Below are 54634 nucleotides of genomic sequence, written 5' to 3'. Positions count from 1 at the left end.
GGCGGGCCGCTCCAAGATCAGTATCGTGATGGCAGCGCTTAAAACTGCGATCCCGTTGATGATCCTGGTGTTGCTGATGGGGGAGTATGTGGCCCCCGTTGCCAAGCGGATGGCGGATGATATTCGTGCCGGCGCCATCTCCGAAGGGCGGTTGACCGTCTCCGCCTACGGGGTGTGGGCTCGCGATGGCAATAACTTCGTCAATATCAACGGGGTGCGCAACGATGGCGCGCTGACCGGAATCACCCTCTACCGCTTTACCCCCGAGCGCAAGATGATCGATGTGGTTCAGGCGCAGGAGGGGACGTTTGAACAGCACCACTGGCTGCTCAAGCAGGTACAGGTCACCCGCTTTGATGATCCGACCCGGGTGCAGAGCGAACAGCATGCCCAGATGGAGTGGAGCTCAGAACTGACGCCCAAACAGCTGGGGGTGGTGAGTATCGATCCGGAAAACCTCTCGATCTCCGGCCTGCGCGACTACATCGGCTATCTGGACGCCAACAAGCAGGATGCCGGCCGCTACAAGCTGGAGATGTGGCGCAAGTTGCTGGCCCCCTTCTCGGTGGTGGCCATGATCCTGCTGGCCTCCTCGTTTATCTTTGGCCCGCTGCGCTCGGTGAGCATGGGCGCGCGGATGCTGATGGGAATCATGACAGGCTTCGCCGTCTACGTTAGTGATCGGGTATTTGGCCCCGTTACGCTGGTCTACTCGGTTCCCCCGATCCTGGCGGCGATTGCCCCCAGTCTGCTTTTTGGCGGCATATCGCTTTATATCCTCGGCCGCAAACAGTAGCGGTTCTGGAATGAAAAAGGGCACCTTTCGGTGCCCTTTTTCATTCTTGTCGAGCAAGGCTTACTTGTTCAGCAGTTCCAGATTTTCCTGTTTGCTCAATACCACGACCTGGCACTCTGCCCAGATATCCTGGAAAGCACGCGGTGCCTTGCGGTTGAAGAGACACATCAGATTGCCAAGGCCGAAGGCGGCAGTGGCGAGCCGGATCAGCGCCTGAGTGATGCGGATATTGCTGCCATCTTCGTTCTGGATGCGCAGCCGCCAGGCCCGCATGCCGATGGTTTGGCCGGCGCGAGTCCAGAACCAGGTGTAGAAACCGCAGATGACAAAGGCGAGCCACAGGGTATAGAGCAGGCTCAGGGGATGGCGGGTCAGCAACCAGACGGTATCTTCACCCGCCGGCACGCTGGCCATGCCGGTAACCAGCAGCAGTTTGGCGACGCCCATGCCGATAAAACCGGCAATGACGAGCAGCGAAGTGACGACCAGATAGTCGTAGATGAGGGCTCCCAGCCGACGCAGCAGACCTGCTGACGGGTGTTGCTCTGCCGCAGGCTTGGAGGGGGTTTGTTGGACTTTTTTATGCTTGGCCATCGTTTTTATTCCATTATAAGGATGGCGGCATTCTATGTAACTGATCCGGTGTCGGCAAGGCGTTGAATAAATGAACAAACAGGAGTGTTCAATCGAAAAACACCTTGCATGGCATCCAGCCATTCGTATAATCCCTCGCAGTTGCCCGGGTGGCGAAATCGGTAGACGCAGCGGATTCAAAATCCGCCGGTGAATAACCGTGTCGGTTCGAGTCCGACCCCGGGCACCATCAAATTCATGACAAAAGGCCATCAGCAATGATGGCCTTTTGTTTTTTCCGCTTTTTATTTCTTGGCGCTCTGCATGGCTGGAGCGGCTTTTTCCTCTTTTAACTCGCCCGCTTATCCCTCTCTTTTCTTGCCGCCAGAAAGCTTCTTTTTCTGCCAGTATTCCGCTCGTTCGAGCGTAATAGCCTGTTATGAAAAAGAAACTTATCCCCACAGGGCAAATAGCAAGGTGCCAAAAGTGCCGCCAAAGAGCATCAGGGCGACGGCTTTGGGTGAGCCGTGCAGCTTGGTCCACATAAAGAGGCTGGTGAGGGCGAGCAACAGTAGTGCCAGCGCGGCGAGATCGCCAAACAGTTGCCAACCAAGGCCAGTTCCCATGCCGCGATGCAGCCGGTTGAGGCTGGCGGCAAAGTTCGCCTGCTGCAAGTCGGTGCGTACCAGCAGGGTGCCTTCCACATAGCTGGCGGCCACGCTGTGGGTGAGGGTGACGCCACGCATCTCCCAGCGGGCGGGGAGGGCAAGCTCACCGGATGGTGTCGGCAGTCGCTGGGCCGGGGTGATCATGGCACGCCCATCCTCGAATCCGTCCGCGTAGCGTTGCTGCAGCAGACTCTTCAGCTCATCGGGGCTGGCCAGTGGTGCGGTCAGCGCTATCTCTTCGCTCGACTTGACGGTATGGGGGCCGGGTAGCGGTAATACGGCCCTGTGCTGCAACCAGAGCCCGGTAATGCCATAGATCAGCATCAGGGTAAGGGTGAAAAATCCGGCCCAGGCATGTAGGCGGCGCACCCATTTGTTGTTGTGAAGGGGAATTCTTCTGCGTTTCATCATCTGTGTTTCATAAAAAACTGGCCAGCAAGGGCTGGCCAGTGAGGATGGTCGGTTAGAGGGATCAGAAACGGTAACTGCCGGTCAGCATCAGCTGACGGGGCGTTCCCGGCATAATCTGGGTGGCGCCGGTGGCGCTGACGAAATACTCGTGGTCGGTCAGGTTCTCCGCGCTCAGCTCGGCTTCCCACTGCTGCCAGCGGTAACCGGCACGGGCATCGAAGCGAGCGTAACCGGGCAACACAGTGGTGTTGGCGTTGTCGGCAAAGCGATCGCCCACTGCTGTCATCCCCGCCTCGCCAAACCAGCCCTGTTTGCCGCTCTGGTAGCCGGCGAACAGCTGGCCATTCTGGCGAGAGACGTTCATCGGCCGTTTGCCCTGCAGATCGGCATCCGCCTTAACCTGCTCGGCATCCTGAATGGCGATACCGCCACGCAGATAGAGCTCGTCGGTCAGCTGGGCGCGGGCGCTCAGCTCGACCCCGTCGGTACGCTGCAATCCGGTCAGGATCACCTTGGTGGGATCCAGCGGATCCTTGCTGCGTTTGTTGTACATCTCCAGCCGGTAGACAGAGAGAGTGGTCGCCAGTCGGCCATTCAGCCAGTCGCTCTTGACGCCCCCTTCGTAGAGACGGGTGTGCTGCGGTTCCAGCTGGTTGTTGGGATCTCCCGGAGTGAACCCGATCAGCTCGCCGCCCACCGGGGTAAAGGTTTTGCTGTAGGAGGCGTAGAACGCATGCTCCTCAAGGGGATTCCATACCAGGCCCAGGCGCGGACTCAGGCTGGTGACCGAAAGGGTCTCCTCCTTGTTGAGGTCGTTGCGGCGGCTGGTGACGGTGAAGTCGTCGCGACGCAGCCCACCCACCAGATGCCAGTCGCCCAGGCTGAGCTGATCCTGCAGATAGATGCCGTTGCCACGCACCTTGTGGTTGGCATCGCTGGAGAGCTTCATCGGGCCGTTGTAGCTGGGCAGCGAGCCTGGGTCATAGAGGTTGCCGGGCGCAATGGGGGCGGCATTCTGATAGAGCTTGGGCGTGCGTGCCTGCCAATCCTGTTCCAAACCGATGAGCAGACGATGCTCGACGGGGCCGCTTTGCAGCTGACCTTCTACCTCGGTGTTGCTGATCAGGTTTTTGGCCTTCAAATCCTGCTGCCAGCGGGAGCGGGTCACCTTGTCCCCTTTCACGCTGGTGACATAGGTGTTGTCGAACTGGCTGTCGAGGGTGGTGTAAGCGAGTTGCTGGCGCAGTTGCCACTGATCGTTGATATCCCAGGAGAGGCGAGAGCGGGTCGACTGCGCCACATCGTCGATGAAGTCGCGGCTGGTGTCGCTGTAAACATACTCTCGTGGCACATCTGCCGGTCGGCCATTGACGCCGGGGATACCGCGATCCGGCATGCGGTTGTGCTCGTTGCGCTCAAACTGCACCAGCCAGTTGAGGTTGTCGCTGATCTCCCAGTTGGCTGATGGTGCCAGCAGGGTGCGTTTGCCGGTTACTCCGTTGCGGAAACTCTCTTTATCCTCCTGCGCCATGTTGAGGCGCAGTTGCAGCTGCTCGCTCGCTTCACCATTGAGGTCTGCGGCCAGCCGCTGAGTGTCGAAACTGCCAACCCGGGCTGTGACGCTGGAGGCTTGTCCCTTTTGCGGTGTCTTGCTGACCCGGTTCACTATGCCCCCCGTGCTGCCACGGCCGTAGAGTACGGCTGCCGGCCCTTTCAATACCTCGACCCGCTCGATATTGCCGAGATCGCGGGTGTACTGCATGTCATCGCGAAATCCGTCGAGATAGAAGTCGTTGCTGGCGCTGAAGCCGCGGATATTGACCCCGTCGAAGCGGGTATCACCGCTGGCGTTGACCCCGGGAATGCCGGCCAGAGCTTCGCTCAGGGTGGGTTGGCCGAAGGCGGTCAGCTCGCTTGCCTTGACGCTGTCGATGGCTTGCGGCACCAGTTTTGCCGGCGTGCTGGTGCGGGTCGCTGTCGCGACCTCCTCATGCTGGCTGCGCTTGCCGACGACCGTCATGGTTTCATCGGCAGCCTGGGCATGAAGGGCTGTACCGAACAGTGCCAGCGAGATGAGGGTTCTGCGAAAGTGAGGGTGCTGCATATTCAATTTGACTCTTGAAGGTGCGGCCTGATGGCCCGAACTTGTTGATTTAATTGTAATTAGTATCTGTCCCGAAAAAAATCGGGATGCCAATGATATTGATTTTCATTTGTGTGGCAAGATGAAAATGGAAGTGTGTAGAGGGAGATAAGCGCGGGCGATGGGGTGGCGAGTTGTGCAAGGAGACTGGCCCGCAAGGTGCGGGCCGGAGAACGAAATTACTGGGTACGCAGCAACCAGCGGGTCGCAGGCAAGGTAGCCAGCAGGCGATAAGCAAGCAGTGAGGCACCCAGCAGCAGTGGCACCTTGACCAACTCCCATAGAATGGAAGCGCCCTGCGGGCCAAAGGTGAAGAGCCAGACCACCAGCATCATGTGCAGACAGTAAAGGCCCAGCACCTTGGGGGATTGGCGGGCGAGCCAGCTTCCCTTACCCCAGTCAGGATGGGCCAGCAACAGGCCAAAGAGGCCGACAGCCCAGGGCACGGAACCGAGCAGAAAATCGTGGCGAGTCAGCGGGATACCGGCAAAAGCGCGCAGAACGCAGGCTTCCAGCCCATAGAGCGCGAGTCCACCCAGCAGTAGCCACCATCCGCTGCGGGCCGACGGTTGCCACTGCTGCTGGCGCAAGCGGGCCCCCATTGCCACAAACAGCAGGGAGAAGAAGGGGCCGTTACGGGTGAGCAATAGCCACTCCTCTCCCAGCAATGGCTTGGCATAGGAACCACCGAGCAGTGCCAACAGGTAGAGCCCGGCACCCAGCATGAGGGCGAATCCCAGCTTGCCAAGCCACTGGCAAAACGCCAGCAGGGTGACCGCCAGGATCAGTGCCGGCAGAAACCAGAGGTGGATCATGCCGCCGACCAGCCAGCGATTGACCGTATCTCCGAGCTGGAACTGCCACTGTGCGTTGAGGGAGTTCAGATAACCCTGTTCGATGGCATTCAGCGGATTGAAGGGCACCAGCAGGTAGACGAGGCTCCAGACCAGCCAGAGCTGGAGCAGGGGGCGGCAGTAACGCCATGCCACGCTCATCGGTGCTCCAGCACTCAGCTTGGGTTGCAGAAAATAGCCGGCACAGAGGAAAAACAGCGGTACGGCAAAGCGGCAGAGCTGGTTGATGATGCCGCTGAGCCAGAGGTAGCTCTCGCTACCCCACTGCGTGGGGTCGAAGGGGTGAGCGAAAGGGGATACGTGAATGGTCATCACGGCCAATATGGCGATTACCCGCCCACACTCGATACTGGATATGCGCATATTGCTTGCTCGAGGTTACAGGGTTGAGCCAGCACGCTAAAAGTGTGGTGTTTGATTTACAACTCATTGATTCCGTTAATGTGAATCACGCTATTGAGCGGTTACATTTCGTAACGGGGTGGCGGAGAGGGTTACTTTAGGTGTGATCTGGCCCCCGTTTGCAATGGCTATGGCCGGCATGAAAAAAGCGAGGCAGGAGCCTCGCTTTTTGAGTTTTCAGGATCGATTACTCGCGCAACATGGCGCTCTGGTTGGCTGCCAGGGTTGTTCTGCCAGAGCTCTCCAGCCAGGTTTTGATCCGCTTGGCATCGGCCACCCGGTCGTTGGTGGTTTCGGCGTTCAGCAGCACCATGATCACCGGCTCGTTGTTCACCCTGGTACCCAGCACCAGACAACGACCCGCTTCGCGGATATAGCCGGTTTTGGAGAGGGTAAATTCCCACTGACCCTCGCGAACCAGCCGGTTGGAGTTGCGATAGTGAAGCTGGCTCTTGTTGGTTCGCACATAGCTCTGATCGTCGGTGGAGTATTGGCGGATCAGCGGATAGGCAGCGGCGGCTGCCGCAAGCTTGGCCAAGTCCTGGGCGGTAGAGACATTGCGCGGGTTGAGGCCGGTGCTGTCGGCATAGTGGGTGTTCCACATCCCCAGCATGCGAGCCTTGGCATTCATCGCCTCGACGAAGGCGCGCAGACCGCCCGGGTAGTTGCGTCCCAGCGCAGAGGCTGCGCGGTTTTCCGACGACATCAGGGCGATATGGAGCATCTCGGCCCGGCTCAGTTTCGAACCGATGGCCAGACGTGAACCTGTGCCCTTGATACGATCAACATCCGCATTGGTGACGGTGAGGGTTTCATTGAGGCGCTGGTTGGCGTCCAGTACCACCAGCGCGGTCATCAACTTGGTGAGAGAGGCGATGGGCATCACCCGACTGCCGTTGTGCTCGGAGAGCACTTCGCCGGTTCTGTGGTTGGCGACCACGAAAGCGGCCGAATTGAGGTTGGGAATATCCCTTCGCTCCAGAAAGCTGTGATTGCTGCTAGCGGAAAAGGGGTTGGCGTGGGCACTGTCCATAGCGGCCGGCAGCATTACTGCGCCAAGCAACAGGGGAAGAAGGGAACGCATCATCATGATCTGCTCTACCGGACAAAAAACAGGGATATCTCGGTAAGTTATATGTCGTGAATTGGCGCTTCACAATGATTCTCACCTTGATATTGATAATTTGCTGCGTTGTAACCGTTAAGGCCCTGACTTGAGTATCCAAAAAGGTCTCTTTGAAGTCTTATAACAGGCCGTTTTAGCTGATGTTAAAGGAAAAAACGGGGCCCGAAGGCCCCGCTGACTATCAGGATGAAATAGCCGATCAGTGGGCATCTTCCTGCTTGATTTTGAACCGCATGGCGATGATGACGAACAGTACCGGGCCTATGATGGTCCAGACACCGGTCGAGATGTCACCGGAGATAAAGGGGGCGACCACGGTAAAGACGTTGCCGAATGCCACCAGGATCAGGCTGACAATGGTGGCCAGCAGTACCGAGCTCGAACTCTTGAAGAAGATCAGATCCTTCTCCAATGCAGGGTTGTGACGATAGCGATACCAGGCGTAGATGAGGAACATGTAGGGCAGGGTCATGCCGACGTTGGTCATGGTTATGATCAGTTCATAGAGGGCGGCAGCCCCTTCCGGGTTGATCAGGGTGAAGATGGATTTGGCCGCGATGAAGATGCAGACCACCCAGGCCTGAACCTTGAGGGCCTCGACGCGAACGCCATTTTGGTTCTCACGCTGGAAGCGCTCCGGCCAGAAGTAGCTGGGGGTGCCGGTGATAAACTGGCGCAGCGGTGCGTAGGAGAGGGCGATAAAGGCGCCCAGATAGCTCAGGAACATGCCAAGGCCGGCAAAGCGCATGAAGATCTGGCCCAGCCACTCGCCACCCAGATGACGACCCAGTTCCAGCATGATGATGAAGAGGGCTGAGAGGGAGGTGATCCCCTCGGCCGGGAAATCGCTCCAGCGCATGATGGAGCCGACCGCCAGAAAGCCGATGATGTAGCAGAGCACGATGAAGGCGCCGGAGAGGAAGATGCCGCGCTTGAGGTCGCGCTCGGGATCTTCCAGTTCGTCAGCCACGCCGGCCATCGCTTCGACGCCGCCGTAGGCGAAGATGGCGAATACCATGAAGCCGAGGAAGGGGATGATGTCGTTGAAGGCGGCATTGGGAGAAGAGGTCAGCGATGCCTCGGTGAAGGGCTCCTGCAGGGTCATGCCGCTCACGGCGAAGGTCAGGACGCCGCCAACCAGCAACAGCACGTTGAGGGCTACGACGGAGAGGCCGCCGATGGCCGCTACCTTGGCGAAGCGAGCGCTACCGAAGGTGATGAGCTTGGTGACGATGGCCACCAGTGCGATGGCGACTAAGCCCAGAATGAAGGGGCCAAAGTCGATACCTGTGCCCAGGGTGACCGGGATAACGGTGATGTCGCGGCCAAACAGCATGAAGGAGAGGGGCACCCACATGGAGAGCGCCTTGCCGAACATCCAGATGACGTAGGAGGCGAACCACATGGTCAGCCCGATAAAGGCGTAACGGGTCGAGACCGAGTGGCGCATCCAGGTAAAGATGCCGCCAGCCTCTTTGCGAAAACCGGTACCGAACTCAATCATCATCAAGATGAAGGGGATGAAAAAGAACAGACCGCCGACCACGAACATCGGAATGGCGGCATATCCCATGCGGTAGAAACCGATCCCGATATTAGTAACGCCAAATACCGATGTGAGTATCATCAATATAAAGGCACCCAATTTCAGCTTTTTTGCTGACATATAAAACTCCCTGCTGGTGCAGCATTTTAAATAATCAAAAATTAAACATATCAAGCTGGATAAATTAATTATCCGGAGTGCATCAGCCTGTCGCATTGCGACAGGCACAAACGTTCAGCCACGGATCGTTTGGTGGCCGCAAATCACTGTTTGACGAACCTGCATGGTGAATGCCATGGAGAGAGGGGGTGGTGCTGCCAAGCATTGAATGGGCGCGATTTTACCATTAACGGCATCGAATTGGTAAGTTAGCCATATGGTTCTCAATCAGATCAAAATAGCAATGCCAGTTAATTAATACGTTGCGGATGTAATCATTTACGATTCTGGAACATCTATTTTTCGCTCGATATCCGTGAATAGATAAAGGCATAGTTTGTCGACAGATTTAAAAGCAAATGAAAATTGATTCCCTTATCCAAGGCGAGTCAACAGCACGCCACCGGTAATAATGGCGGCTGCAGTCAGGCGGGCTCGACCCAGCGGTTCTTTCAGCAGCCAGACCGAGAGTAGCATGGCGAACAACACGCTGCTTTCGCGCAGGGCTGCAACCACGCCGATGGGAGCCTGGGTCATGGCCCAGATGACGATGCCGTAGGCGATCAGGGACATGGCTCCTCCTGTCGCGCCTGCTGCAGCATGCCGGCGGATCTGGCGCCAGGTGTTGCGCTTCTGGTGGGCGATCAGTACCAGCAACATCACCAGACCGGTACAGGCGAACAACCAGAGGGTATAGCGCATCGGCTCGCCGCCAGCCCGGGCGCCGGCCCCATCCGAGAGGGTATAAGTCGCGGTAAACATGGCGGTGATCAGCGCGGCCCTAACTGCTTTGCTGCCAAGGCGTTGCTGCCCCCCTCGCCAAGCCATCAGCAGGACTCCCATGATCAGCACACAGGCGCCGACGATGCCGCCGTAGCCCGGGTAGTCACCGAGCAGCATGGCACTTAACAGCATGGCGAGCAGCGGGGCGCTGCCGCGGGCGAGCGGATAGATCTGGCCAAAGTCGCCCTGATTGTAGGCATGACTGAGAAAGAGGCAGTAACCGGTATGGAGCAGGATGGAGAGGCCTAGCCAGGGCAGTTCAGCCAGTGATGGCAACCCCATTGGCAGCAGGGCGACTGCGGCAATCAACCCGGAGAAGAGGGCGACCAGCGAAATGCCGACCAGTCGCTCCTCACCGATTTTGACAAGGGCATTCCAGCTGGCATGGAGCAGGGCTGCCAGCAGCACGGCAAAGAAGACGGTGGTACTCATGGGAGGCGCCTCGAATCCGGAAGCCGACATCATACCCGACCGGCACTTGCCGCGCCGGGATCTCCATCAAGGGATTGGTTGGGCGGGCTCTGTTATTGCCCGCTTTGGTGCAGTTTGCCGAGGGGGCCCAGTACCAGCTTGGGATTGGCATCGAACTTCAGAGCGATATCCTGCAGCGGGATGCCCTGCTGGTTGAGGTGGATGATGTCGGCGGCCATCTTGCCGAGCAGCTTGTAACTGCTGATGGTACCGACCGTGCAGCCGTGCTGGACGAATAGCTCGGCGCTGCAGATGGTGGGGATGCCAGCTTCGTTCAGGGTGTTTAGCAGACGGGGAGCGATGGAGAGCAGGTAGCTGTCTGCCGCCAGAAAGACGATGTCGTTGCTGGCATCCTGCTGCAATCGCTTCAGCTCGCTATCGAGCCGCTTGGGATCCGGGGCAATCCGCCAGGGGACCACCTGCCAGGCGTAGCGTCTGGCCTCGGAGATGAGCATGTCGGTGACGAGGCGGGTGTTCTGCTCCCGCGGATTGAAGGGGACGAGTAGCCGTTTGCCGGCGGGCAGGTACTTGCTGGCATTGGCCAGCTGCAGCGCCATCGGCACCATGTTGCTGGTGCCTGCCACCATCTTGTTCAGGTTTTTATCCTTTGCCAGAAAACCGGCACCTGCCGGATCCGAGACCACGCTGAAAATGAGGGGCTTGCGATCGGCCAGCAGACTCTTGGTCATGGCGGTGGCAGTGGTGCCGAAGGTGTAGATGTAGTCGTAGCTGGCCAGCTTGGGCTCAATTTGCTGGCGCAGCATGGCCGCCAGCGTGGCGCGATCCTGCGCTGCATCGAAGGTGGTGAAGGTGGGTTGATAGCCAAGGCGCAGCAGCTCTTCGCGAAAACCGGTTTCGGCCGCAGTCTCGCCGCGCCAGAGCACCATGGCGATCGAGAGTGCATGTGCCGGCAGAGCCAGCAAAAGCAGGAGTGCAGCAAGCTGTTTCAACATCATCCAGCCTCGTGTCGTACAAACATCACCTGTTGAGCCTAGGCCAGTTTGCCGCTACGTGAACAAAGCAAAAAGCGCGATGGCATGCCATCGCGCTTTTGGTATCCATCCTGACCCGATTAGAAGTCGTAACGGGCAGCCAGCTGGAAGTCATCCTTGTTGGCAGTCGCAGTGCCGGCCACGCTGTCCAGATTGTTGATGCGGTACTCGCCGATGACGCGCAGGTTCTTGTTGAACTTGTACTGGGCGCCCAGGGTGTAGTAGTCCACGTTGTCCTTCTTGACGCCAGCCTTGTCCTGCTCCTGCTTGTTCCACAGCGCCATCAGACCGAAGCCATTCTCGAAGTTGTAGCCCAGCGCGGCTTCCCAGCCGGTGTGGTCGGTGCCGGTGGCCAGGAAGTCGCTGCCATCGGCGTAGCTCAGGGCGGCGTAGGCGGCCTTGTTGTCGTACTTGGCAGAGATGATCCACAGCTTGGCATCACTCTCGCCGCTCTTGTCGCGGATGCCGACGTTGTAGGCGGTACCCAGCGAGAGATTGAACGGGAAGGTATAGGCCACGGCAGCACCGTAGGCGGCATCGCTATCCTTGCTGGTGGTCTGTTCGGTATCGCCGCCGTCGAACTTGTAGCTGGTGTCGAGCTGGAAGCCGTTGAACAGACCGGAGTATTTCAGCACGGAACCGGCGCGGTTGGTGGCGAAGGTGTCGGTCTTGGCACCCAGCGCATCGTTGCCGTAGCCATCGGAGAGGGATACGTCGGTCCAGTCAGCCAGGAAGCCCGGGGCCCCTTTCTGACGGCCGAAGGTGACGCTACCCCAGTCTGCGCCCACACCGGCAAAGGCCAGGCGGGTACGCAGGTTGTCGGAGTTCTCGCTGATGGTCTTCTCGCTGTCGTTGATATACATCTGCACTTCATACTGGGCCAGCGCTTTCAGACCGCTCTGGATCTGGGTCTCGGCTTTGGCGCCGAAGCGGACAAACTGGTTGGCACCCTGCTTGGCACTGTAGTCCTTGGTACCATTCGGATTGGTAGTACTGACGTTTTCTTTCTTGTCACCGAAGAATTGACCGGCATAGATGCGGCCATAGAGATCCAGCAAAGAGGTGTCATTTTTATACACTTCAACGGCTTGAGCCTGGAAGGCGGCAGTCAGCGCCAGTGCCACTACAGTCAGCTTTTTCATCTTAATCCCTTGTGTTGCAAGCTTTTGTTTGGAAGACGGGGCCATCCTAGGGAGGGTGGATGACAGCGGGGTGACAGTTGGATGAAGAGTCGATGGCAGTTGGATTGCAATTGGATGAATTGGCTACATTTATGCGCCTGTCAGCTACTTTTGTGCGCAAAGGTTTGCCCTTGTGGTAGAATGCCGCCCGTTTTCGAGCTCCATAGGTTGGATATGCGATGAGACGTGAACTGGCAATCGAGTTTTCCCGAGTGACGGAAGCGGCTGCACTGGCTGGCTACAAGTGGCTCGGACGTGGTGACAAGAATATCGCCGATGGGGCGGCCGTTGCGGCCATGCGCCACATTCTCAACCAGATCGAGATCGATGGTGAGATTGTGATCGGCGAAGGTGAAATTGATGAAGCGCCGATGCTCTACATCGGTGAGAAGGTCGGTACCGGGCATGGCGACGCGGTGGATATCGCGGTCGATCCTATCGAGGGTACCCGCATGACTGCCATGGGTCAGGCCAATGCGCTGGCCGTGCTGGCGGTGGGCGACAAGGGTTCCTTCCTGAAAGCGCCTGACATGTACATGGAAAAGCTGATCGTCGGGCCCAGAGCCAAAGGCGCCATCGACCTGAATCAGGCTCTCGAGCTGAACCTCAAGGCCGTGGCCAAGGCGCTGGGCAAGCCGCTCTCCCGTCTGACTGTCATTACCCTGGCCAAGCCGCGTCATGACAAGGCGATCAAGGAGATGCAGGGGCTGGGCGTGCGCGTTTTCGCCATTCCCGATGGTGACGTCGCAGCCTCCATCCTCACCTGTCTGCCGGACAGCGAAGTGGACATGCTGTACGGCATTGGCGGCGCCCCGGAAGGGGTGATCTCAGCTGCGGTGATCCGCGCGCTGGATGGCGATATGCAGGCCCGTCTGGTGCCGCGTCACCGGGTCAAGGGCGACAGCCCCGAGGTGATCGCGCTGGGCGAGCAGGAGATTGCCCGCTGCGAAGCGCTCGGCATCGACGTCAACAAGGTGCTCAGGCTGGAAGACATGGCGAAGAATGACAACGTCATCTTCTCCGCCACCGGTATCACCAAGGGTGATCTGCTTGACGGCATCACCAGCGATGGCGTGATGGCGACCACCGAGACCCTGCTGATCCGTGGTAAATCCCGTACCATCCGCCGCATCAAGTCGATCCATTATCTGGAACGCAAAGACAGCGTGGTTCGCGACATCATCCTGTGATGATGGCTCTGCCCGCCATGCGGTAGTGAATCAAGCCCGATCGCCTCGCGGTCGGGCTTTTTGCTGCCTGCCCTCTACGTTTGTCATCTGGCCTGGGCTATGGTGGCAGAGAGTCCGACAGTGCAGGTTGATCCTTTGACAGGAGTGGGTTGTATGGAGTGTCGTTCCGGTTGCGGTGCCTGTTGCATCGCTCCCAGTATCAGCAGTGCCATCCCCGGCATGCCCGATGGCAAACCGGCTGGCGTCCCCTGCATCCAGCTTGATGCCCGCCTTGGCTGCAAGATCTTCGGCCAGCCAGAGCGGCCGGCGGTATGTGGCGGCTTTCGCCCGATGACGGATGTGTGCGGTAGCCACCGCGCCGAGGCCATCTGGCTGATTGGCGAGCTGGAGCGGCTCACCACCTGACGAGAGCAGAGCAAAGAGATAAAAAAGAGGCCGCATTGTGCGGCCTCTTCTCTTTTTTTTGCTGTTTGCAGTTTCAGGATCAGATCCCCGCCAAGTCCAGCGCCTGACGGTAGTACTCGTTGGCCTTGTTGGTAAGGCGGCGCTTGTCCATCACCTGACCGAGTGCGTGGTAGACGGCGGCACTGGGCGCCTTCTCCACCTGCTGCTCCAGCAGCTTCTGGGCTTCGTCGAGCTGACCGGCCAGCAGATAGAGCTGGGCCAGCGCGTTGTCGACCTCCGGCTGCCCCTGCTGTTTTTGCAGCAGCGCCAGCAGCGGCTGGTAGTTGTCGAGTTTCAGCTTGGGCAGACGGCTCAGCAGCTGCGGCATGGCTTGCTTGCGCAGTGCCTCCTGCCAAAGAGTTGCCGCTTCGCTGTCGGCACCCAACCCGCGCAGCAGATCTCCGTAGCTGGCCAGCAGCTCAGGTTCAAGGCGCAGTTTGCGCGGCAGCTCCTGCCACACCGCCTTGAGGGTCTCCAGATTGCTGGCCGCCTGCTGCAGACGGCCATTCCATGCCTGTTGCAGCAGCTCCTCTTCCTGTTTCGGGGTCAGCTTGCCCACCTTGTGCAGGGTGGGGATAAGGTCGCACAGAGCTGCCCAGTCGTGGCGGGCCAGATGTACCTGACGCAGCTGATCCAGCACCATGGGATGGCGCGGGTTGAGGGCGTAGACCGACTCCAGCATCGCCAGCGCCATGTCGTACTGGCCCTGCTCGATCTGTAGCTGGGTTTGGGTCAGGGTAAGCGCCAGTTCGGCCTTGGGGTTCTCCTCCTGCGCCTTTTGCAGGTATTGATCCCGGCGGACATCGTCACCGCGCGCCTGGGCCGCCTTGGCGGCGCTCAGATAGTTGAGCAGCGGGGTGTCGCTGTTGCTGGCGCCCTTGAGCATCAGCTTTTCAGCCTGGCTGTAGTGCCCTTCGGCCATCGCCAAGGTTGCGGCCACGGTCTGCTGATTGGCCTTGCGGCGGCGACGCGAGCCGTACCAGCCGAGGGTCTTGCGGCGCAGACCGAACACCCGGCCCAGCAGCCACTCGACGATGAGCAGCGCGCCGTAGAACAGCACGGCCAGGATCACCGCGCTGGTGACGGAAGATTCGATGGTGTAGTTGCCGAGGGCAATCAGGACATAGCCCTTGTTGCCTGATGCCTGTGGGCCGAAGATCAGCCCTGCGACCATGACGGCAACCAGAATGATAATGCGGATCATGGTGCCCCCTTAGCTGCTGGCCAGAATGCGTTGCAGGCGTTCGGTCAGCACCTGCTCCAGCATCGCCTGGGTCTTGAACTGCTCCGGATAGCTGATCTGGATCTGCTCGCCCTTGAGCTTGTCGAGCTCACCCTGCATGTAGTGGGTGGCGCTGTTGTCGGTATCGAAGTACTGGGTCAGCCAGCGCTGCGCCTTGTCGATGCTGTCCTCATAGAGGGACTGCTGTTCGCGATAGACGGCGAGTTGTGCCTGCAGCAGCTTGGTCTTGAGGTTTTCGCGCAGGAAGAATTCCTGCTGTGGCGAGAGCAGCGCCTCCACGGCGCCATCGCGGCGACGGATGGTGATGAAGTTTTCGGTGAACTTGACCCAGTTCTTCTTCAGGTTGCTCTCCCACTCGTCAGGATTGGTGCTGACCGCCTGATCCTGCTCTTGTTTGGCTTCCGGCATGTTGACGGCGGAGAGCGGGAGCAGCTCGATCTGGTCTTCGAGGGCGGCCAGCTTGAGGGTCAGCCCTTCGCGGTCGATGCGCGGCATCCCTTTGAGCTTGGTGATATCTTCGGCCAGCGCCTTGCGGATCGGCATCAGGCTGGGGTCGTTGAGGGCGGCAATGCGCTCGTCGGCGTTGCCGAGCAGGGTGATGGCAGAGACAAGGTCATGTTCCAGCCACAGCTTGCGGCCCGCCATGCGCACCAGGTACTCGGATTCGGCCAGCATCCAGTCGTTGGGGCGCTTGTCGTTGAGGTCCAATACCCGGTTCTGCAGCCCCTGCATCTCGCCCTGCAGCCGTTGCTGGGTCTGGCCCAGCGCGGCCAGTTGTTCGGCATCCTTGCTGTTGCTCTGGTCAATCTTGTTCATGGCGCTGGCCAGCTGCTGCTTGAGCTGGGCCAGTTCGGCCTGCTGGGCCACCGCATTCTTGTGACCATGCAGATAGAGACCACCGGTCAGGCCAAGGGCCAGCAGGATGGCGACCCCTCCCAGAACGGCACCGGAGCGGCTCTTGCTGCCATTGACCACCGTGGTCGGCTGGGGTGTGACCTGGGATTCTTGTTGTGCTGTCATTCCATCTTCCTCAGTTCCAGTGCGGCCATCAGGGCCTGGTTGGATGCACCTTGGGCAATCGTGATATGGATAAAGCCCGCAGCGCTGGCCATCTCGGCCACGCGCGGACTGGGGACCACCAGCAGGCGGTCAAAAAGCCAGGGCTGCTGGCTGGTGGGAACCAGCTCCAGTAGCCGTTGCAACAGTTCACCACTGGTGACAAGCAGGCTGTCGAGTCCCGCTGCCTGCCAGTGGCGGGTCAATGCTTCCCCGTCAAAGTCGGGGTAGTGGCGCTCATAGGCGGCACAATAGTGCACCAGAGCACCGCGTGAGGCCAGCGTGCTGGCGATGAGATCCCGCCCGCCATTGCCGCGCAGGATCACCACCCGCTTGCCGCTCACCTGCTGCAGTTCGGGCAGGGCCAGCAGTCCCTCGCTGCGCGGGTCGTCCGGGCAGATCGCCCGCACGCCCACTCCGGCAAAGGCATCGGCACTCGCCTGACCCACTGCGAAGTACTCAATATGTGGCCAGGTCAGACCAGTTTGCAACAGAAAATCGTGTGCAAAATGAACGGCATGGATGCTGACGGCGATAACGATGTCGGCATCTTGCAGCATGTCGGCCAAGCGGGGGAGGTCGCTGCCCGCGACCGTTTCCAGCAGTGGGCAGCAGAGTGGTGCATGACCGTGCCGGCGCAGCAACTGCGCCAGCTCGGTGGCCTGAGCGGCCGGACGCACCACCAGCGGGATCATGCGCGGTAGACCTCGGCCAGGATCTCGTCGGCGCCAGCCGCCAGCAGGCGCTGTGCCAGTGTCTCTCCCAGCGTTTCGCCTTCGCTGACCGGGCCGCGTATTTCGTCGCGGATGACGCGGGTGCCATCCGGGCTGCCCACCAGACCGCGCAGCCAGATCTGTTCGCCCTCGACCAGTGCATAGGCACCGATAGGCACCTGACATCCTCCTTGCAGGGCGCGGTTCATGGCGCGCTCGGTCAATACCCGGGTGCGGGTCTCGGCGTGCTCCAGCGGCGCCAGCAGGGCGTGCAGCTCATGATCGTCGAGGCGGCATTCGATGCCGACAGCCCCCTGACCGTTGGCTGGCAGGCTCTGCTCCGGCTCGATAAAGGCGGTGATGCGGTGCGCCATCTCCAGTCGTTTCAGACCGGCGGCTGCCAGAATGATGGCGTCATATTCACCGGCATCCAGCTTGGCAAGGCGAGTGTTGACGTTGCCGCGCAGATCCCGGATCACCAGGTCGGGGCGGGCTGCACGCAGCTGGCATTGGCGACGCAGGCTGGAGGTGCCGACCACGGCCCCTTGCGGCAGCTCGGCAATGGCCTTGAAGCGGTTGGAGACGAAGGCATCGCGCGGATCTTCCCGCACGCAGATGGTGTGCAGACCGAGCCCCTCGGGGAACTCCACCGGCACGTCTTTCATGGAGTGGACGGCGATGTCGGCGCGCCCTTCCAGCATGGCGGTCTCCAGCTCCTTGACGAACAACCCCTTGCCGCCCACTTTGGCCAGAGGGGTATCGAGGATCTTGTCACCCTGAGTGCTCATCGGTACCAGTTCGACCTGCAACTCTGGATGCAGGGCTTCAAGCTGGTCTTTTACAAAGTTGGCCTGCCACAGGGCCAGCGGGCTCTTGCGAGTGGCAATTTTCAGGGTTCGGGCTGCCATATCAATCAGTTGTTTCATTTTTAGAAGGAAATCGATATTACCACCCTTTGCCCGGGCTTTCATGGCGGAGCCGGCAAAAGCGGGCTCAAGCTCAAAAATGGAGGCTGAAAATGATTTTCATTAAGTTGAGGTGATTGATTAATTCATTGAAATTATTGAAATTTAACCGTTTCCCCTGATACTTGTTGTGGTCGTACCAGAAATAATCCGGTGATTCGCTGTCGGCTTGTTTACCACTGCTGTTTGCATTGTTAACATGATCACACTTTTTTGACGTATCCCGCTTTTGGTGCGTCATTTTCACCTTGGTGATAGGCAGGGCATTGCTGGAAAAACTCGACACGCTGGTTGCTCGTTATGACGGGATTACCCGTCTCAAGACGCAACGGGCGCTGGGCCTCATGAGTCGCTACGGGCAGCAGGTATTTCAACTGCTGCCGGTCATGCTGCACTTCAATCATCCCCTGTTGCCTGGCTATGTTTCCGGTGATGTCCCTCATGGCATCTGGAGTTTCAACACCACCCCGGAACAGCAAGCCTTCATCGATGACCTCTGCCAGAATGCAAATTGCCTCAACGGGCTTGCGACCCATGACCGAGCCATTCAAGGGCTCTACTCCATGGGCAGCACCTCCTCCATCGGCCAGTGCTGTCACTCGGATCTCGATATCTGGGTCTGCCACGTGGCCGGTTTGTCGCAGACGCGGCTCGATCTGCTGGAGCAGAAGTGCCAGCAACTCTCCAAGTGGGCGGAACAGCGCGGGGTCGATCTCAACTTCTTCCTGATCCCGGAAGACAAGTTCCGCCAGACCAATGATGCCGAGATGCAGGGGGAGAGCTGTGGCAGCGCCCAGCATCTGCTGCTGCTCGACGAGTTCTACCGCAGCGCCATGCATATCGCCGGCAAGCGGCTCATTTGGTATCTGGTGCCCGTCGAATATGACGACCACTACGACGAATATGTGAACGGGCTGTTCGAGAGCGGTCAGCTCGATCAGGATGACTGGCTCGATCTGGGCAGTTTTAACCGGATCCCGGCCGAGGAGTATTTCGGCTCGGCCCTGTGGCAGCTCTACAAGGGGATCGACTCCCCCTATAAAGCCGTGCTCAAGTCGGTGCTGATGGAAGCCTACTCCCACGAGTACCCCAATACCCGCCTGCTCTCGATGATTGGCCGTGACTGGTTCCAGCACAACGAGGGGATGCACTACCGGCTCGACAACTACTGCCTGATGCTGGACAAGGTGACCAACTACCTCAAGTCCATCGGTGACATGGCGCGACTCGATCTGGTGCGCCGCTGCTTCTACCTCAAGGTGTGCGATGGCCTCAGCCATCCCAAGGACGATCACTCTCCCGAGTGGCGTCGCGAGCAGATGAGCCAGCTGGTCTCTTACTGGGGCTGGAGTCAGGAGAAGCTGTACCATCTCGATCACCGCCACGAGTGGAAGGTCGAGGAGGTGAAGATCGCCCATGCCGAGTTGCTGGAAGCTCTGATGCAGAGCTACCGCAACCTGATCCAGTTCGCCCGCCGCAACAACATCAGCGAGTCGATCAACCCGGAAGATATCGGCATCTTGTCGCGCAAGCTTTATGCCGCTTTCGAGAGCCTGCCGGGCAAGGTGCAGCGGGTGAACCTCAAAATAGCGCCGGATCTGAGCGAGCCGGATCTCAGCTTCGTGCAGGTGCCGCACGGTCGCCTCAACCGCGCCGGCTGGTATCTCTACAAACATTCGCTGGAGCCGGTGGACATCATTGGCCGTGCACCGCTCGAGTTCAACGGTTACATCAGCAAGCTGGTCTCCTGGGCCTATTTCAACGATCTGCTGACGCCCCAGTCGCGGGTGCACCTGTTCAATCAGGGGTCGGATCTGCACATCGACAATCTGCACCAGTTCTGTCGCGATCTCTCCGGCTGCTTCCCCGAGAAGTACCCGCTCGCGACCAACCTGGCGCTCAGCCGACCGTGCGAGATCCGCCAGCTCTCCATCTTCCTCAATCTGGAGATGGACCCGACCAGCCATTGGGTCGGGCAGGTAATCGAGTTCGATGCCAACACCGTGGATGTCTTCTCGTTTGGTCGCAATCAGGAGTGTCTGGTCGGTTCGGTGGATCTGGTCTATCGCAACTCCTGGAGTGAAATCCGTACCCTGCACTTCCAGGGAGACGAGGCGGTGGTCGATGCCCTCACCACCATCCTCGGCAAGATGCATCAGGATGCCGCCGCCCCCGAGATGATCGAGGTATTCTGCTACAGCCAGCACTTCCGCTCTCTGGTGCGCTCCCGCTTCCAGACGCTGGTAGCGGAGTGTATCGATCTGCGCCTGGCCCGCGACAAGCAGCAGCTGGTCAAGACCATGGCGCTCGGTAAGGAGAAGTACGGCATCTTCTTCGAGCGGCGCGGGGTGTCGGTGAAGAAGCTGGAGAACGCCATCGATTTTTACCGCCATATCTCCCACAACAAGCTGGATCACCTGCCGCTGCGGCTCGACAAGACCCACAGCCAGCATCTGCCGAGCATCGTCGATGCCTACGCCAGCGAGGGGTTGGTGCAGTTCTTCTTCGATACCCGGGATGCGGGCACCAACATCTATATCCTCGATGAGGCGAACCGGGTCGAGATCTACCAGCATTTTGCCGGCAACAAGGATGAGCTGGTCTCCGGCGTAAACCGCTTCTACACCTCGAATCACGAGCGCTTCAGCGATGACGGTCAGTTCATCAACTTCAACCTGCCCCAGTACTACGAGATAGTGCAGCACAATGGCGAGCTGGCGGTTATTCCCTACCGCAGCCAGGGGGCGGGGCGTGAACAGGTGCCGCCGACCCGCGATGTGGGTTAGCCGCTGCGGTACGCATCCTGAGAACACAGCAATAAAAACGGCCTGCAGTTGCAGGCCGTTTGCTTTTGCGGTTGCTCAGCCGCCGAGGCGGGCCAGCAGCCAGCTGCGAATGTCGCCCAGCTGAGGGCGGCAGATCTCGTGGCGCATCGGGTATTCGTGCCACTCCGGGGCGAGCCCTATCTCTTCCAGCCGGTTCTTGGCATCCCAACCGAGCGACAGGCTCACCACATCGTCGTAGATGCCGTGCATGTAGCAGATGGGCAGGGAGTGAGCGGCTTCGCTCATTTCGTCTGCCAGCTTGTCGGGGGCGGCCAGATAGGTGGACATGCAGAGCAGGCCCGCCAGCTGTGCCTGATAGCGCAGCGCGCTGAAGGAGGCTATGACGCCGCCTTGGGAGAAACCCGCCAGCACGATATGCTCGGGGGCAAACCCTTCGGCGACCAGCTGATCCAGCAGGGCGCTGATCTGGCTGGCTGATTCACGGACATGGGACTCCACGGCCCGCTCGGCGGGGTCCTCGAAGCTTTTGATGTCGTACCAGCCGCGCATCTTGTAGCCCATGTTGATGGTGATGGGGCGCTCCGGCGCATCCGGCAGCAGGTGACGCACCGGCAAGTCAGCGGGCAGATCCAGCGCATCCACCAGCGGGGCCAGGCCGGCGCCGGAATCACCCAATCCGTGCAGCCAGATCACCGCGTGACGGGCGCCCTGCGGATGGCGGTCAATCATGGGAATACCACGGGTTCACCAGCCTGAGCGGTGCAGGACTTGCTCAGCAGAGCCTTGAGCTCATGGCCAAAACGGTTGTCGATCCAGGTTTCACCCTGCAGATCGAAGTGGAAGCCGTTCTCGCGGGTGGCGACCCAAATCTGGTGCAGCGGCTCCTGCTTGTTGATGATGACCTTGGTTTTGTTCTCGAACACGAGGGTCAGGACACCCCCGTTGCGCTCGCAGTCGATATCCGGATACCCCTCGTCGAGCGTGTCCTCCACATACTGGAAAAAGGCGTCGGTCAGGGCGTGATACTCGTGATCCTTCATCGGTTTATCCTGTTGCTTTTAACAATGTGAGTGCGATTATAGAGGGCCAAAATTTTTTTCGCAGCGAACCATTATGATTACCCAGTTCACCAAGTGTCTGCTTGCTACTCTTCTTTCCCTCGGGTTGGCCGCCTGCGGTCTGAAGGGGCCGCTTTATATGCCGCCTCCCGAGCAACCCCAGAGCCAGAGTACACCGCAAGCGGCACAGCCTGCGACCCCTGCGGCAACCAACGAGGCCGCCCCGCAATAATGCCGCACCCATTCTAGGAAGGAACCGCCCCTTTGGATCACTTTAACTACGATGCCGCTGGCCAGCTTCAGGCCGAGCAAACCTCGCTGCAACAGCTTGCCGAGCAGTACGGTACCCCGCTTTATGTCTACTCCCGTGCCACCCTGGAACGTCACTGGCACGCCTTTGACAAGGCCGCGGGCGATATTCCCCACCTGATCTGCTATGCGGTCAAGGCCAACTCCAACCTGGCGCTGCTCAACCTGCTGGCCCGACTGGGGTCAGGGTTCGACATCGTCTCCGGTGGCGAGTTGTCACGGGTGCTGGCGGCGGGCGGTGATCCGCGCAAAGTGGTCTTCTCCGGGGTGGCCAAGAGCGAGGCCGAGATGCGCCTCGCGCTGGAAAAAGAGATCCTTTGCTTCAATCTAGAGTCGGAAGCCGAGCTGGAGCGCCTCAACCGGGTGGCGGGCAGCATGGGCAAGAAGGCACCGGTGTCGGTGCGGGTCAATCCGGATATTGATGCCGGTACCCACCCCTATATCTCCACCGGCCTCAAGCAGAACAAGTTCGGCATCCCCATCGAGCTGGCTCCCGCCATCTATCGTAAGGCGGCGGCGATGGAATATATCGAGATCGTCGGGGTGGATTGCCATATCGGTTCGCAACTCACTGAATTGAATCCCTTTATGGAGGCGGCGGACAAGCTGCTGCGGCTGATCGATGGGCTGGCGGCTGAAGGTATTCATATCCACCATCTCGATGTGGGTGGCGGCCTGGGGGTCAACTACGGTTCCGAGCAGCCACCGCACCCGACCGAGTATGCCGAAGCGCTCAAGCAGAAGCTGGCGGGCCGGGATCTGACCCTGCTGTTCGAACCGGGCCGCGCCATCGTCGCCAATGCCGGCGTGCTGCTGACCCGGGTCGAGTATCTGAAGCCGGGCGAGACCCGCAACTTCGCGCTGATCGATGCCGGCATGAACGATATGCTGCGCCCCTCGCTCTATGGCGCCTGGATGAACATCATCGAAGTGGATAGCCGTGCCGGCCATACCCCTGCGCTCTATGACGTGGTGGGTCCGGTGTGCGAGACCGGTGATTTCCTCGGCAAGGAGCGCACCCTAGCCATCGCCGAGGGTTCGCTGCTGGCGGTGCGCTCGGCCGGAGCCTACGGCTTTACCATGTCATCCAACTACAACACCCGTCCCCGTGCCGCCGAAGTGCTGGTGGACGGTACGCAATCGTTCCTCATCAGAGAGCGCGAGCAGTTGACCGATCTCTGGCGCGGTGAGCACTTGCTGCCTTAAGCTGCCTTTAAAAGTGCCTTGAGCGCGCGCCCAAAAACAGGAACGCACGATGTTGATAGATTTTTCCAAGATGCACGGGCTGGGAAACGACTTCATGGTGGTGGACGGTGTCACCCAGAAGATATTTTTCAGCAACGACGTCATCAAGAAGCTGGCGGATCGCCACTTCGGGGTCGGTTTCGACCAGCTGTTGCTGGTGGAGCCCCCCTATGACCCCGAGCTCGATTTTCACTACCGTATCTTCAATGCCGATGGCAGCGAGGTGGAGCAGTGCGGCAATGGCGCCCGCTGTTTCGCCCGTTTCGTGCGTCTCAAGGGGTTGATCAACCGCGATCGCATCGCGGTCAGCACGGCGCGCGGTCGCATCGTGTTGCAGCTGGAAGGGGAGAATCAGGTCACGGTCAACATGGGAGTGCCCCAGTTCGAGCCGGGCAAGATCCCGTTTCGGGCCCAGAAGGCAGAGAAGACCTATCTGCTGCGGGCGCAGGAACATACCGTGATGTGCGGTGCCGTCTCCATGGGCAACCCCCACTGCGTCATCGAGGTACCGTCGGTGGCCGATGCGCCGGTGGCGACACTGGGGCCCATCATGGAGCGTCACGAGCGTTTTCCCGAGCGGGTCAACGTCGGCTTCATGGAGATGGTCAACGCCACCGAGATCAAGCTGCGGGTGTTCGAACGCGGGGTAGGGGAAACCCTTGCCTGTGGTACCGGCGCCTGCGCGGCGGCGGTCATCGGCATGAGTCAGGGCAAACTCAAGGAGCGGGTTACTGTCAGCCTGCCGGGCGGCAAGCTGACCATCGCCTGGAAAGGGCCGGGCCAGCCGGTCTACATGACCGGGCCAGCCGAGCATGTCTTTGACGGCCAGATCGACGTATAAAGCAGTTATTCCGATTGATAGCGGTTCGGCTGCAGGAGCCATGCTCCCGCTGCCCATGATGTCGGGGCCAGTCCCCTTTCTCTGATGGATCAACCAAGTTATGAGTGAACTCAAACGGCAGGAGCAACTGGTGGACGAAGCCGCCGTGCTGGAGTACCTGGCCCGTTACCCCGAGTTTTTCCAGCGCCACGGCGCCGTGCTGGACAGGATCCGCATTCCCCACGAGCGCAAAGGCTCGGTCTCGCTGGTCGAACGCCAGCTGGATCGCCAGCGCGAGCGGATCGAACAGCTGGAGCAGGAGATCACCGAACTGATGGGGATCGCCAGCGAGAACGAGCGGATCTTCCGGGTCTATGCCGATCTCTATGGCGAGCTCTATGGTTGCCAGACCCTGTTCGAGGTGAGTGCCGTGATGGGCAAGGCCTTCGTGCAGCGGCTGCGGCTGACCGGTCTGCGGCTCTGGCTCAATCCGAAAAAGTTTCAGTTAAGCGGCCCCGAGGCGCGCTTTCTGGCCGAGGGCAAACAGCTGGAGCAACTGCTGGGTCAACGTTTGCCGGGGCAGGATTACTACTTCGGCCGCCTGAACCAGAGCGAGAAGCAGGCGCTGTTTGGTCACGACGTGCTGGTCAACTCGGTCGCCCTGATGCGGCTTGGCGATCTCGGCGTGTTGGCCTTTGCCAGCTCGGATCCCAGCCACTTCACTCCGCACAACGACACCCTGTTGCTGGGCCAGCTGGGCCGACTGCTGCAACTGCGGTTGCCAGAGCTGGCGCATGGCTAGGGCGCCCGCCAAGACGCCTCCTGTTGCCGAGCCACTGCCGTCCGGATTGGCTGACGATCTGGCGGCATTCATCGAATATCTGAGGGTCGAGCGCCAGCTCAGCCCTCACACCCGCAGCAACTATCAGGCCCATCTGGAGGCGATGACCGCCGCGCTGGTGAAGCTGGGGCTCGAAACGTGGAGCCGGCTTGAGGCGAGTCAGGTTCGGACTCTGGTGACCCGGATGCACAAAGAGGGGCTGGCGCCACGTTCGCTTGCTACCAAGGTCTCTGCCCTGCGCAGCTTCTGTGACTGGCAGGTACGGCAGGGGCGGCTGGTGGCCAATCCGGCCCGCGGTATTGTGACCCCCAAGCAGGGGCGACCACTGCCAAAGAACCTCGATGTGGACGAGATGCACCAGCTGCTCAACATCACCGACGAGCAGGACCCGCTGGCGGTGCGGGATCGCGCCATCATGGAGCTGATGTACTCCTCCGGTTTGCGCCTTGCCGAACTGGTCGGGCTCAATCTGGTGGATGTGAAACTCGACGACCGTCAGCTCAGGGTGACCGGCAAGGGCTCCCGCGAGCGGGTGCTGCCTATCGGCCGGATGGCGGTGGAGTGGCTGCACAAGTGGCTCAAGGTGCGACCCCTGCTGGCGGGCACCGAGAGTGAGGCGCTGTTTGTCTCCAGCCGTCAGCAGCGGCTGTCGGCCCGCTCGGTACAGGCTCGCCTCGATGGCTGGGGTAACAAGCAGGCGCTCAATGCCCATGTCCATCCCCACAAGCTGCGTCACAGCTTTGCCACCCATATGCTGGAGTCCTCCGGCGATCTGCGGGCGGTGCAGGAGCTGCTGGGCCATGCCGATCTGTCAACTACCCAGATTTATACCCACCTCGACTTCCAGCATCTGGCCAAGGTCTACGACAGCGCTCACCCGAGGGCCAAGCGGGATCCCGAGTCGCAGGAAGATGAATAACGGGCCGTGCGCCCCGTTGCAGAGGAGAGTCCATGCACTTCTATCGCCGCTGGCAGCCGGTTGCCGCCATCTCGTTTGATCTCGACGATACCCTCTATGACAACGGCCCGGCCATCGAACGGGCCGAGCAGTGGATGTTGAGCTACCTGCGCAGCGAATATCTGGCCACCGCCATGCTCGACAAGCCGCGTTGGCTGGAGCTCAAGCGCGCTGTGCTGCTGGCCCGGCCCGAACTGCGCCACGATGTCAGTCTGGCGCGCCAGCAAACCATCTGTACCGCCATGATGGAGGGGGGGATGCCGGCGACGCAGGCCGGGCGCGAGGCTGAAGAGGTATTTGCCGCCTTTCTGGCCGAGCGCTCGAAAATCGAGGTGAGCGATGCGACTCATGACCTGCTGGCCCGGCTGGCGGCACGCTATCCGCTGGTGGTCATCACCAACGGCAATCTCGATTTGGTGCAGGCAGGGCTTGAGCCCTATTTCACTCTGGTCTGCAAGGCGGGGATGAATGCCAGAATGAAGCCGGCCCCGGATATGTTTGAGCAGACCCGCAGTGCTCTCAAGCTGCCTGCGGAGCGGATCCTCCATGTGGGGGATCATCCCGAGACCGATGTACTGGGGGCTCGTCTGCACGGTTTTCGCGCCGCTTGGCTCAACGAGCGGCAGCTGCCATGGCAGCAGTTGCAGCAACTGCCGGATGTAGAGCTGAGTGCGTTGGGAGAGCTGGCCGAACTGCTGTTGTGAAGGTTGCCGGGCTGGTGAGGGAATGAAGGGGAAGTAGTATGGCGGAGCTGTCGTCACAACTCCGCCAGAGGTTGCCTTATCTGCCGCCAAACAGCTTCATCAGCTTGTCGAGCAGATCCAGCTGTTGTGGTGGATGCTTCATGGATTCCGCTTCGCGATCCAGCAGCGCCTGCTGCTCCAGCTGACGATCGCTCAGCACCCGATAAAGGGGCTCGACCAGCGACTCGCGTTGGGCAACCAGCGCCTGAAACATCGCCTGGTTGATGCGATAGGTCTCGACCGTGGCGAGCGCCCGTACCGTGAAGGTGCTGGGCTCGCCGGTGAGCAGGCTCAGTTCGCCAAAGAAGTCACCGGCCCCGAGCGTGCCGAGTTTCAACTCTTTTCCATCCGCATTGACCAGCATCTCGGCCTCGCCCTTGACCAGCACGAAGAGCCAGCTTGACACCTCTCCCTGCTCCAGCATGACGTCACCGCTGACGAAGGGGGCGAATTTCACCTGATCGGCCAGCTGAAGCAGCTCGTTCTCCTGCAACATGGCAAACAGCGGCAGCTTGCGCAACGTGTCGGTACGCTCGGCGGTATGGCGTTTGTGACGAGCATCCAGATGTTGCTTCTCCTTGGCCATAAAGACGTTGAAGATCGGCGGAGTGAGGCGTCTGTCATTGCGACGCAGGGCGGCATCGATGAGGCTGCGTACCATGGAGTCGGTGGGATCATCGCGGGCCAGATCGGTCAGCCAGTAGCGCACCGCATAGCGGGCAATGCCCCCTTCGACGTTCATCAGCAGGCAGTCCGGCTGCGGGTGCTTGGCGACGCAGGGCAGCTTGGTCTCCCGCAGGGACTTCTCGATCAGCGCGATAATCTGGGTCGGCAGGGTATCCAGCGTCAGATCGAACCAGACCCAGCGTCGCCACTGGAGCGGCTCACCACGGCGACGGCCGAGCACAGTGAAACGCTGCTTGAGCAGGTGACTGTTGGGGATGACCACTGTCTCCCAGTTGCGGGTCTCGATGGTAGTGGCGCGCCAGTTGATCTCGACGACGCGCCCCTGGGTGGTGTCCACCTGCAGCCAGTCACCGATGGAGATGGAGCTGTCGAGCTGGATCGAGACGCCAGCCAGCAGGTTGCCGAGGGTGTCCTGCATGGCAAAGGCGATGACGGCGGTGATCACCGCCGAGGTGGTGACTATCTCCCCGAGCGCCATGCCGGAAGCGTAGAGGCGAAACAGCCCCCAGCCGATGTAGCCGATGGTGATGACGATGTCGGCGATGATCCGCGGGATCTTCACGTGGCAGAGCGGCAGCAGGAATTCGAACAGCAGGATCCCCCAGATCTTCACCATCACCAGCCCTGCCAGCAGGGTGGAGATTTCAACCAGCAGATGGTGAGGGAGCGGCAGCTTGAACCAGCCTCCTTCCAGCTGGATCAGGACGATGACCACTATGCTCATCATCACGAAGCCAAGCTCGGAGAGGAGCTCTCGCCGTTCACCGGGGCGGCGCCAGAAGTGCACCAGCATCAGCGACAGGGTGAGCAGGGTCCAGAACGGGTGTTCACCGATCCAGAGCGGGGTCGGTAGCGCAGTGAGATTATCGCCAAACATAGCAGCCCCTTGGCATTGTTTACCTCCAGCATAGCTGTTCCACGGCGGAGAAATGGTGCGCCGATGCGCCATTTTATTTATGCTGCACTCAATAGCTTCAGGGAGGGCTTCCAGTGCAATTTTCAAAGAAAATCATCTGCTTGATGGCGCTCTTGCCGTTGGCTGGCTGTGACCTGCTGGTGGATCGCTATCGGGTCGAGTTCAGGGATGGATCCTGGCGCGAGATTGCCATTACCCCCTTCTCCAGCGAGGCACGCTGGCGCGAGGGATGTGCGACTGGTGAGGTGCTGAGCGACATGACGGTACCCATCAAGCGTGGCGACAAGGTGAATGGCCGTGAGCAGCTGTTGATTGGAGGGGAGAAGTTCGAGCTGGATGACAACAATCTCTATCGCAGCAATGGCATGGTATTCGGCCAGTCGCCAGATCATATCCAGCGCGGCCTGAAAGGACTGGATGCCTGTCGTGGCTTGCGCCTCGAGCGAGGGGGAATGCCCAAGCTCAAGGCGCGCGGGTTTGGTGAGTGATTAGGTCTTGCTGGTGACCGCCTGGCGCTTGCGGCAGGCATCGCCAAAAGCCTCGAAGATCTTGATGGAGTAGGGGTTTTCCCTCGCTTTCCACTCCGGATGCCACTGCACTGCCAGCAGGAAGGGGGAGATGACAGGGGCGTGGATCGCCTCGATCAGACCATCCTCGGCGTGGGCCAGCGGTTCCAGCCCGCTGCCCAGCGTCTTGATCCCCTGTCCGTGCAACGAGTTGACCGCAATGCTCTCTTCGCCCATCAGGTCGGCAAACCAGCTGCCGGAGACCAGATGAATCTGGTGGCTCTCGCCATACTGCTCGTCTACCGGATCGTCCGAATCCTCCCGATGATCGTCATATCCCGGCTCGTTATAGACCTTCTGGTGGATATCTCCACCCAGCGCCACGTTGATCTCCTGCATGCCGCGGCAGATGCCGAGGATCGGTAGTCCGCGCGCCAGCGCCCCCTTGATGAGCGGCAGATCGAACAGATCGCGATCCCGATCCTGTTGCTTCTCCGGAGTGAGATTCTCCTGACCATAGAGGGCGGGGTCTATGTTGGAACCCGCCCCGCTCAGGTAGACGCCATCCGCCAGATCCAGATACTGCTCCAGATCGGCTGTGCCGCAACAGGTGGGCACCAAGAGCGGGACGCAGTGGCTGAGTTCGACCAGCGGTGTGATGTATTTGTGGGTCATCACCTGATAGGCGTGGCCGTTGCGGGGCTGGGCGCCCATGGTCATCAATACGACGGGTTTACGGTTGGGAGGGAGTGAAGGCGTTGACATAGGGCACCTGAGTTATCCTTGGCGTTGAATTCGCATCCTGCGCCTTGGGCAGACCCTTGCACATAAACCGGACAAGGGCATGCCTCAAGGCATGGTCAAGGGATCCCGTGTCGGCCCGGGGGCAGAATCGTCGGTCAGCCTCGGCAACGACAGCCTGGATCCTGCTTCCAGTCTGCCAAGGCCGTTCAATATGTCAAACAAAATGATGCAAAAATGTTAATGCTTGTGACTTTCATCTTCGCCAAACAGCCTGTTTGTGGCCATTCCAAGCCATCGCTTTGCATAAAACTGCTGCTTTGTGGTGGATATATTAAACAATGTGATGTTGTGATGCGGGCGGGAGTAGCGGGGCGTGCATAAAAAAACGCCTCCGCAGGGGGAGGCGTTTTCGGGGATCACAGCAGGTCTTCAATCTCGCCGCGCAGATACTGGTACATCTCGCGATAGGCGACCGGCGGCTTGTTCAGCTCCCGCTCCTTGTTGGCGCTGCGGATCAGCTGGCGCAGCTTCTGGCGATCCAGTTCGTGGAACTGGGACATCAGTTCGTTGAGGGCGCTGTCTCCCTCGCTGATCAGCCGCTCGCGCCACTGCTCCAGCCGGTGCAGGCGAGCATTCACGGTGGAGTGGCGGTTCTTGATGATGGAGAGCGCTTCGGCGATCGGCTCTACATCCCGGCTGCGCATCAGGCGGCCGATGAACTGCAGGTGACGGCGGAAGGACTCATCCTTCTTCGGCTTGAGCTTGCGGCCGAGCTCGACCGCTTCTGCCAGCTCTTCATCCAGCGGGATCTTCTCCAGCTCGCTATGGCTGAGGGAGACAATCTCTTCCCCCATCTTCTGCAGGGCTTCGGCATCGCGCTTGAGCTGGCTCTTGCTGGGGCCCCAATCTTCCCACTCGTTGTCGTCTTGATGGTGACTCATCGGTCTCTTGATTCCTGTCATTCACATTTGGTGGATATGTTACCAGCTTCTCCCGCTGGGCGCAGGGGTCTGATATGCTTAGCCCCTTTCCTTCCTTCATACAGATGTGAGTTATGGATCAGCAAGACCAAATCCGCCAGGATCAAGCCCATCTCGAGGCCGTGGTTGCCGAGGCTCTGGATATTGCCAAAGGACTGGGCGCTTCGCTGGCCGAAGTCTCCATCAGCAAGCAGACCGGACTGTCGGTCAACACCCGCGGTTGTGAACTGGAAAGCATTGAATTCAACAAGGACGGCGCGCTCGGTATCGCCGTCTATCGCGATGGCTGCAAAGGCTCCTCTTCCACTACCGACCTGAGCCGTCCCGCCATCCGCGCCGCCGTTGAAGCGGCGATGGAGATTGCCCGCCACACCTCACCGGATGCCTGTGCCGGTCTGGCGGATGCCGAACTGCTGGCCTGGGATGCGCCCGATCTGCAGCTGTGCCACCCGGTGGCGCTGGATCCCCAATACGGGATCGAGTTGGCTACCGAGTGCGAGCGCCTGGCGCTGGGGCGCGATGCCCGCATCAAGCACTCCGACGGGGCCGGCTTCTCCAGCCACCTCGGCATCAAGGTCTATGGCAACAGCCACGGCTTCGTCAAAGGCTATGCAGCCTCGCGCAACTCCCTCAGCTGCGTGCTGATCGGTGAGCAGGATGGCGACATGCAGCGCGATTATGGCTACTCCTCCAGCCGAACCCTCGAAGGGATCTGGAGCCCGCAGCGCATCGCCGATGAAGCGGTGGAGCGTACCCTCTCCCGCCTTGGCGCCCGCAAGATTGCGACCTGCCAGGCTCCGGTCATGTTCCATCCCGATACCGCCTCCGGTCTGTGGGGTCATCTGGTGATGGCGATCAGCGGGGGCAATCTCTATCGCAAGTCGAGCTTCCTGCTGGACAAGCTGGGCAAGCAGATCCTGCCCGAGTGGCTGACCATCCAGGAGTTCCCCCACCTGCTGGGCGGTCTGGCCAGTACCCCGTTTGATGGCGAAGGGGTGCGCACCCGCGATATGGACATAGTGCGCAATGGTGAACTGATGAGCTGGTTGCTCACCTCCTACTCCGCCCGCAAGCTGGGTCTGACCAGCACCGGCCACGCCGGTGGCATCCATAACTGGCAGGTCTCCAGCACAGGTCAGGACTTCAATGGCATGCTCAAGGAGATGGGCACCGGTCTGCTGGTGACCGAGCTGATGGGGCAGGGGGTCAACATCGTCAATGGCGACTACTCCCGCGGTGCCGCCGGTTTCTGGATCGAGAATGGCGAGATCGCCTATCCGGTCGAGGAGATCACTATTGCCGGCAATCTGGCCGAGATGTTCAGCCACATAGTGGCGGTGGGTAGCGATGAAGATGAGCGCTCCAGCCTCAAGACCGGCTCGGTATTGGTGGAGAGCATGAAGCTGGCGGGTCACTGATCCCCCGGCTCTGCCGAGCAGAAAGAATGCAAAAGGCCCCTCGCAGTGCGAGGGGCCTTTTTGTTAGCCAGAGCTCAGGGGCGGCAATCAGCCCTTGATGCGCTCGATGCGGCCACCCAGACCTTGCAGCTTCTGCTCGATGTTCTCGTAGCCACGGTCGATGTGGTAGATGCGGTCGACGATGGTGGAGCCTTCAGCAACGAAGCCGGCTAGAACCAGGCTGGCAGAGGCGCGCAGATCGGTCGCCATCACCTGGGCACCCTTGAGCTGAGCGGTGTCACGGCAGATGGCCACGTTGCCCTGCAACTCGATGTCGGCGCCCATCCGAACCAGCTCGGGAACGTGCATGAAGCGGTTCTCGAAGATGGTCTCGGTGATCATGCCGGTGCCTTGGGCCACCGCGTTCAGCACGGTGAACTGGGCCTGCATGTCGGTCGGGAATGCAGGGTAGGGGGCAGTCTTGATGGTGACCGGCTTGAGCGTGCGGCCAGTCATGTCGAGGGTGATCCAGTCTTCACCCTTCTCAATCAGGGCGCCAGCCTCTTCCAGCTTGACCAGTACCGCTTCCAGCAGGGTCGGGTCGGTGTTGCGGCAGGTGATCTTGCCGCCGGTAACCGCTGCGCCAACCAGGAAGGTACCGGTTTCGATACGGTCAGGCTGGACGCTATAGCTGCCGCCGTGCAGATGCTCGACGCCGTCGATGATCAGGGTGTCGGTGCCAGCGCCCTGGATCTTGGCGCCCAGCGCGTTGAGGAAGTGGGCCAGATCGACCACTTCCGGCTCGCGCGCGGCGTTTTCGATCACGGTACGGCCTTCAGCCAGGGTGGCGGCCATCATCAGGTTTTCGGTACCGGTGACGGAGACCATATCCATCAGGATGTGGGCACCCTTCAGGCGACCGTCAACGCGGGCCTTGATGTAGCCATCCTCGATGGTGATCTTGGCGCCCATCAGTTCCAGACCGTGGACGTGCAGGTTGACCGGACGGGCACCGATGGCGCAGCCGCCGGGCAGGGAGACGTCGGCAGCACCGAAACGGGCGGCCAGCGGGCCCAGCGCCAGAATGGAGGCGCGCATGGTCTTCACCAGCTCGTAGGGGGCAACGTGGTTGTTCACGGCACCGGTCAGCACGGTTACATTGCCGTTGACCTTGGTGGTGGCGCCCAGCATCTCCAGCAGCTTGATGGTAGTGCCCACGTCTTTCAGGCGCGGCACGTTGGAGAGGTGAACCTCTTCATCACAGAGCAGGGTTGCGAACAGGATCGGCAGCGCGGCGTTTTTGGCGCCGGAGATGGTCACTTCGCCGTTGAGAGTACAACGACCATCGATTTTGAATTTGTCCATTTTCTACTTGGTTACCAAATCAGGAGGGCATTAGGAATTTACGTTCGCGTTTCCACTCGGCGTCGGTGAACGCCTTGATGGAGAGGGCGTGAATGGCGTTGCTGGCGATCTTGTCCATCAGCGGGGCATAGATGGCCTGCTGTTTCTTGACCCGGCTCATGCCGTCAAACATGTCACCAACGGCGATCACCTGATAGTGACTACCGTCCCCTTTGACATGGACTTCGGACAATGGCAGAGCCTCGAGGAGTATCGCTTCAATTTCAGAGACTTGCATTATGCGTCCTCAGTTGTGAGCGGAGTTGACTGAAACAAACCGGCCACCCCGTAGAGGTTGGCCAGGGTATAGAAATCACTGGAGGCGCCCACCAGTTGCGGTGTGGCGCCTCGTGCGAGAGCGGCTTTAGCCCATTTGACCAGCAGTGCCAGCCCGGCGGAGTCGAGGGTGGTGACCCCGCCCAGCTCGAGCCGGTCATCCTGCCACCACTCGTCGCGGCGTTGCCACAGGTCCTTGACCTGTGGCGCTTGCAGATCACCGCTCAGGATCATTTCTTGAGTACCAGCGGCTTGGCATTGTGCTCGTTGAGCTGCTTGATCACGGCATCGATGCCATTCTGGCGGATGAGGCCGCCCAGCTCGCTCTGCTTGGCGGAGAGCAGGCTGATCCCCTCTGCCACCATGTCGAAGGCTTTCCACTCGCCGGTCTTGTTGTTCTTGCGCAGCTTGAACTCGAGGAAGATGTCCGGCTTGCCGGCCTCTTTCACGCTGACGTTGACTGCGGTGATGTTGCTGGCACCCGGCGCCTTGCCCGGCTCGACCTTGACGGTCTGCTTGTCGAAGTGGGCCAGCGCGTCGGCATAGGAGCTCACCATGTACTCGGTAAAGGCGGCGACGAAGGCGTCACGCTGGGCCGGAGTGGTCTCCTTGATCTGGTTGCCCAGCACCTTGTAGGCAGCGAAGCGGTTGTCCACATAGGGCAGCAGCTCTTCGCGGATGATCACCCGCAGGTGATCCGGATTGCTTTTGACCTCAGCCTGATCGGCTTTCAGGCGGGCAAAGGTCTGTTTGGCTGCTTGATCCACAAGCGCGTAGGGATCGGTGGCATCAACCGCCTGAGCGGACAGGGAAAAGAACATGCTGGTCATCAGACCCAGCAGCAGGGCAATTTTCTTGAACATGGTTACTCCTTCTTGCTGTCTGACTTGCTGTCGGAGGACTGGCTGCTATAGAGGAACTTGCCAATCAGATCTTCCAGCACGATGGCGGATTTGGTGTCTTCAATCAGGTCGCCATCCTTGAGCATGCTGGTCCCCATCTCCTCGTCGGTAAAGCCGGGGGCCAGACCGATGTACTGCTCGCCGAGCAGACCGGAAGTGAGGATGGAGAGGGTGCTGGTCTCGGAGAACTCGCCGGCACTCTTTTCCATCTGCAGGGTGACCTCGGGAACCTGGGTTTTCGGGTCGAGCACGATGTCGCTGACCCGGCCAACCACCACGCCGCCGACCTTGACCGGCGAACGGACTTTCAGGCCGCCGATATTATCGAAATGCGCGCGTAGGGTATAGGTTTCTCCTTCCGGTTTGAAGCTCAAACCGGCCACTTGCAGTGCCAACGCCAGAATGGCACCGATGCCGGCCAGCATGAAGGTGCCAACCAGGAATTCTACTTTGCTGAACTTCATCTTTACCTTATCCAAACATGACTGCAGTGAGAATAAAATCCAGGCCGAGTACGGCGAGGGACGAGTGAACCACGGTACGAGTCGTGGCCTGACTGATCCCGGCCGAGGTCGGCTTGGCATCATAGCCGTTGAAGAGGGCTATCCAGGTGACCACCAGAGCGAAGATCAGGCTCTTGATGGCACCCTGCATGATATCTTCATGCCAGTCGACCGAGGCCTGCATGGCAGACCAGAAGCCCCCTTCGTCGACGCCAAGCCAGTCAACCCCGACCAGCTTGCCGCCAAAGATACCGATCAGGCTGAACATGAAGGCCAGTAGCGGCATGCTGATGACCCCGGCCCAGAAGCGGGGCGCCACCACACGGCGCAGCGGATCGACTGCCATCATCTCGAGGCTCGAAAGCTGCTCGGTCGCCTTCATCAGGCCGATCTCGGCAGTGAGAGCCGAACCGGCGCGACCGGCAAACAGCAGCGCGGTTACCACGGGGCCCAGCTCCCGCAACAGGGAGAGAGAGACCAGCGGGCCCAGACTCTGCTCGGCACCAAAATCCTTCAGTACGTTGTAACCCTGCAGCGACAGCACCATGCCGATGAACAGCCCCGACACCAGAATGATGGCGACGGACTGCACCCCGACTACATAGAGCTGCTGCACCAGCAACGGGAAGTGCTTGCGTGGCTCGGGTTTGCCAGCCAGCGCATGGAACAGCATGATGGCTGCCCGACCTAGGGAGGTGATGGCGCGAATGCCGACCCGCCCCAGCTTGCTTATTTGACTTATCAACATCAGAGATCCTGTAGCAGGTCGCCTGCCGGAAAGTGAAACGGAACAGGACCATCGGGCAATCCTTTGAGGAACTGCTCGACTTCGGGGTTGTGCTCCTCGCGCAGCTGTGCCGGCGTACCGTGCGCTACCACCTTGCGGTTGGCGATGATGTAGGCGTAATCGGCGATGCTGAGCACCTCTTTCACGTCGTGGGTGACGATGACGGAGGTGATACCAAGGGCATCATTCAAATCCTTTATCAGCTTGACCAGCACCGCCATGGTGATGGGATCCTGGCCGACAAACGGCTCGTCATACATGATGAGGTCCGGATCCAGCGCGATGGCGCGAGCCAGTGCTGCCCGGCGAGCCATGCCGCCGGAGAGCTCGGAGGGCATCAGTTTTGCCGCGCCGCGCAGACCTACAGCCTGCAGCTTCATCATGACAATGGTGTGGATCAGCTCTTCCGGCAGACCTGAGTGCTCCCGCAACGGGAAGGCCACGTTGTCGTAGACCGTCATGCCGGTAAAGAGGGCACCGCTCTGGAACAGCATGCTCATCCGCTTGCGCACCTCGTAGAGGCGCGAACGGGAGAGGGCGGGGATATCTTCCCCGTCAAACAGGATATGACCGGACTCGGGTTTGAGCTGGCCACCGATCAGCCGCAGCAGGGTCGTTTTGCCGATGCCGCTCGGGCCCATGACGGCGGTGACCTTGCCACGGGGAATGGTCAGGTTGATCCCGTCATACAACAGCCTGTCTCCGTGACTGAAGGTCAGATCGGAGACGGTGATCAGGTCATTGTTCAAACAATTGTCCATTCGGTGTAAATGAGGTGCGAATTTTATGGGCTAGTCTAGGTCTAAGCAACAGCAAGGAACAACTATTGAGCAGCCTTCAGCGCGGTTTGCGCGACAGTTTTATGTAACAAACTGCGTCATACGTTACGGGATTTGCCATCCGATTCGCTTATCAGAGCAGACTTTTTTATAATCCCGCAGCTAAATTCGCCCCGGAGCTGTCTCTTTATGTCTGCAACCCCCGAGAAAGTGTCTGAACTGTTCGATTTCCGTCGCAGTGCCCGTGCGGTGCTGGACACAGAAAAGCAAGCGATTGATGGACTCTATCAGTATCTGAACGACGCCTTCGACAAGGCGTGCGAGATGGTGCTCCGTTGTGGTGGCAAGATAGTGGTCACCGGGATGGGCAAGTCGGGCCACATCGGCAGCAAGATTGCCGCCACCCTCGCCAGCACTGGTACGCCGGCCTTTTTCCTGCACCCGGGTGAGGCCAGCCACGGCGATCTGGGGATGATTTCGGCAGGGGATCTCATCATCGCCATCTCCAATTCCGGCGAGAGCGACGAGATCCTGGCCCTGCTGCCGGTGCTCAAGCGTCGCGGTATCCCGCTCATCTGCATGACCGGCAATCCGGCCTCCACCATGGCCAAAGAGGCCAACGTGCATCTGTGCATAAAGGTGGAGAAAGAGGCGTGTCCGCTCGGGTTGGCACCCACCTCCAGCACCACGGCGACACTGGTGATGGGTGATGCGCTGGCGGTCGCCCTGCTGGAAGCGCGCGGCTTTACCGCCGATGATTTCGCTCTTTCTCACCCGGGTGGTTCGCTTGGCAAGCGTCTGCTGCTGCGAGTGGGCGATCTGATGCACAGTGGCGAGCTGTTGCCCCGGGTGGGGATCGATGCCACCATCAGCGAAGCGCTGCTGGAAGTGAGTCGCAAAGGGCTCGGTATGACCGCCGTGGTCGACCAGCACGGGCTGCTGGCGGGACTCTTCACTGATGGCGACCTGCGCCGCATTCTCGACCAGCAGGTCGATATTCATCACACCCCCATCAGCCGCGTCATGACGGCCAACTGTGTTACCGTAGGGCCGGAGATGATGGCGGCAGAAGCCGTCAAACTGATGGAAACGAGAAAAATCAACGGATTACTGGTTGTGGATGGCGACAAGCGCCCACTGGGTGCCTTCAACATGCATGACCTGCTGAAAGCCGGAGTTATTTGATGCAAAACGTACCGACCCTCTATGGTCCGGTGACGCGCAGCCAGTTCGACAAGGCGGCGCAAATTCGCCTGCTGGTGTGCGATGTGGATGGGGTTCTCTCCAATGGCCTCATCTACATGGGAAACAACGGCGAAGAGCTGAAAACCTTCTGTACCCGCGACGGCGCCGGCATGCGGGCACTGCTCAATGCCGGGATCGAGATCGCCATCATTACCGGGCGCAACTCCCGTATCGTCAGCGATCGGATGAAGAGCCTGGGTGTGGCCCATGTGGTGCAGGGGGCTGACAAGAAGCTGCCTCATTTTGAAGCGCTGCTGACCAAGCTGGGACTGACTCCCGAACAGGCCGCCTATATGGGGGATGACACCATCGACCTGCCGGTGATGGAGGCCTGTGGCCTCGGCATTGCCGTTGCCGATGCTCATCCGCTGGTACTGAGCCGTGCCGATATGGTGACCCGACTTGGCGGCGGGATGGGGGCTGTGCGCGAAGTGTGCGATCTCATCCTGCTGGCACAGGGCCATGACGATTATCAGCCCGAGGTATCGGCATGAGCAGACAAACCCTGTTGTTTGGCCTGCTGTTTCTGGTTGCTCTGGTGGCCTGGCAGCTTGGCAAGGTGGAGCTGGTGCCCGAGGCCAAGGTAAAAACCGAGCACTATCAGCCGGATTTTGTCGCCAGAGATCTGGTGACCACCCGGTTCGATGTCAACGGCAAGCGTACCGAGCGGCTGGAATCCCAATATGCTGAGTATTTCCAGATCCTCGAGCAGGCGACCTTCGAAAAACCGGTGGTCTACATGTTTGACGAGCAGGGACAGGCTGAGTGGAAGGTTACGGCCGAGACCGGCGTACTCAATACCGATGACAATGTGATCCTGCGGGACAAGGTGCATCTGGACGGGTTGTTGCCGGACTCCTTTATCTCCAAGCTCGATACGCCCTATATGGAGCTGGATCTGGTGACACAGGACGTACGCAGCAATCGGCAAGTGAACATTTTGGGTCAGGATTTCCAGACCGAAGGGGTTGGCCTCAAGGGCCATCTGGACCGCAAATATTTTGAGCTACTGGATCAAGGTCATGCCATCTATTTCAATGAAAAACGCTAATCTGGCCCTCGCCGCTCTGATGCTCTGCGGCACAGTCAACGCCAAGGAGTCCGACTTCACCGAGAAGGTCTATGTCGACGCCATCAAGCAAGTGGCCGAGATGCAGGACAACCGCATCACCTTCGAGCAGGATGTGACCATCAATCAGGGCACCATCAGGATCAAGGCTGACAAGGTTGTGGTAACCCGCTCCGGTGAGAAAGGAGCCGAGGTGATGACTGCCTACGGTAAACCAGCCACCTTCTTCCAGATCCTGGATAACGGCAAGCCGGTCAACGCTCATGGCGACAGCATTCGTTACGAGCTGAAAAAGCGTCTGGTGACTATCACCGGTAACGGCCAGCTCAAGCAGGAAGATAGCCAGGTCAACGGCGACCTGATCCGTTACGACATCGTCAAACAGAAGATGATTGCCGAGAGCAAGACCCCGAACCAGCGGGTCAAGACGGTGTTCCTGCCCGATCAGGTCGAGAATTTCGACAAGCCCGCCGACCAGAAGAAGCAGGGAAAATAAGCCATGGCAGTATTGAAAGCAGTCGGCCTGCAGAAGAGTTACAAGCGTCGCATGGTGGTTAGCGACGTGAGCCTTGAGGTTGGAACCGGTCAGATCGTCGGCCTGCTTGGCCCCAACGGTGCCGGCAAAACCACCTCATTTTACATGATCGTCGGGCTGGTACAGCGCGATGCCGGTCTCATCACCATTGACGATCAGGACATCAGCCTGCAGCCCATGCATGTGCGTGCCCGCAACGGCATCGGTTACTTGCCGCAGGAAGCTTCCATCTTCCGCCGCCTCACTGTGTATGAAAACCTGATGGGGGTGATGCAGACGCGCAAGGAGTTGAGTCGCGAAGAGCGGGAGGACAAGGTTCAGCAACTGCTGGAAGAGTTCAACATCACCCATATCCGCGACAACCTGGGGCAAAGCCTCTCCGGTGGTGAGCGGCGCCGGGTCGAGATTGCCCGGGCGCTGGCAGCGGAACCGCGCTTTATCCTGCTGGATGAACCCTTCGCGGGGGTTGACCCGATTTCTGTGATAGACATCAAGAAGATCATCCAGCACCTGAAAGATAGGGGTCTTGGCGTCTTGATTACCGACCACAACGTCAGAGAGACTCTGGACGTATGCGAGAAGGCTTATATCGTCAGCCACGGCCAGATGATTGCCGAGGGTGCCCCGGCCGATATCCTCGCCGATGAACAGGTCAAGCGCGTCTATTTGGGCGATCAATTCAGTCTATAGTAAGGGGGCAGCCTTCATTCTCTGTGACAGTGCCTCGCTGAACATAAGGATATCCCGACGTAGATGAAGCCGACATTACAGTTGCGTCTCGGTCAGTCCCTGACCATGACGCCGCAATTACAACAAGCGATTCGTCTGCTCCAGCTCTCCTCTCTGGAACTCCAGCAGGAAATTCAGCAAGCGCTCGAAAGCAACCCTCTGCTGGAGCAGGAAGAGAGCGAAGTGCAGGAGACTGCCCCGCAAGAGGCTGTCGATGCCAGCCAGCTCGACTCCAGCGATGCCATGGCTCAGGAACAGATGCCGGACGAGTTGCCGGTTGATACCACTTGGGATGAGGTTTACTCCGCTGGCACCGCCCAGAGCGCAGGCCCGATCCACGACGGTGAAGACAGCGTCTATCAGGGAGAGACCACCGAAAACCTGCAGGACTATCTGCTGTGGCAGATGCGGCTCACCCCGTTTAGCGATGTCGATGCTGCCATCGCGCTCGCTATCATCGATGCCATCGACGAGTCCGGTTATCTGACCGTTGCACTGGAGGATATCCAGGCTGCCGTCAGCAGTGATGAGGTAGAGGTCGAGCTCGACGAGGTGGAGGCTGTTCTCAAACGGGTTCAGCATTTTGACCCGGTCGGTATCGCCGCCCGCTCGGTGCAGGAGTGTCTGCTTATCCAGCTGGAGCAGTATGCCCCCGAAACGCCTTGGCTCAACGAAGCCAAAGAGGTGATCCTCGAGCACATGGATCTGCTCGGCAACCGCGATTATCGCACTCTGGCCCGCAAAACCCGCCTCAAGGAGAGCGACCTCAAGGAGGTGCTGGATCTGATCCAGCTGCTGGAGCCTCGCCCCGGTAACGGCATTATCCAGAGTGACTCCCAGTATGTGATCCCCGATGTTTCGGTGGTAAAGCGCCAGAACCGCTGGGTGGTGGAGCTCAACCCCGATTCAGCCCCGCGCATTCGGGTCAACGAGACCTATGCCGCCATGGCCCGCAACGCCCGCAGCAGCACGGATACCCAATTCATCCGCTCCCACCTGCAGGAGGCCAAGTGGTTCATCAAGAGCCTTGAGAGCCGCAACGATACCCTGCTGAAAGTAGCCAGCTGTATTGTCGAGCAGCAGCAGGGCTTTTTCGAGTATGGTGAAGAGGCGATGAAGCCGATGGTGCTCAACGACATCGCCGAAGCGGTGGAGATGCATGAGTCGACCATCTCCCGGGTGACCACCCAGAAATACATGCATACCCCCCGTGGTATCTTCGAATTGAAGTTTTTTTTCTCCAGCCATGTGAACACCGAAGGAGGAGGAGAGTGCTCATCGACCGCAATTCGCGCGCTCATCAAGAAGCTGGTGACGGCAGAGAATCCTGCCAAGCCGTTAAGTGATAGCAAGATCGCGGATTTGCTGGCCGAACAGGGTATTATGGTGGCTAGACGCACGATCGCTAAGTATCGCGAATCCTTGTTTATCCCACCTTCCAATCAGCGCAAACGCCTGGTTTAGGCAAAACAAAAGGATGATGTTATGCAAATTAACCTGACCGGACACCATGTCGAGATCACCGAAGCTCTGCGTGATTATGTGAATAACAAATTTGCCAAACTCGAGCGTCATTTTGACCACATCAACAACGTGCATGTGGTGCTTAGCGTAGAGAAACTGAACCAGATTGCCGAAGCCAAACTGCACGTCAGCGGTGGCGAGGTGTTTGCCAACTCCGAGCATGCCGATATGTATGCCGCGATTGATACCTTGCTCGACAAGCTGGACAGGCAGATCATCAAGCACAAAGATAAGTTAAATAAAAAATAACTATGCAACTTGAACACATACTGAGTCGGGACTGCACCAAGAGTGCAGTCCCATGTACCAGCAAGAAACGCGCCCTTGAAATCATCAGCGAGCTGGCAGCCGAACGTCTCGGCACCTCCCGCCAGGCGCTGTTTGAATGCTTGCTGGCCCGCGAGAAAATGGGTAGTACCGGGATCGGTGCCGGTATTGCGATCCCCCACGGTCGAATTGACGATGAGTTCCCGCCAACCGCGATCCTGATGACCTTTGCCGAACCCATCCCTTTCGACTCCATCGACAATCAACCGGTTGACCTGCTGTTTGCCTTGCTGGTACCGGAGAGCGAGTGCAAACAGCATCTCAAGACCCTTTCCCTGATGGCTTCCAAGCTGGGCGACAAGGCGGTCTGCCGCCAGTTGCGTCAGGCTACCAGTGACGAAGAGCTCTATCAGATCATGACCTCGGCCTGATGTGCAGGCCCTGATGACACACCCGTTTTGGCGTGAGGGAACAAGATGCAGTTAATCGTGGTGAGTGGACGTTCGGGCTCCGGCAAGACGGTAGCCCTGCGTGTGCTGGAGGACTTGGGTTACTACTGTGTAGATAACCTGCCGGTCAACCTGCTGCCCCAGCTGATCGTCTCGGTCGAGAGCCAGTACGACAAGCTGGCGGTCAGCATCGACGTGCGCAACCTGCCCGGTGACCCGGAAAAACTGGAGAACCTGCTGGCTCAGGTTCGCAACGAAGGGCGGGTTGAATTTGCCAGCTTCTTCTTCGATGCCGACAACGGCACCCTGCTCAAGCGCTATGGCGAGAGCCGTCGTCTGCACCCCCTGTCGCGCAACAAGTTGTCGCTGGATGAGGCGATCCGTCAGGAGACCCACCTGCTGGCGCCGCTCTCCTCTACTGCCGACCTGCGCATCGATACCACCAACCTCAGCATTCACGACCTGAGCGAGCTCATCAAGACCCGGGTGCTCGGCAAGAAAGAGAACGAGCTGGTGCTGGTGTTCGAATCTTTCGGCTTCAAGTACGGCATACCCAAGGATGCCGACTTCGTGTTCGATGCCCGCTTCCTGCCCAACCCGCACTGGATCCCGGAACTCAAGCCTTTTACCGGCAAGGATGAACCGGTCGCCGACTACCTCGCGGCGCAAGCGGATGTGATGCTGTTTACCCAGCAGATCGAAAACATGCTGGCGACCTGGTTGCCCCATCTTGAGCGCAACAATCGCAGCTATGTGACGGTCGGCATCGGTTGCACCGGCGGTCAGCACCGTTCGGTCTTTATCGCGGAGCGGCTAGCTGCGGCCTTCAGAGCGCTGGGCAAGAACGTGCAGCTCCGCCACCGGACCCTCGACAAGAACCCATCCCACTCCTGATGACGCAATAGGACGGCCAAATGACAGTCTCTGCTTCGGTTGAAGTGAAAAACAAGCTGGGCATTCACGCCAGACCGGCCATGATGCTGTTCGAGCTGGTACAGGGATTCGATGCCCATGTATTGCTGCGTAATGAAGATGGGGTCGAGGCCGATGCCGACAGCGTGATTGGCCTGCTGATGCTGGACTCAGCTCAGGGCAAGCAGGTGGAAGTGCAGGTTGAGGGCCCCGAAGAGGTTGAGGCCCTTGCCGCCGTCGTTGAGCTGTTCACCTCGGGTTTCAACGAGGAGTAGTGGCGACGCTCAGGGCGCTACTCTTGCCAGCGCCTTGAAATCGGCAAAATCACGACAAGCCAGCAGACTCCTGCTGGCTTTTTCGTTCATCAGCGCCAGAAAAAGATCGTAGAGCCCCATCGCCTCCTCATAATCTGCCTTGCTGATGGCCAGCACGAAGATGAGGGTGGCGTTTTCGCCATTGCCCCAGTCGATCCCCTGCGGGGCCAACACGGTATAGGCCAGCGTCCGGCGTGCCAGCAGGCCGAGGGAGTGGGGCAGGGCGATACCCTCGCCCAGCATGGTGGAGACTATTCGCTCCCGCTCCTGCAGGGATGCCCTGAAGCCGCTCTCCACCAGATCCTCAGCCTCCAGCTGGCTGCAAATGCGATCAAATAATTCCGCCTGGGTAATCGGCTCGTTGACCACCATGAAATGGTCGGCATCGAAGTACTTGTCGAGCATATAGGGGCGGGTGCGATCGACCAGTACCAGCTTGCCGAGCTGCTCCAGCTGGTACTGGGTCGGGAAGGGGTCGACCTGTACCACTGGCACATCCTTTTCGCTCACCTTGACGGTACTGATGACAAAATCCTGTTTGATCTGTGCCAGCCCTTCGTAATCCCGTACCGATTCAAGTGTGGTCAGCTGCAACTGGGGATACTCTCGCTTGATGCGCGCTTCCAGCACGCGGAAGGTGGCGTTGCCCGCATCGCACAGCAGCAGTGCCTGCGGGCGGCGGGTATAGCCGATATCGTAGTGGCGCTCCAGCCCGACCCCGATATGGATCACCAGATAGCCGATCTCGTGGTGAGTCAGCCGGTAAGGGGTCTGCCTGATCCACTCCGAGATGGCTGCCAGCGTGATGTCGTAGGCGAGGGGGTAGTACTGCTTGATGTGGTCTGCCAGCGGATTGTGGCTGCCGATCTGGTACTTGACCCGCAGCAGCATGGCGCTGATGTGGGTCTGCAGATCGGCTCGCAGCTGCTGGTCACCCCGCAGATCATAGGGGTAGTGCTGGTGGATGTACGTGAGCAGATGTTCCACCAGCTGTTCGCTCTGGGCCGCCATGGCCGGGCTAAGCTGAGGCGTTTCGGCAATCAGGCGCGCCTGGATCTGGATAGCGAGGCAGGCTATCTCCTCTTCTCCCGGCGGGGTGAGGGTCGGCAGTTCGCCATAGATGTCACGGGCGACTGCCAGCAGGGGGGCTGTGAGATCCTCGCTGGCGAATTGGCGCAGCTCGTGGCCAGCGGCCTGGCGCAGCAGGGCGACGGCACAGTAGATGGCAAGCTGCTGCAAGCTCTCGTCGGCCAGACGCAGCTGGTGACGGCTCAACTGGTCGTGAATGTGATTGCCCACTACCTCCAGAGTTTTGCTGGGGCAGAGGTTGGGCAGCAGGCTCTGCAGGGGATGGTTGTTGAGCAGTTCCTGACAGAGCAGCTGGGTCAGACAGGCGCGGATGGCCGTCTCGCTCCCCTGTACCCGCATGCCCACCCTTGGTTTGCTCTCGACCGTGAGGCCAAAGTGAGCCAGCTGTTCCCGCACTTCCGCCATATCCCCCTGCAGCGCCGTCCGGCTCAGATACCAGGTATCGGCCAGCTCATCGAGCTTGATCCCCTGCTCTGCCGTCAGTAGCAGGATCTGCAGATGCAGCACCCGCTCGCGACTGGTTCGCGGCAAGGTACTCTCCTGTCCCTGCGCTGCCAGCAATGCCTCAAACAGCGTCTGATTGTAGATCTTCAGCTGGTAGCCGCTGCCACGCTGGTGGATCAGGTGGGCACCGTGAGTGGCAATCAGTTCGTTGAGGGTCGCCACATCGGTGCGTACGGTGCGGGTGGAGACATTGAGGCGGCGTGCCAGCTCTTCCTGCGGCAGGGGTTCGGCATGAAGTTGGGTCAGCAGCTGGTGCAGTCTCGGGTGGGGCAGCTTGATCATGTGGGGATGAGCGTCTCCTGTTGCACGATAAAAGGACTGATGTTAACAAGCATGTCACCAGCAGGCCAGGCACCGGTCAGCGATTAAACCGGTGCCCGTGACTGCCATCACGCCAACAGTCGTTTCACCGTGGCCAGCAGAGTCCGTACATCATCAGGACGGGTCTGACCGCTCGCGCTGTCGATGATGGAACTGTAGACGTGGGGGATCACCTTCTCGACCCCGGCATCCAGCGCGATTCGCACAATCTCTTCAAAGTTGTCCAGATCGATGCCGCCGGTGGGCTCCAGCCAGAAGCCGTGGCGGGCACAGGCCTCGGCCACCGCCTGATACTCGTCGCGGCAGGCCAGCCCGCCCATGGGGAAGAACTTGACCGAGCTGCCGCCCATATCCTTGAGCAGGGCGATGGCGGTGTCGATGGGGACGATGCCGTCGGGCTGCTGGCTACTCAGTGGGCCGGTGGAGATCTTCACCATCCCCGGCGTGCCGGTGGGGGAGATCAGGCCGTTGACCAGCGTTTCCGACTGGCCGAGCAGCGCCCGGCTGGCGCCAACGCCAGTGAACACTTGGTTGACGTGCTGCGGCTGCAGCTGGCAGGCCAGCTCGGCCACCATGGCGGACTGGCGCGGATCACCGGCCCCCAGTCCGATGGAGAGGGCGTTATCGATGAGCTTGGCGTAAGCCCGCATGTCGGCTACCGCGGAGGGGATATCCGGGTAGTTTTTGGAGAGCACACCGACCAGCACGTGGCCTTCGGCTGCGTCGTATACCTCGACGGCATTCTCCTTGGAACCTGCCAGCACGTTGAGACAGACCCGATCTCGGTAGTAGTTGGGGGTAAGGGACATCAGCGATTCTCCTGAACGAGGTTGGCAATGGCGGAGTGGATTTGGTCGAGCTGGGGCACGGTGACGCTGCGCACATCGATCTCGATGTGCCCCTCGTTGGCCTTGTAGCCACGACAGTAGATGGCCGGCGTGCCCTGCTGCAGACGGGTGACGACCTGCACTGTGGTCATGCCGATCTGCTGGTGGTCGAAGGCGATGTCGGTGCGGGCGATGTCGCGCCCAGCGCTGTCCCACACCACCTTGGCGCTGACGCCGGGCAACTGGTTGAGGCGCTCGATGAAGGGGGTCATCTTGGCGACCATGGCGGCGCCACTCTCTTTCTCTTTGGCCAGATAGCGTTCGATGGCGTGGGTCAGGCCGAGGATCCCCTCCTTGCCCACCTTCATGGCGCGGCCGATGCCGTTGGCTTGCTGCTTGACCCACTCCACGTACTGACGCTTGCCAACTACCAGCCCGCTGGTCGGCCCTTCAATGGCCTTGGCGCCGCTGTAGATGACCAGATCCGCTCCCTGGCTGTAGTAGAGGCGCAGATCCTCCTCGGCGGCCGCATCAACGATAAGCGGGAGTCCGTGGGCCCTGGCGACCTCTGCGGCTTCGGCCACCGACAGAATGCTTTTCTGCACGCAGTGGTGGGATTTGATGTAGAGGATGGCTGCTGTGTTGGCATTGATGGCAGCGGCCAGCTGGGAAGGGGAGCACTCGTTGGCGTAACCGGCTTCCACTACTTTGCCGCCACCCAGATTGACCATGGTACCGACCGGGGCGCCGAAGTTGACGTTATGCCCCTTGGGCAGCACGATTTCGCTTGGCACGTCATGGGGGTGGGCATGCAGGTGCTCAAGGCGGTAGGGGTCGCCGCGCACTATCACGGCGGCCACTGACTGGGCGATGCCGGCGCTGGCACACGAAATGACCACTGCATCTTCCACTCCCAGCAGGTCAGCCAGGTAGGCGCCGGTCTTGTTGACCAGATCCTTGACCTCGAAGTAGTGGCCGAGGCCGAAGTTGACCGCATCGACCACCTCCTGCTCGGGGGTGGAGACGCCGAGAATGGTCATGCGCCCGGAGGCGTTGATCACCGGTTTGAGCTGATATTTCTCATAAACAGAAGGCATGGTGTGATTTCCCATAGTGAGTCAGAACCAGTTCGCCACCGACCAGGACGGCGAGAGGCTGCAGTTGTTGGTTACCGCTGCGAGACTGGGCTTCGGTATCCATAAACAGGGTCGGGCCGCTGGCGACCTCGAACAGGGTCAGATCGGCATCGGCGCCCACCTCAAGCCGACCCTTGCCGGAAAGGCGCAGGGCATCGGCGGCCTGATGGGTGACGCAGGCGAGCACTTGCTCCAGCGTCATACCGATGGCGAGAAACTTCGACATCACGTGGGCCAGACTGTAGACCGGCCCCTTGATGCGGTTCTTGCAGTAGATGTCTGAGCTGATGGTGCGGGGCAGGATCCCCTGCCGGATAGCCAGCTCCGCCACCTCGAAGCTGAAGCTGGCGCCGCCGTGGCCAATGTCGAGCAAGAGGCCCCGCTGCATTGCTTCGCGCACCGCCTGACGCAGCTCGCCAGCCGGGGTCAGGATGCGGTTGGGCTTGCCGTTGAAGCAGTGGGTCAGCAGATCGCCATCCCCCAGCAAGGCAACTATCTCGTCCAGATCCGGCGGCGTGTTGCCCACGTGCACCATCAGCGGTAGCTGGTCGTGGGCCTGTTGCAGCACTTTGGCCATGCGCAGCGGTTGCAGGCCGTTTTCACCGACCACGCTGCCGCTCATCCGCGCCTTGATGCCGACAATAAAATCGGGGTGGCGACGAATGGCCGCCGAGGCGAGATCCATATCGAGGTCCCGGCTGTCGGCCAGCTCGTTCTGGCGCAGCAGGCCGATGCGGGAGATGTTGAGCAGGGCATGCACCCGGGTCTTGCTGCTGGCAGCGAGACACTGGAATTCATCCACGTCGTCGGCCCCGGTGCTGCCGGCGTCGATGACGGTGGTGACGCCGGATTCTACGCCCACCTTATCCGGCTCATCATGATAGATGGGGGAGGCTGGGTAGCAGTGGGTGTGGCCGTCGATCCAGCCGGCGCTCACATGCACCCGGCCGGCGAGATCCAGTGTCTGCCGCGCCGTTGCCGTCCCCGGCAGGGAGCCGATGGCGGCGATTTTGCCCTCTCTGATGGCGATATCGACGAGCTGGTCATCTCCCATCCGCCCCGCTTTGATGATGATGTCGTACATGCTGATGGCCTCTGGCGAGCCGCCCCGCAGGGCGGCTGGTGGTTATGCAAGCGCAACAGGGAAGAAGGTGCCGAGCAGCATGGCTCCCAGGATGGCACCGCCGGTGATGGGCTTGCCCCACACGTAGAACAGCAGGGCACCCAGCAGGGAACCGATACCGATGGGGATCGAGGCACCCATGGCGGAGAGGATGATGAGGGGGCCGAGGAAGCGGCCAGAACTGTTGCCAGCTCCCATCATCACGTCAGCGCCATAAGTGGAGTTGCTCTGGTTGATGGTGAACTTGCGCGCCAGAATGATGACGTAGCCGATAGCCAGACCAATCCCCATGCCGGTCGCCAGGGAGGCACCGAAGTTTTCCACCGGATAGACGATGCCGGCCCCCAGCAGCAGGGCTGGCACTCCGAGGCCGACCCCGGTCTGGATGGCACCGCCGATATCCAGGATCCCCACTAGGGATCCCTCGATAATGCGGGCGAACAGGAAGCTGGCTCCGAACGCGGCTACCGCGCCGTAGGCGCCCGTGTCCATTCCCGCTTTCAGCATGGCGACGAAGGCTACCTCGTTGAAGGCTCCAACCCCGTACAGATAGAACATGTGGGTACCGGCAAAGACCCCGGCCGAGAGCAGGCCGACGAAGATGGGGAATGACCAGTCGGCATACCAGAAGTTGTTTTTCAGTTTCTCATCCATGGTGTGACCCCTTATTTGCCGCTCAGCAGGTTATGGACGTTCTCCAGCCACAGGGGGACACCCATATGGAAGGATTCAATCAGTTTCATGTCGAAGCCGCGGAAGAAGCCGCTCAGCACGAACAGCAGGACGATGGCCGCCATCATCACCTTGGTGACGTGGTTCCAGCCACTCTCTTCCACGCCCTTGCCGATCAGGATGCCGAGCACCAGACCCGGTACCGCGTTGCCCATGATGAGCTGTGCCAGACCGCCGAAGATGGTGGCCCAGAAACCGGACTTCTTGCCCGCCTCAATGGCTGCCAGCCAGAAGATCACCGGCATGACGGTATTGACCAGCAGGTTGGCGGCCGGTACCAGCACCTTGACCGCAGTGACCTGCAGGGCGGCCGGTACGGCGGCGGCCGTGCTGTTGAGGAAGGCGACCACGATGGCGCCTATGATGCCGCCGGCGATGGCCATCTTTTTCGGGTCGTGCAGGGTGGTAGCAAGATCCCGGTTCTTGAACAGCAGTGCCGCCGTGGCCCAGTGTGGAATGATGCGGTGATCCACATCCTGGGTGAAGGCGCCTGCCGCCACGGTGGAGGCCCAGGCGTTGAAGAAGAAGCCCAGACCAAACGAGAAGTGGGAAGCGGGATCCCCTTCACAGGAGTTGAGTTCGCCCAGGGTGCGGAAGGCACCCATGCCCTGTACGGTCGGGGCGTGGAACATCCGCGCCGCGCCGGCCCCCACCCCGACGCCAACCAGGCCGCCAATGATGAGAGACTTGATAAATATGATTAGAAACATCCAACGTATCCTTCTTGTGGGGTGGTGCCGGTCAGGAGATCACACCTGGGTGAACGTCACCCTGGCGACGTCGAGACTGGTGACCTGAACCGTGATCTCCAGCTGGACGCGGTATTCGCGGCGCTGGCGCGGCAGGAAGAAGAACAGGAACTTCTCCACCCGGACCGACTCCTCGGCTTTGAGCACCTGTACATCGACCGGCTCAATGCGCAGCAGTACCTGCTGGTTGTCCTTGAGCAGTGTGGGTTGCACCTGGCTGAGGGCGGAGGCAAACGCCTGCTGACGGGTGGTTCCCTTGCCGCTGACGGTGACCTTGGTGGTGAAGTTCTCTTTCATCAGGCGTGTCCGTGTTTCTTGGCAAAGGCTTCGACCAGTTTCTGGCCCAGCTCTTCTTTGTCCATGAAGCCAAAGCCCAGCACGACGCAGCCTTCGTTGATGGCGGTGACGCCCTCTTCGATGGAGCGCATGCCGTAACGGCACTTGTAGCCGTACTTGGTCTGGGCGGTGATGGCACCGGCGCCGCCGCTGCCGCAGAAGGAGATCCCCAGATCAGCCTGCTCCTTGTTCATCACGTCGCCGAGCTTCATGTCGGCGGCCATGCCGGGGATGATGGTCACGCTGGCACCGGCTGCTTCCGCGCCTGCCCCCACTTTCTGACCCTTGCCGAGACGATCTCCAATCACGAGTTTGATGGCAGTCATTTAGTTATCTCCTGTTACTGAGCTGAGTTCGTTTTCTTTGGCTACTTCAAAATGGACGGACAAGAGGTGTGCCTCTTCGTAGGCGAGTCGCTCCAGCCAGCTGACAACCTGCTCGGCGAGACGCAGGGAGAGGGGAGAGATCTCCTCAAACAGGCTGAGGTCAACTTCCGGCAGCGGTTCACCGCTGTGGGAGCGCCACACCATGGCTTTGACGTGGGAGGCCAGCATCTGCTGCTGCACTTCGTTGGGGCGGATACCCTGATCGCCCAGCAGAATATGGATGCGTGCCAGGATCTGGTCGGTCTGGCGCAGCAGCGCCGGGCTGTCCGGGGTCAGGGTCAGGGTCTGGTCATGAGTCTCTGTTTGCAATGTCTGCTCTCCAAGGCTGGCAGAAGGGATAGCTCTACCCTAAGCCGGCATGGATGGAGAGAGGAGGCAGCTTTTTTCCGATTCAAAGCGGAAATTCCCGTCATTCGGGGTCAAAGAGGGCTCTTTGGTGGCAAAAGAGAGTGGAAAAGGTCTGAACGAGGCTGGATTAGTGTGAGCAGCGGCGCACTTTTCCGTTTTCAGCTGGCAGCTGAGCTTTGGCGAAAAGTGTGAATCGCCTCACGCAGGCGGGGCGTATTCATGACACAGCGGGCAAGAAAAAGGGCGGTTGCCCGCCCCTGAACGATGAGATGAGGTCGAGGTTAGCTGGCGCCTGCCGCGCTGGCGGCAGCCCGGTTCTGGTAGCGCAGATCCTCTTCGATGGTCACTACCACCTCGAGCGGCTTGCCATCGCGGAAGACCGAGATGGAGAGCTTGGTGCCGGGGCGACTCTCGACGATCTTGTCCATGGCTGCACGTACCCCGGTGATCGCTTCACCGTTGATCTTGAGCAGCACGTCACCTCGTTGCAGGCCGCCTTTGGCCGCCGGACCGACCGGATCCAGACTCTCGACGATGAGGCCGCGCAGTTCGCCCAGGTTCATCATGCGGGCGACGATGGGGTTGATTTCGACGCTGGAGATGCCGAGATAGCCGCGAATGACACGGCCGTTGGCGATCAGCTCGTCCATGATCCGCTTGGCCAGCCGGTAGGGGATGGCGAAGCTGATGCCGTAGCTCTCCTGATTGCCGTTGAGGTGATAAGTGGCGGTGTTGATGCCCACCAGATCGCCCCGGCCGTTGACCAGAGCGCCGCCCGAGTTGCCGGCATTGATGGCGGCGTCGGTTTGCAGCAGATCCTGCCGGCCATTGCTGTCCGGCCCCATGCTGGAGAGACCGGTGCGACCGGTCGCACTGATGATCCCCTGGGTGATGGTCTGGCCGACGTTGTAGGGGTTGCCGATGGCAAGCACCACATCGCCCACCTCGGGCTGGTTGTTCTGATCCTGCGGGATCACCGGCAGGTTGTCCGATTCGATGTAGAGCACTGCCAGATCGGTGAGCTGATCGGTGCCGACCAGCTCGGCGCTGAAGACGCGGCCATCCTGCAGGGCGACGATGATCTGATCGGCATCGGCGATGACGTGGTAGTTGGTCAGCACATAGCCGCGCTGGTTCATGATGACGCCGGAGCCCAGCCCCTGTGGCTGCAGCTGTCCGCGATTGCCCTGATTGGAGGCAAAGCTGCGGGTATAAATGTTGACGACTGCCGGGCCGGCGCGGTGGGCGGCGTAAGAGAAGCTCAGTTCGCGGGCATTGGTGATCAGGCCGGGCAGTTGAGCCCCGCCACGGAAATTGGGAAACAGCAGCAACAGCAGTGCGGCGACGGTCAAACCGAAGCCGATAGACTTGCCCAAGTAACTGACTAAAGAGGGGATTTTCATGTCATTCTCATCCGTGCTGGCTGCGGGCAGAGAATAACACTATCAATGGATAAAAATCACCCGCGGCGAGTGCCGCGGGTGATGGGGATTAACGGATTACCAGATAGAGGGAAGAGTCGCCGCGCTGGATGTTGAGAGCCAGTACCTCCGGCTTGCTCTTGAGCGCTTTGGTCAGTTCACCCAAGGTGTTGATGCGCACCCGGTTGACCCCGATGATGATATCGCCCTTCTGCAGGCCGGAAGCGGCTGCCGCAGAGCGGGGGTCAATATCGGCCACCGCGACGCCGGAGACCGGGTCGGTAGTGGTGCTCAGCTTGGCCCCTTCCAGTGCCGGGTGCAAGGCGCTGGCGCGCACTTCGCTGTCATCGGCCTGCTTCAGGGTGACCTTGGCGCTCTGGGCCTTGCCATCACGGATCAGCCCCAGCTCGACCTGCTTGCCGGCGCCCATGGTGGCGATCTTGGCGCGCAGCTCGCCGAAAGAGCGAACCGGCTTGCCATCGATGCTGACGATGATATCGCCCGCCTTGATGCCCGCCTTGTCGGCCGCAGAGTCCGGCATCACCTGGTTGACGAAGGCGCCATCCTTCTTGTTGTAACCGAAGGTCTTGGCGATGTCGGAGGTGAGCTCGGTGCCGGTAATACCCAGCTGGCCACGACGTACTTCACCGTACTTGACGATCTGGTCGGCCAGATCCCGCACCATGTTGGAGGGGATGGCGAAGCCGATGCCGATGTTGCCACCGTTGGGGCCCAGAATGGCGGTGTTGATACCGATCAGCTCGCCACGCAGGTTGAGCAGGGCGCCGCCGGAGTTACCGGAGTTGATGGCCGCATCGGTCTGGATGAAGTTCTCCAGATTTTCGATGTTGAGGCCGCTACGGCCCAGCGCACTGACAATACCGGAGGTGACGGTCTGCCCCAGCCCAAAGGGGTTGCCGATGGCCAGCGCATAGTCACCGACCCGCAGCTCGTCGGAGTCGGCGAACTTGATCTGCACCAGATCTTCCGCCTTGATTTGCAGCAGAGCGATGTCGGACTGTTTGTCCTCACCGATCTTCTTGGCCGCATACTCGCGACCATCTTTCAGGTTGACCTTGATCTCGTCCGCCTCGTGAACCACGTGGGCGTTGGTGATCACGTAGCCCTTCTTGGCATCGATGATGACGCCGGAGCCGAGCGCCTGGAAGGGCTGCTCGCTCACCTGTTCGTCAGGCATGTTGGGGCCAAAGAAGAAGCGGAACTGCTCGGGCAGGCGCTGGCGAGTCACTTTTTTGCCAGAGACAGAAATGTTGACCACGGCCGGAGTGACCTGCTCCAGAACAGGAGCCAGACTCGGCATCTCCTGGTTGGAGCCTAACAGGGAAGGCAGTGCAGCCTGAGCAGGGGCCGCAGACATGGCGATACCGACACTGAGGGCTAGCACACTGAGCATGGAAAGAGGTTTACGCATATGAAAAACAGCTCCCAGAAAAAGTTGCATTGCAATCGTCAAGGTCAGACCACAGACGTTCCCGATTAGTTCCGCAAGGGACTGACCCGCTTACTTGAGCAGACCGGAAGAGGCGCCGGCATAGTCGCGGGGCGGTACGCCCGGCTCGGCTTCGGTCTTGGTCTCTTCTTCTTCCGCCAGGACTTCGCGGAACAGCGGCTCCTGAGCCTTGGCCAGGAACTTGCTCTGCTCTGCCATGTGGCGATAGAGGGTTTGATACTGCTCGGCCAGCTGCTCCATCAGTGCTGCACTGTCGGCAAAGTGGGTATTGATCTGGCCCTGATAGTTTTCGAGCTCTTTATGGGCCTTTTTCAGCTCCTGTTCCAGACGACCGGCGTCACGGCTGCGAACCGAAAAACGGCCGATGATGATACCGACGATCAAGGCTGCGACAGCCAGCAGGATCCCAATTGACAGACTCATAGATGCTCCTTGTTACAGCTAAAACAGTGTGTGTTCATGCGGCCGGATGAGCCGCCATGCCTTGATGGCACTATACCGTGCGTCCTGAGGCCGTGATACCATTTTGTCCTCTATTCAGGGAGTCGGAGAGGCGCTCAAGGATGACACCGCAGCAAAAATACCAGCAGGATCTGCTACGACCCGGCGTGCATGCCGACCCCGCTCAGGGGATGGCCATCAGCAGGCTGGAGCGACTCTATCAGGATTTGCTGCATCGCCCGACTCCGACCAGATCCCGTGGGCTGTTTGGCTGGTTGCAAAAGCCCAGGGCGCAGGAGCCCATCCTGGGGATCTATATGTGGGGTGGAGTGGGCAGAGGCAAGACCTG

The 54634-nt window shown here is 59.9% G+C and carries 60 protein-coding genes and 1 tRNA gene (2 of these 61 running past the window's edge); 24 read left to right on the top strand and 37 right to left on the bottom strand.

The features are described 5' to 3' along the window. A protein-coding gene (gene lptG / locus AAHA41_RS11690) for an LPS export ABC transporter permease LptG (protein WP_041210090.1) crosses the window boundary here: on the top strand, positions 1-796 show its 3' portion. Its footprint begins 275 nt before the window's first position; 796 of the gene's 1071 nt are visible here — the last part of the coding sequence; the start codon falls outside the window, past its left edge; its stop codon occupies positions 794-796. 60 nt (positions 797-856) lie between these two features. On the opposite strand, the gene AAHA41_RS11685 is transcribed toward lptG, so the two are convergent. Continuing rightward, positions 857-1390, bottom strand: a complete 534-nt coding sequence (locus tag AAHA41_RS11685; protein WP_323068671.1) for an RDD family protein — start codon at positions 1388-1390, stop codon at positions 857-859. 143 nt (positions 1391-1533) lie between these two features. On the opposite strand from AAHA41_RS11685, the gene AAHA41_RS11680 reads away from it, so the two are divergent. Then, a tRNA-Leu gene (locus AAHA41_RS11680) sits at positions 1534-1619 on the top strand. 202 nt (positions 1620-1821) lie between these two features. On the opposite strand, the gene AAHA41_RS11675 is transcribed toward AAHA41_RS11680, so the two are convergent. The 8 genes from AAHA41_RS11675 to AAHA41_RS11640 all read right to left on the bottom strand — a co-directional run bounded on the left by AAHA41_RS11675 (position 1822) and on the right by AAHA41_RS11640 (position 12066). Further along, positions 1822-2445 carry a PepSY-associated TM helix domain-containing protein gene (locus tag AAHA41_RS11675; RefSeq protein WP_323068709.1) on the bottom strand — a complete coding sequence of 208 codons (624 nt, stop codon included), beginning with the start codon at positions 2443-2445 and terminating at the stop codon, positions 1822-1824. A 64-nt stretch (positions 2446-2509) separates the two neighbouring features. Beyond that, positions 2510-4552, bottom strand: coding sequence for a TonB-dependent siderophore receptor (locus AAHA41_RS11670; RefSeq protein WP_323068670.1), 2043 nt, complete (start codon positions 4550-4552; stop codon positions 2510-2512). Positions 4553-4770: 218 nt separating this feature from the next. Further along, the gene (locus AAHA41_RS11665; protein ID WP_323068669.1) at positions 4771-5808 is read right to left on the bottom strand and encodes an acyltransferase family protein; all 1038 of its coding nucleotides are present in this window, start codon (positions 5806-5808) and stop codon (positions 4771-4773) included. A gap of 226 nt (positions 5809-6034) precedes the next feature. Continuing rightward, complete coding sequence (locus AAHA41_RS11660; RefSeq protein WP_042030151.1) at positions 6035-6937, bottom strand: serine hydrolase; 903 nt, start codon at positions 6935-6937, stop codon at positions 6035-6037. A gap of 235 nt (positions 6938-7172) precedes the next feature. Continuing rightward, positions 7173-8639 carry a glutamate/gamma-aminobutyrate family transporter YjeM gene (gene yjeM, locus AAHA41_RS11655; RefSeq protein WP_323068668.1) on the bottom strand — a complete coding sequence of 489 codons (1467 nt, stop codon included), beginning with the start codon at positions 8637-8639 and terminating at the stop codon, positions 7173-7175. Between the two features lie 414 nt (positions 8640-9053). Then, the gene (locus AAHA41_RS11650; RefSeq protein WP_323068667.1) at positions 9054-9893 is read right to left on the bottom strand and encodes a DMT family transporter; all 840 of its coding nucleotides are present in this window, start codon (positions 9891-9893) and stop codon (positions 9054-9056) included. A 92-nt stretch (positions 9894-9985) separates the two neighbouring features. Continuing rightward, a complete protein-coding gene (locus AAHA41_RS11645; protein WP_323068666.1) occupies positions 9986-10888 on the bottom strand; it encodes an ABC transporter substrate binding protein in 903 nt (300 codons plus the stop codon). Positions 10889-11004: 116 nt separating this feature from the next. Continuing rightward, a complete protein-coding gene (locus AAHA41_RS11640) occupies positions 11005-12066 on the bottom strand; it encodes a porin (RefSeq protein ID WP_208737308.1) in 1062 nt (353 codons plus the stop codon). 218 nt (positions 12067-12284) lie between these two features. Between AAHA41_RS11640 and glpX the strand changes: the two genes are divergently transcribed. Together glpX and AAHA41_RS11630 are read left to right on the top strand one after the other, a co-directional pair. Then, positions 12285-13295 carry a class II fructose-bisphosphatase gene (gene glpX / locus AAHA41_RS11635; RefSeq protein WP_215806068.1) on the top strand — a complete coding sequence of 337 codons (1011 nt, stop codon included), beginning with the start codon at positions 12285-12287 and terminating at the stop codon, positions 13293-13295. Positions 13296-13448: 153 nt separating this feature from the next. Next, on the top strand, positions 13449-13700 hold the full coding sequence (locus AAHA41_RS11630) for a YkgJ family cysteine cluster protein (protein WP_071913292.1): 252 nt from the start codon (positions 13449-13451) through the stop codon (positions 13698-13700). Positions 13701-13779: 79 nt separating this feature from the next. Here the strand turns inward: AAHA41_RS11630 and AAHA41_RS11625 are convergent, their stop codons facing one another. Genes AAHA41_RS11625 through hemC form a run of 4 tightly spaced genes read right to left on the bottom strand, consistent with a single transcriptional unit; the run spans position 13780 to position 17659 of the window. Next, positions 13780-14943 (bottom strand): heme biosynthesis HemY N-terminal domain-containing protein, encoded by a 1164-nt coding sequence (locus AAHA41_RS11625; RefSeq protein ID WP_323068665.1) that lies wholly within the window; start codon positions 14941-14943, stop codon positions 13780-13782. Between the two features lie 9 nt (positions 14944-14952). Then, entirely contained in the window at positions 14953-16002 is a 1050-nt protein-coding gene (locus AAHA41_RS11620) for a uroporphyrinogen-III C-methyltransferase (RefSeq protein ID WP_323068664.1), read from the bottom strand. Next, positions 15999-16733, bottom strand: a complete 735-nt coding sequence (locus AAHA41_RS11615; RefSeq protein ID WP_323068663.1) for a uroporphyrinogen-III synthase — start codon at positions 16731-16733, stop codon at positions 15999-16001. Before AAHA41_RS11615 ends, AAHA41_RS11620 begins: the two co-directional genes overlap by 4 nt. Beyond that, positions 16730-17659 carry a hydroxymethylbilane synthase gene (hemC, locus tag AAHA41_RS11610; protein WP_323068707.1) on the bottom strand — a complete coding sequence of 310 codons (930 nt, stop codon included), beginning with the start codon at positions 17657-17659 and terminating at the stop codon, positions 16730-16732. The genes AAHA41_RS11615 and hemC overlap by 4 nt, the downstream gene beginning before the upstream one ends. 323 nt (positions 17660-17982) lie before the next feature. On the opposite strand from hemC, the gene AAHA41_RS11605 reads away from it, so the two are divergent. After that, a complete protein-coding gene (locus AAHA41_RS11605) occupies positions 17983-20502 on the top strand; it encodes a class I adenylate cyclase (RefSeq protein WP_203974438.1) in 2520 nt (839 codons plus the stop codon). A 75-nt stretch (positions 20503-20577) separates the two neighbouring features. Here AAHA41_RS11605 and AAHA41_RS11600 read toward each other — a convergent pair whose 3' ends face one another. Together AAHA41_RS11600 and cyaY are read right to left on the bottom strand one after the other, a co-directional pair. After that, entirely contained in the window at positions 20578-21231 is a 654-nt protein-coding gene (locus tag AAHA41_RS11600) for a carboxylesterase (protein WP_323068662.1), read from the bottom strand. Further along, on the bottom strand, positions 21228-21542 hold the full coding sequence (gene cyaY / locus AAHA41_RS11595) for an iron donor protein CyaY (RefSeq protein WP_043850951.1): 315 nt from the start codon (positions 21540-21542) through the stop codon (positions 21228-21230). The genes AAHA41_RS11600 and cyaY overlap by 4 nt, the downstream gene beginning before the upstream one ends. A 73-nt stretch (positions 21543-21615) precedes the next feature. Here cyaY and AAHA41_RS11590 point away from each other — a divergent pair, with 73 nt between their 5' ends. From AAHA41_RS11590 to AAHA41_RS11565, 6 genes are all read left to right on the top strand, one after another. Then, positions 21616-21792: a lipoprotein gene (locus AAHA41_RS11590; protein ID WP_082035419.1), complete on the top strand. Its 177-nt coding sequence runs from the start codon at positions 21616-21618 to the stop codon at positions 21790-21792. A 32-nt stretch (positions 21793-21824) separates the two neighbouring features. Beyond that, on the top strand, positions 21825-23075 hold the full coding sequence (gene lysA / locus AAHA41_RS11585) for a diaminopimelate decarboxylase (RefSeq protein ID WP_323068661.1): 1251 nt from the start codon (positions 21825-21827) through the stop codon (positions 23073-23075). Between the two features lie 49 nt (positions 23076-23124). Further along, a complete protein-coding gene (dapF, locus tag AAHA41_RS11580; RefSeq protein ID WP_033115478.1) occupies positions 23125-23955 on the top strand; it encodes a diaminopimelate epimerase in 831 nt (276 codons plus the stop codon). A gap of 100 nt (positions 23956-24055) precedes the next feature. Continuing rightward, positions 24056-24736, top strand: a complete 681-nt coding sequence (locus AAHA41_RS11575; protein WP_033115477.1) for a DUF484 family protein — start codon at positions 24056-24058, stop codon at positions 24734-24736. Continuing rightward, positions 24729-25694 (top strand): tyrosine recombinase XerC, encoded by a 966-nt coding sequence (gene xerC, locus AAHA41_RS11570; protein ID WP_323068660.1) that lies wholly within the window; start codon positions 24729-24731, stop codon positions 25692-25694. The genes AAHA41_RS11575 and xerC overlap by 8 nt, the downstream gene beginning before the upstream one ends. A 32-nt stretch (positions 25695-25726) precedes the next feature. After that, complete coding sequence (locus AAHA41_RS11565) at positions 25727-26437, top strand: HAD-IA family hydrolase (RefSeq protein ID WP_323068659.1); 711 nt, start codon at positions 25727-25729, stop codon at positions 26435-26437. Positions 26438-26513: 76 nt separating this feature from the next. Here the strand turns inward: AAHA41_RS11565 and AAHA41_RS11560 are convergent, their stop codons facing one another. After that, positions 26514-28040: a mechanosensitive ion channel family protein gene (locus tag AAHA41_RS11560; protein WP_323068658.1), complete on the bottom strand. Its 1527-nt coding sequence runs from the start codon at positions 28038-28040 to the stop codon at positions 26514-26516. Positions 28041-28183: 143 nt separating this feature from the next. Here AAHA41_RS11560 and AAHA41_RS11555 point away from each other — a divergent pair, with 143 nt between their 5' ends. Next, positions 28184-28567 (top strand): hypothetical protein, encoded by a 384-nt coding sequence (locus AAHA41_RS11555; protein WP_041210163.1) that lies wholly within the window; start codon positions 28184-28186, stop codon positions 28565-28567. Here AAHA41_RS11555 and AAHA41_RS11550 read toward each other — a convergent pair whose 3' ends face one another. Beyond that, on the bottom strand, positions 28568-29350 hold the full coding sequence (locus tag AAHA41_RS11550; RefSeq protein WP_208737302.1) for a gamma-glutamyl-gamma-aminobutyrate hydrolase family protein: 783 nt from the start codon (positions 29348-29350) through the stop codon (positions 28568-28570). Between the two features lie 395 nt (positions 29351-29745). Beyond that, entirely contained in the window at positions 29746-30270 is a 525-nt protein-coding gene (gene yjgA / locus AAHA41_RS11545) for a ribosome biogenesis factor YjgA (RefSeq protein ID WP_041210114.1), read from the bottom strand. Positions 30271-30383: 113 nt separating this feature from the next. Between yjgA and pmbA the strand changes: the two genes are divergently transcribed. Beyond that, complete coding sequence (gene pmbA / locus AAHA41_RS11540; protein WP_323068657.1) at positions 30384-31727, top strand: metalloprotease PmbA; 1344 nt, start codon at positions 30384-30386, stop codon at positions 31725-31727. An 87-nt stretch (positions 31728-31814) separates the two neighbouring features. Here the strand turns inward: pmbA and murA are convergent, their stop codons facing one another. The 7 genes from murA to mlaF are packed head-to-tail and all read right to left on the bottom strand — an operon-like array spanning position 31815 to position 36339. Continuing rightward, a complete protein-coding gene (gene murA, locus AAHA41_RS11535; RefSeq protein WP_201968061.1) occupies positions 31815-33071 on the bottom strand; it encodes a UDP-N-acetylglucosamine 1-carboxyvinyltransferase in 1257 nt (418 codons plus the stop codon). A 19-nt stretch (positions 33072-33090) separates the two neighbouring features. After that, positions 33091-33348 (bottom strand): BolA family iron metabolism protein IbaG, encoded by a 258-nt coding sequence (ibaG, locus tag AAHA41_RS11530; protein ID WP_033115468.1) that lies wholly within the window; start codon positions 33346-33348, stop codon positions 33091-33093. Continuing rightward, positions 33348-33620 carry an STAS domain-containing protein gene (locus AAHA41_RS11525; RefSeq protein ID WP_071913318.1) on the bottom strand — a complete coding sequence of 91 codons (273 nt, stop codon included), beginning with the start codon at positions 33618-33620 and terminating at the stop codon, positions 33348-33350. The genes ibaG and AAHA41_RS11525 overlap by 1 nt, the downstream gene beginning before the upstream one ends. Continuing rightward, positions 33617-34249, bottom strand: coding sequence for a phospholipid-binding protein MlaC (gene mlaC / locus AAHA41_RS11520; RefSeq protein ID WP_041210118.1), 633 nt, complete (start codon positions 34247-34249; stop codon positions 33617-33619). Before mlaC ends, AAHA41_RS11525 begins: the two co-directional genes overlap by 4 nt. Positions 34250-34251: 2 nt before the next feature. Continuing rightward, positions 34252-34752: an outer membrane lipid asymmetry maintenance protein MlaD gene (mlaD, locus tag AAHA41_RS11515; RefSeq protein WP_033115465.1), complete on the bottom strand. Its 501-nt coding sequence runs from the start codon at positions 34750-34752 to the stop codon at positions 34252-34254. Positions 34753-34759: 7 nt separating this feature from the next. Continuing rightward, a complete protein-coding gene (gene mlaE, locus AAHA41_RS11510; protein WP_033115464.1) occupies positions 34760-35539 on the bottom strand; it encodes a lipid asymmetry maintenance ABC transporter permease subunit MlaE in 780 nt (259 codons plus the stop codon). Continuing rightward, a complete protein-coding gene (gene mlaF / locus AAHA41_RS11505) occupies positions 35539-36339 on the bottom strand; it encodes a phospholipid ABC transporter ATP-binding protein MlaF (RefSeq protein ID WP_216995031.1) in 801 nt (266 codons plus the stop codon). The genes mlaE and mlaF overlap by 1 nt, the downstream gene beginning before the upstream one ends. A gap of 207 nt (positions 36340-36546) precedes the next feature. Between mlaF and AAHA41_RS11500 the strand changes: the two genes are divergently transcribed. From AAHA41_RS11500 to npr, 10 genes are all read left to right on the top strand, one after another. Then, on the top strand, positions 36547-37542 hold the full coding sequence (locus tag AAHA41_RS11500) for a KpsF/GutQ family sugar-phosphate isomerase (RefSeq protein ID WP_323068656.1): 996 nt from the start codon (positions 36547-36549) through the stop codon (positions 37540-37542). After that, complete coding sequence (gene kdsC / locus AAHA41_RS11495; protein WP_323068655.1) at positions 37542-38096, top strand: 3-deoxy-manno-octulosonate-8-phosphatase KdsC; 555 nt, start codon at positions 37542-37544, stop codon at positions 38094-38096. The genes AAHA41_RS11500 and kdsC overlap by 1 nt, the downstream gene beginning before the upstream one ends. Further along, positions 38093-38653: an LPS export ABC transporter periplasmic protein LptC gene (gene lptC, locus AAHA41_RS11490; protein ID WP_043850961.1), complete on the top strand. Its 561-nt coding sequence runs from the start codon at positions 38093-38095 to the stop codon at positions 38651-38653. The genes kdsC and lptC overlap by 4 nt, the downstream gene beginning before the upstream one ends. Beyond that, complete coding sequence (gene lptA / locus AAHA41_RS11485; protein ID WP_041210123.1) at positions 38640-39167, top strand: lipopolysaccharide transport periplasmic protein LptA; 528 nt, start codon at positions 38640-38642, stop codon at positions 39165-39167. The genes lptC and lptA overlap by 14 nt, the downstream gene beginning before the upstream one ends. A 3-nt stretch (positions 39168-39170) precedes the next feature. Continuing rightward, positions 39171-39896 (top strand): LPS export ABC transporter ATP-binding protein, encoded by a 726-nt coding sequence (gene lptB / locus AAHA41_RS11480; RefSeq protein ID WP_033115458.1) that lies wholly within the window; start codon positions 39171-39173, stop codon positions 39894-39896. 63 nt (positions 39897-39959) lie between these two features. Continuing rightward, a complete protein-coding gene (locus AAHA41_RS11475; RefSeq protein WP_108570885.1) occupies positions 39960-41399 on the top strand; it encodes an RNA polymerase factor sigma-54 in 1440 nt (479 codons plus the stop codon). A 21-nt stretch (positions 41400-41420) separates the two neighbouring features. Continuing rightward, positions 41421-41708, top strand: coding sequence for a ribosome hibernation promoting factor (gene hpf, locus AAHA41_RS11470; RefSeq protein ID WP_005336323.1), 288 nt, complete (start codon positions 41421-41423; stop codon positions 41706-41708). Positions 41709-41710: 2 nt separating this feature from the next. Further along, positions 41711-42157 (top strand): PTS IIA-like nitrogen regulatory protein PtsN, encoded by a 447-nt coding sequence (gene ptsN / locus AAHA41_RS11465; RefSeq protein WP_042030121.1) that lies wholly within the window; start codon positions 41711-41713, stop codon positions 42155-42157. A 45-nt stretch (positions 42158-42202) separates the two neighbouring features. Continuing rightward, positions 42203-43069, top strand: a complete 867-nt coding sequence (rapZ, locus tag AAHA41_RS11460; RefSeq protein WP_321149549.1) for an RNase adapter RapZ — start codon at positions 42203-42205, stop codon at positions 43067-43069. 20 nt (positions 43070-43089) lie between these two features. Beyond that, positions 43090-43362, top strand: coding sequence for a PTS phosphocarrier protein NPr (gene npr, locus AAHA41_RS11455; RefSeq protein ID WP_033115454.1), 273 nt, complete (start codon positions 43090-43092; stop codon positions 43360-43362). A 9-nt stretch (positions 43363-43371) separates the two neighbouring features. Here the strand turns inward: npr and AAHA41_RS11450 are convergent, their stop codons facing one another. From AAHA41_RS11450 to AAHA41_RS11395, 12 genes are all read right to left on the bottom strand, one after another. Beyond that, positions 43372-45276 carry a PRD domain-containing protein gene (locus AAHA41_RS11450; protein ID WP_323068654.1) on the bottom strand — a complete coding sequence of 635 codons (1905 nt, stop codon included), beginning with the start codon at positions 45274-45276 and terminating at the stop codon, positions 43372-43374. A 107-nt stretch (positions 45277-45383) separates the two neighbouring features. After that, a complete protein-coding gene (locus tag AAHA41_RS11445) occupies positions 45384-46124 on the bottom strand; it encodes a KDGP aldolase family protein (protein ID WP_323068653.1) in 741 nt (246 codons plus the stop codon). Next, a complete protein-coding gene (locus AAHA41_RS11440; protein ID WP_323068652.1) occupies positions 46124-47239 on the bottom strand; it encodes a DgaE family pyridoxal phosphate-dependent ammonia lyase in 1116 nt (371 codons plus the stop codon). Before AAHA41_RS11440 ends, AAHA41_RS11445 begins: the two co-directional genes overlap by 1 nt. Next, the gene (locus AAHA41_RS11435) at positions 47223-48362 is read right to left on the bottom strand and encodes an amidohydrolase/deacetylase family metallohydrolase (protein ID WP_323068651.1); all 1140 of its coding nucleotides are present in this window, start codon (positions 48360-48362) and stop codon (positions 47223-47225) included. Before AAHA41_RS11435 ends, AAHA41_RS11440 begins: the two co-directional genes overlap by 17 nt. Positions 48363-48404: 42 nt before the next feature. Beyond that, a complete protein-coding gene (locus AAHA41_RS11430) occupies positions 48405-49055 on the bottom strand; it encodes a DUF4310 family protein (protein ID WP_011707606.1) in 651 nt (216 codons plus the stop codon). Positions 49056-49066: 11 nt separating this feature from the next. Beyond that, positions 49067-49843 (bottom strand): DUF4311 domain-containing protein, encoded by a 777-nt coding sequence (locus AAHA41_RS11425; RefSeq protein WP_005341754.1) that lies wholly within the window; start codon positions 49841-49843, stop codon positions 49067-49069. Positions 49844-49882: 39 nt separating this feature from the next. Next, complete coding sequence (locus AAHA41_RS11420) at positions 49883-50179, bottom strand: DUF4312 family protein (protein WP_033115448.1); 297 nt, start codon at positions 50177-50179, stop codon at positions 49883-49885. Next, positions 50179-50544: an SFCGS family glycine-rich protein gene (locus tag AAHA41_RS11415; protein ID WP_033115447.1), complete on the bottom strand. Its 366-nt coding sequence runs from the start codon at positions 50542-50544 to the stop codon at positions 50179-50181. The genes AAHA41_RS11420 and AAHA41_RS11415 overlap by 1 nt, the downstream gene beginning before the upstream one ends. Beyond that, complete coding sequence (locus AAHA41_RS11410; RefSeq protein ID WP_182926376.1) at positions 50545-50913, bottom strand: transcriptional regulator; 369 nt, start codon at positions 50911-50913, stop codon at positions 50545-50547. It lies immediately after the preceding gene. Between the two features lie 320 nt (positions 50914-51233). Continuing rightward, a complete protein-coding gene (gene degS / locus AAHA41_RS11405; protein ID WP_041210132.1) occupies positions 51234-52355 on the bottom strand; it encodes an outer membrane-stress sensor serine endopeptidase DegS in 1122 nt (373 codons plus the stop codon). Positions 52356-52443: 88 nt separating this feature from the next. Then, positions 52444-53805 (bottom strand): Do family serine endopeptidase, encoded by a 1362-nt coding sequence (locus AAHA41_RS11400; RefSeq protein ID WP_323068650.1) that lies wholly within the window; start codon positions 53803-53805, stop codon positions 52444-52446. Between the two features lie 90 nt (positions 53806-53895). Further along, positions 53896-54267 (bottom strand): YhcB family protein, encoded by a 372-nt coding sequence (locus tag AAHA41_RS11395; RefSeq protein WP_041210134.1) that lies wholly within the window; start codon positions 54265-54267, stop codon positions 53896-53898. 140 nt (positions 54268-54407) lie between these two features. On the opposite strand from AAHA41_RS11395, the gene zapE reads away from it, so the two are divergent. Next, positions 54408-54634 carry the 5' end (the start) of a cell division protein ZapE gene (gene zapE, locus AAHA41_RS11390; protein ID WP_201968053.1) on the top strand. Its footprint extends 868 nt past the window's final position, so the window shows 227 of its 1095 coding nt (coding positions 1-227); it begins with the start codon at positions 54408-54410; its stop codon lies off the right edge, out of view.

The organism is Aeromonas sp. SER, assembly GCF_038739615.1.
In the GTDB taxonomy this organism is placed as follows: Bacteria; Pseudomonadota; Gammaproteobacteria; order Enterobacterales; family Aeromonadaceae; genus Aeromonas; species Aeromonas jandaei.
Note: the sequence above shows the minus strand (reverse complement) of the source record. Positions and strands in the feature narration are given on the sequence as shown.

Excerpts from the sequence above, each read along its gene's own strand:
- AAHA41_RS11500 (WP_323068656.1), top strand. The coding sequence starts at position 36,547 with ATGTCTGCAACCCCCGAGAAAGTGTCTGAACTGTTCGATTTCCGTCGC.
- AAHA41_RS11555 (WP_041210163.1), top strand. The coding sequence starts at position 28,184 with ATGGCGCTCTTGCCGTTGGCTGGCTGTGACCTGCTGGTGGATCGCTAT.
- yjeM (WP_323068668.1), bottom strand. The coding sequence starts at position 8,639 with ATGTCAGCAAAAAAGCTGAAATTGGGTGCCTTTATATTGATGATACTC.
- AAHA41_RS11450 (WP_323068654.1), bottom strand. The coding sequence starts at position 45,276 with ATGATCAAGCTGCCCCACCCGAGACTGCACCAGCTGCTGACCCAACTT.
- AAHA41_RS11420 (WP_033115448.1), bottom strand. The coding sequence starts at position 50,179 with ATGAAAGAGAACTTCACCACCAAGGTCACCGTCAGCGGCAAGGGAACC.
- AAHA41_RS11435 (WP_323068651.1), bottom strand. The coding sequence starts at position 48,362 with ATGTACGACATCATCATCAAAGCGGGGCGGATGGGAGATGACCAGCTC.
- AAHA41_RS11650 (WP_323068667.1), bottom strand. The coding sequence starts at position 9,893 with ATGAGTACCACCGTCTTCTTTGCCGTGCTGCTGGCAGCCCTGCTCCAT.
- AAHA41_RS11445 (WP_323068653.1), bottom strand. The coding sequence starts at position 46,124 with ATGTCCCTTACCCCCAACTACTACCGAGATCGGGTCTGTCTCAACGTG.
- AAHA41_RS11575 (WP_033115477.1), top strand. The coding sequence starts at position 24,056 with ATGAGTGAACTCAAACGGCAGGAGCAACTGGTGGACGAAGCCGCCGTG.
- yjgA (WP_041210114.1), bottom strand. The coding sequence starts at position 30,270 with ATGAGTCACCATCAAGACGACAACGAGTGGGAAGATTGGGGCCCCAGC.
- AAHA41_RS11400 (WP_323068650.1), bottom strand. The coding sequence starts at position 53,805 with ATGCGTAAACCTCTTTCCATGCTCAGTGTGCTAGCCCTCAGTGTCGGT.
- dapF (WP_033115478.1), top strand. The coding sequence starts at position 23,125 with ATGTTGATAGATTTTTCCAAGATGCACGGGCTGGGAAACGACTTCATG.
- glpX (WP_215806068.1), top strand. The coding sequence starts at position 12,285 with ATGAGACGTGAACTGGCAATCGAGTTTTCCCGAGTGACGGAAGCGGCT.
- AAHA41_RS11415 (WP_033115447.1), bottom strand. The coding sequence starts at position 50,544 with ATGACTGCCATCAAACTCGTGATTGGAGATCGTCTCGGCAAGGGTCAG.
- degS (WP_041210132.1), bottom strand. The coding sequence starts at position 52,355 with ATGAAAATCCCCTCTTTAGTCAGTTACTTGGGCAAGTCTATCGGCTTC.
- AAHA41_RS11645 (WP_323068666.1), bottom strand. The coding sequence starts at position 10,888 with ATGATGTTGAAACAGCTTGCTGCACTCCTGCTTTTGCTGGCTCTGCCG.
- murA (WP_201968061.1), bottom strand. The coding sequence starts at position 33,071 with ATGGACAAATTCAAAATCGATGGTCGTTGTACTCTCAACGGCGAAGTG.
- hemC (WP_323068707.1), bottom strand. The coding sequence starts at position 17,659 with ATGGCAGCCCGAACCCTGAAAATTGCCACTCGCAAGAGCCCGCTGGCC.
- mlaE (WP_033115464.1), bottom strand. The coding sequence starts at position 35,539 with ATGTTGATAAGTCAAATAAGCAAGCTGGGGCGGGTCGGCATTCGCGCC.
- xerC (WP_323068660.1), top strand. The coding sequence starts at position 24,729 with ATGGCTAGGGCGCCCGCCAAGACGCCTCCTGTTGCCGAGCCACTGCCG.
- AAHA41_RS11550 (WP_208737302.1), bottom strand. The coding sequence starts at position 29,350 with ATGTCAACGCCTTCACTCCCTCCCAACCGTAAACCCGTCGTATTGATG.
- kdsC (WP_323068655.1), top strand. The coding sequence starts at position 37,542 with ATGCAAAACGTACCGACCCTCTATGGTCCGGTGACGCGCAGCCAGTTC.
- AAHA41_RS11475 (WP_108570885.1), top strand. The coding sequence starts at position 39,960 with ATGAAGCCGACATTACAGTTGCGTCTCGGTCAGTCCCTGACCATGACG.
- AAHA41_RS11590 (WP_082035419.1), top strand. The coding sequence starts at position 21,616 with ATGATTACCCAGTTCACCAAGTGTCTGCTTGCTACTCTTCTTTCCCTC.
- AAHA41_RS11640 (WP_208737308.1), bottom strand. The coding sequence starts at position 12,066 with ATGAAAAAGCTGACTGTAGTGGCACTGGCGCTGACTGCCGCCTTCCAG.
- lptC (WP_043850961.1), top strand. The coding sequence starts at position 38,093 with ATGAGCAGACAAACCCTGTTGTTTGGCCTGCTGTTTCTGGTTGCTCTG.
- lptA (WP_041210123.1), top strand. The coding sequence starts at position 38,640 with ATGAAAAACGCTAATCTGGCCCTCGCCGCTCTGATGCTCTGCGGCACA.
- cyaY (WP_043850951.1), bottom strand. The coding sequence starts at position 21,542 with ATGAAGGATCACGAGTATCACGCCCTGACCGACGCCTTTTTCCAGTAT.
- AAHA41_RS11440 (WP_323068652.1), bottom strand. The coding sequence starts at position 47,239 with ATGCCTTCTGTTTATGAGAAATATCAGCTCAAACCGGTGATCAACGCC.
- mlaF (WP_216995031.1), bottom strand. The coding sequence starts at position 36,339 with ATGGACAATTGTTTGAACAATGACCTGATCACCGTCTCCGATCTGACC.
- pmbA (WP_323068657.1), top strand. The coding sequence starts at position 30,384 with ATGGATCAGCAAGACCAAATCCGCCAGGATCAAGCCCATCTCGAGGCC.
- AAHA41_RS11685 (WP_323068671.1), bottom strand. The coding sequence starts at position 1,390 with ATGGCCAAGCATAAAAAAGTCCAACAAACCCCCTCCAAGCCTGCGGCA.
- AAHA41_RS11670 (WP_323068670.1), bottom strand. The coding sequence starts at position 4,552 with ATGCAGCACCCTCACTTTCGCAGAACCCTCATCTCGCTGGCACTGTTC.
- AAHA41_RS11560 (WP_323068658.1), bottom strand. The coding sequence starts at position 28,040 with ATGTTTGGCGATAATCTCACTGCGCTACCGACCCCGCTCTGGATCGGT.
- AAHA41_RS11675 (WP_323068709.1), bottom strand. The coding sequence starts at position 2,445 with ATGAAACGCAGAAGAATTCCCCTTCACAACAACAAATGGGTGCGCCGC.
- AAHA41_RS11630 (WP_071913292.1), top strand. The coding sequence starts at position 13,449 with ATGGAGTGTCGTTCCGGTTGCGGTGCCTGTTGCATCGCTCCCAGTATC.
- AAHA41_RS11430 (WP_011707606.1), bottom strand. The coding sequence starts at position 49,055 with ATGGATGAGAAACTGAAAAACAACTTCTGGTATGCCGACTGGTCATTC.
- AAHA41_RS11665 (WP_323068669.1), bottom strand. The coding sequence starts at position 5,808 with ATGCGCATATCCAGTATCGAGTGTGGGCGGGTAATCGCCATATTGGCC.
- AAHA41_RS11600 (WP_323068662.1), bottom strand. The coding sequence starts at position 21,231 with ATGATTGACCGCCATCCGCAGGGCGCCCGTCACGCGGTGATCTGGCTG.
- AAHA41_RS11565 (WP_323068659.1), top strand. The coding sequence starts at position 25,727 with ATGCACTTCTATCGCCGCTGGCAGCCGGTTGCCGCCATCTCGTTTGAT.
- mlaD (WP_033115465.1), bottom strand. The coding sequence starts at position 34,752 with ATGAAGTTCAGCAAAGTAGAATTCCTGGTTGGCACCTTCATGCTGGCC.
- npr (WP_033115454.1), top strand. The coding sequence starts at position 43,090 with ATGACAGTCTCTGCTTCGGTTGAAGTGAAAAACAAGCTGGGCATTCAC.
- AAHA41_RS11395 (WP_041210134.1), bottom strand. The coding sequence starts at position 54,267 with ATGAGTCTGTCAATTGGGATCCTGCTGGCTGTCGCAGCCTTGATCGTC.
- AAHA41_RS11620 (WP_323068664.1), bottom strand. The coding sequence starts at position 16,002 with ATGACAGCACAACAAGAATCCCAGGTCACACCCCAGCCGACCACGGTG.
- AAHA41_RS11615 (WP_323068663.1), bottom strand. The coding sequence starts at position 16,733 with ATGATCCCGCTGGTGGTGCGTCCGGCCGCTCAGGCCACCGAGCTGGCG.
- rapZ (WP_321149549.1), top strand. The coding sequence starts at position 42,203 with ATGCAGTTAATCGTGGTGAGTGGACGTTCGGGCTCCGGCAAGACGGTA.
- hpf (WP_005336323.1), top strand. The coding sequence starts at position 41,421 with ATGCAAATTAACCTGACCGGACACCATGTCGAGATCACCGAAGCTCTG.
- AAHA41_RS11625 (WP_323068665.1), bottom strand. The coding sequence starts at position 14,943 with ATGATCCGCATTATCATTCTGGTTGCCGTCATGGTCGCAGGGCTGATC.
- ptsN (WP_042030121.1), top strand. The coding sequence starts at position 41,711 with ATGCAACTTGAACACATACTGAGTCGGGACTGCACCAAGAGTGCAGTC.
- AAHA41_RS11425 (WP_005341754.1), bottom strand. The coding sequence starts at position 49,843 with ATGTTTCTAATCATATTTATCAAGTCTCTCATCATTGGCGGCCTGGTT.
- AAHA41_RS11660 (WP_042030151.1), bottom strand. The coding sequence starts at position 6,937 with ATGATGATGCGTTCCCTTCTTCCCCTGTTGCTTGGCGCAGTAATGCTG.
- lptB (WP_033115458.1), top strand. The coding sequence starts at position 39,171 with ATGGCAGTATTGAAAGCAGTCGGCCTGCAGAAGAGTTACAAGCGTCGC.
- mlaC (WP_041210118.1), bottom strand. The coding sequence starts at position 34,249 with ATGTTCAAGAAAATTGCCCTGCTGCTGGGTCTGATGACCAGCATGTTC.
- AAHA41_RS11525 (WP_071913318.1), bottom strand. The coding sequence starts at position 33,620 with ATGATCCTGAGCGGTGATCTGCAAGCGCCACAGGTCAAGGACCTGTGG.
- ibaG (WP_033115468.1), bottom strand. The coding sequence starts at position 33,348 with ATGCAAGTCTCTGAAATTGAAGCGATACTCCTCGAGGCTCTGCCATTG.